Origin of the sequence: Teichococcus vastitatis, assembly GCF_003604215.1 — a bacterium.
Classification (GTDB): Bacteria; Pseudomonadota; Alphaproteobacteria; order Acetobacterales; family Acetobacteraceae; genus Pseudoroseomonas; species Pseudoroseomonas vastitatis.
In genome coordinates, this window is record NZ_QXGS01000027.1 from 1 (window position 1) to 40,515 (window position 40,515).

At 66.4% G+C, this 40,515-nt stretch carries 31 protein-coding genes and 2 pseudogenes; 17 read left to right on the forward strand and 16 right to left on the reverse strand.

The features are described 5' to 3' along the window. Window positions 1–316: 316 nt before the first annotated feature. The 6 genes from D2K64_RS18590 to D2K64_RS18615 form a co-directional block, all read right to left on the reverse strand. Window positions 317–997 carry a transposase gene (locus D2K64_RS18590; RefSeq protein WP_238384281.1) on the reverse strand — a complete coding sequence of 227 codons (681 nt, stop codon included), beginning with the start codon at window positions 995–997 and terminating at the stop codon, window positions 317–319. A gap of 322 nt (window positions 998–1,319) precedes the next feature. Beyond that, complete coding sequence (locus D2K64_RS18595) at window positions 1,320–2,102, reverse strand: SDR family oxidoreductase (protein ID WP_120009888.1); 783 nt, start codon at window positions 2,100–2,102, stop codon at window positions 1,320–1,322. Window positions 2,103–2,257: 155 nt separating this feature from the next. Further along, window positions 2,258–3,253 carry a Bug family tripartite tricarboxylate transporter substrate binding protein gene (locus D2K64_RS18600; protein WP_120009889.1) on the reverse strand — a complete coding sequence of 332 codons (996 nt, stop codon included), beginning with the start codon at window positions 3,251–3,253 and terminating at the stop codon, window positions 2,258–2,260. Window positions 3,254–3,319: 66 nt separating this feature from the next. Then, a complete protein-coding gene (locus tag D2K64_RS18605; RefSeq protein WP_120009890.1) occupies window positions 3,320–4,981 on the reverse strand; it encodes an acyl-CoA dehydrogenase family protein in 1,662 nt (553 codons plus the stop codon). 20 nt (window positions 4,982–5,001) lie between these two features. After that, window positions 5,002–6,249 carry a CoA transferase gene (locus D2K64_RS18610; protein ID WP_120009891.1) on the reverse strand — a complete coding sequence of 416 codons (1,248 nt, stop codon included), beginning with the start codon at window positions 6,247–6,249 and terminating at the stop codon, window positions 5,002–5,004. Next, window positions 6,246–8,816: a 2-oxoglutarate dehydrogenase E1 component gene (locus tag D2K64_RS18615; RefSeq protein ID WP_120009892.1), complete on the reverse strand. Its 2,571-nt coding sequence runs from the start codon at window positions 8,814–8,816 to the stop codon at window positions 6,246–6,248. Before D2K64_RS18615 ends, D2K64_RS18610 begins: the two co-directional genes overlap by 4 nt. A gap of 162 nt (window positions 8,817–8,978) precedes the next feature. Here D2K64_RS18615 and D2K64_RS26460 point away from each other — a divergent pair. The 3 genes and pseudogenes from D2K64_RS26460 to D2K64_RS18630 form a co-directional block, all read left to right on the forward strand. Next, window positions 8,979–9,080: pseudogene (locus D2K64_RS26460) on the forward strand (LysR family transcriptional regulator); the annotation flags it as partial. A 29-nt stretch (window positions 9,081–9,109) separates the two neighbouring features. Then, window positions 9,110–10,003: a LysR substrate-binding domain-containing protein gene (locus tag D2K64_RS18625; RefSeq protein ID WP_238384283.1), complete on the forward strand. Its 894-nt coding sequence runs from the start codon at window positions 9,110–9,112 to the stop codon at window positions 10,001–10,003. 229 nt (window positions 10,004–10,232) lie between these two features. Further along, window positions 10,233–11,720, forward strand: coding sequence for an FAD-binding oxidoreductase (locus tag D2K64_RS18630; protein WP_120009895.1), 1,488 nt, complete (start codon window positions 10,233–10,235; stop codon window positions 11,718–11,720). 91 nt (window positions 11,721–11,811) lie between these two features. On the opposite strand, the gene D2K64_RS18635 is transcribed toward D2K64_RS18630, so the two are convergent. From D2K64_RS18635 to D2K64_RS18645, 3 genes are read right to left on the reverse strand one after another with little or no spacing between them, the layout of a single operon-like run. Then, complete coding sequence (locus D2K64_RS18635) at window positions 11,812–12,789, reverse strand: Bug family tripartite tricarboxylate transporter substrate binding protein (RefSeq protein ID WP_120009896.1); 978 nt, start codon at window positions 12,787–12,789, stop codon at window positions 11,812–11,814. Between the two features lie 56 nt (window positions 12,790–12,845). Further along, window positions 12,846–13,811 carry a D-2-hydroxyacid dehydrogenase family protein gene (locus tag D2K64_RS18640; protein ID WP_120009897.1) on the reverse strand — a complete coding sequence of 322 codons (966 nt, stop codon included), beginning with the start codon at window positions 13,809–13,811 and terminating at the stop codon, window positions 12,846–12,848. 11 nt (window positions 13,812–13,822) lie between these two features. Beyond that, a complete protein-coding gene (locus tag D2K64_RS18645) occupies window positions 13,823–15,481 on the reverse strand; it encodes a thiamine pyrophosphate-binding protein (protein ID WP_120009898.1) in 1,659 nt (552 codons plus the stop codon). Window positions 15,482–15,542: 61 nt separating this feature from the next. Here D2K64_RS18645 and D2K64_RS18650 point away from each other — a divergent pair, with 61 nt between their 5' ends. Together D2K64_RS18650 and D2K64_RS18655 are read left to right on the forward strand one after the other, a co-directional pair. Continuing rightward, window positions 15,543–16,487, forward strand: a complete 945-nt coding sequence (locus tag D2K64_RS18650) for a LysR family transcriptional regulator (RefSeq protein ID WP_120009899.1) — start codon at window positions 15,543–15,545, stop codon at window positions 16,485–16,487. Between the two features lie 1,016 nt (window positions 16,488–17,503). Beyond that, complete coding sequence (locus tag D2K64_RS18655; protein WP_202910742.1) at window positions 17,504–18,448, forward strand: replication protein RepA; 945 nt, start codon at window positions 17,504–17,506, stop codon at window positions 18,446–18,448. Between the two features lie 54 nt (window positions 18,449–18,502). On the opposite strand, the gene D2K64_RS24545 is transcribed toward D2K64_RS18655, so the two are convergent. Beyond that, complete coding sequence (locus D2K64_RS24545) at window positions 18,503–18,880, reverse strand: hypothetical protein (protein WP_157985934.1); 378 nt, start codon at window positions 18,878–18,880, stop codon at window positions 18,503–18,505. Window positions 18,881–19,236: 356 nt separating this feature from the next. On the opposite strand from D2K64_RS24545, the gene D2K64_RS18660 reads away from it, so the two are divergent. From D2K64_RS18660 to D2K64_RS18670, 3 genes are all read left to right on the forward strand, one after another. Beyond that, window positions 19,237–20,223, forward strand: a complete 987-nt coding sequence (locus tag D2K64_RS18660; protein WP_120009900.1) for a Bug family tripartite tricarboxylate transporter substrate binding protein — start codon at window positions 19,237–19,239, stop codon at window positions 20,221–20,223. Window positions 20,224–20,315: 92 nt separating this feature from the next. After that, complete coding sequence (locus D2K64_RS18665) at window positions 20,316–21,593, forward strand: hydroxymethylglutaryl-CoA reductase, degradative (protein ID WP_120009901.1); 1,278 nt, start codon at window positions 20,316–20,318, stop codon at window positions 21,591–21,593. A 10-nt stretch (window positions 21,594–21,603) separates the two neighbouring features. Next, on the forward strand, window positions 21,604–22,596 hold the full coding sequence (locus tag D2K64_RS18670; protein ID WP_120009902.1) for a hydroxymethylglutaryl-CoA lyase: 993 nt from the start codon (window positions 21,604–21,606) through the stop codon (window positions 22,594–22,596). On the opposite strand, the gene D2K64_RS18675 is transcribed toward D2K64_RS18670, so the two are convergent. Continuing rightward, window positions 22,520–23,923, reverse strand: coding sequence for an aminotransferase-like domain-containing protein (locus D2K64_RS18675; RefSeq protein WP_238384284.1), 1,404 nt, complete (start codon window positions 23,921–23,923; stop codon window positions 22,520–22,522). The genes D2K64_RS18670 and D2K64_RS18675 overlap by 77 nt on opposite strands. A 429-nt stretch (window positions 23,924–24,352) precedes the next feature. Here D2K64_RS18675 and D2K64_RS18680 point away from each other — a divergent pair, with 429 nt between their 5' ends. The 6 genes from D2K64_RS18680 to D2K64_RS18700 all read left to right on the forward strand — a co-directional run bounded on the left by D2K64_RS18680 (window position 24,353) and on the right by D2K64_RS18700 (window position 31,594). Then, window positions 24,353–25,075 (forward strand): haloacid dehalogenase type II, encoded by a 723-nt coding sequence (locus tag D2K64_RS18680; protein WP_120009904.1) that lies wholly within the window; start codon window positions 24,353–24,355, stop codon window positions 25,073–25,075. A 267-nt stretch (window positions 25,076–25,342) separates the two neighbouring features. Then, a complete protein-coding gene (locus D2K64_RS18685; protein WP_157985935.1) occupies window positions 25,343–26,227 on the forward strand; it encodes an alpha/beta fold hydrolase in 885 nt (294 codons plus the stop codon). Window positions 26,228–26,743: 516 nt separating this feature from the next. Then, entirely contained in the window at window positions 26,744–28,372 is a 1,629-nt protein-coding gene (locus D2K64_RS18690) for an MFS transporter (protein ID WP_238384285.1), read from the forward strand. A 514-nt stretch (window positions 28,373–28,886) separates the two neighbouring features. Further along, on the forward strand, window positions 28,887–29,102 hold the full coding sequence (locus D2K64_RS24550; RefSeq protein WP_157985936.1) for a hypothetical protein: 216 nt from the start codon (window positions 28,887–28,889) through the stop codon (window positions 29,100–29,102). Window positions 29,103–29,210: 108 nt separating this feature from the next. After that, window positions 29,211–31,106 (forward strand): molecular chaperone HtpG, encoded by a 1,896-nt coding sequence (gene htpG / locus D2K64_RS18695; RefSeq protein WP_202910743.1) that lies wholly within the window; start codon window positions 29,211–29,213, stop codon window positions 31,104–31,106. A 71-nt stretch (window positions 31,107–31,177) separates the two neighbouring features. Beyond that, the gene (locus tag D2K64_RS18700; protein WP_120009907.1) at window positions 31,178–31,594 is read left to right on the forward strand and encodes a DUF4112 domain-containing protein; all 417 of its coding nucleotides are present in this window, start codon (window positions 31,178–31,180) and stop codon (window positions 31,592–31,594) included. 220 nt (window positions 31,595–31,814) lie between these two features. Here the strand turns inward: D2K64_RS18700 and D2K64_RS18705 are convergent, their stop codons facing one another. The 3 genes from D2K64_RS18705 to D2K64_RS18715 all read right to left on the reverse strand — a co-directional run bounded on the left by D2K64_RS18705 (window position 31,815) and on the right by D2K64_RS18715 (window position 33,612). Next, window positions 31,815–32,693: an oxygenase MpaB family protein gene (locus D2K64_RS18705; protein ID WP_202910744.1), complete on the reverse strand. Its 879-nt coding sequence runs from the start codon at window positions 32,691–32,693 to the stop codon at window positions 31,815–31,817. Between the two features lie 93 nt (window positions 32,694–32,786). Further along, window positions 32,787–33,332, reverse strand: coding sequence for a 3'-5' exonuclease family protein (locus tag D2K64_RS18710; RefSeq protein WP_238384286.1), 546 nt, complete (start codon window positions 33,330–33,332; stop codon window positions 32,787–32,789). 43 nt (window positions 33,333–33,375) lie between these two features. Then, a complete protein-coding gene (locus tag D2K64_RS18715) occupies window positions 33,376–33,612 on the reverse strand; it encodes a hypothetical protein (protein ID WP_120009909.1) in 237 nt (78 codons plus the stop codon). A gap of 68 nt (window positions 33,613–33,680) precedes the next feature. Here D2K64_RS18715 and D2K64_RS18720 point away from each other — a divergent pair, with 68 nt between their 5' ends. Next, window positions 33,681–34,745, forward strand: a complete 1,065-nt coding sequence (locus D2K64_RS18720; RefSeq protein WP_120009910.1) for an SDR family oxidoreductase — start codon at window positions 33,681–33,683, stop codon at window positions 34,743–34,745. Window positions 34,746–34,879: 134 nt separating this feature from the next. Here D2K64_RS18720 and D2K64_RS18725 read toward each other — a convergent pair whose 3' ends face one another. Then, complete coding sequence (locus D2K64_RS18725; RefSeq protein WP_157985937.1) at window positions 34,880–36,769, reverse strand: putative bifunctional diguanylate cyclase/phosphodiesterase; 1,890 nt, start codon at window positions 36,767–36,769, stop codon at window positions 34,880–34,882. Between the two features lie 297 nt (window positions 36,770–37,066). On the opposite strand from D2K64_RS18725, the gene D2K64_RS18730 reads away from it, so the two are divergent. Beyond that, entirely contained in the window at window positions 37,067–37,579 is a 513-nt protein-coding gene (locus tag D2K64_RS18730) for a YfiR family protein (RefSeq protein ID WP_120009912.1), read from the forward strand. Between the two features lie 4 nt (window positions 37,580–37,583). Further along, window positions 37,584–39,632: a TonB-dependent receptor plug domain-containing protein gene (locus D2K64_RS18735; protein ID WP_157985938.1), complete on the forward strand. Its 2,049-nt coding sequence runs from the start codon at window positions 37,584–37,586 to the stop codon at window positions 39,630–39,632. A 205-nt stretch (window positions 39,633–39,837) separates the two neighbouring features. Here D2K64_RS18735 and D2K64_RS18740 read toward each other — a convergent pair. Next, window positions 39,838–40,446: pseudogene (locus D2K64_RS18740) on the reverse strand (IS630 family transposase); the annotation flags it as partial. Window positions 40,447–40,515 lie beyond the last annotated feature (69 nt).

Consider the following 40,515-nt stretch of genomic DNA (forward strand, 5'->3'; position numbering starts at 1 on the left):
ATCACCAGCTTGAATCACATCACCCCCGTGTCGGGGAAGCCCCCGTCGTGAGTCACGACCATCGGGAGTTGGTATTAGTGAGACCTGTGCGCGGATCGCGGTTGAAGGTGCGCAGACGGGGCTGAGTTTGGCTAACGGGATGTCACTCGAGCTGCTTCCCTCTGCGCTTGCTACGCTCTGTCGCAGGCAGGTTCCTCAGGAAGCCCCGTTCAGGCCGCCAGGCGCACTCGCTGCTCAACTGCTTGCCAGCCTCATGATGGTGGCAGTTCGTGTTAGGTTGTAGGCCATGGCAGTGAGGCAGACCTGCAGAGCCGCCTTAGCCAGTCCTCGCCAGCGCATGCGGCGTAACCCATAAGCTGCGCTTCCAGGTGCCGAAGATCTTCTCAATGCGGCAGCGGACGCGATGGATGCTGTTGTTCCAGTCCCGCAGCCTGCGCACGGCCGTCCGGTCATCCTGGTGGGCCCAAATGCTGGTCTGCACCACATGCGGCACTCCGCCCCTGATGCGGACTGCCGTGGCGAAGAGCTGGCTCCGATAGGCGCTGTCGGCAAAGACAGTGCCGGGCCTGTCCGGAAGCGCTCCTTCACCGGAGCGCCCATCATGGGCATTGCCTGGCGTGACCGAGACCCGCTCCACGATAGCGGTATCGGCGTCCGCGCCGACATGCGCCTTGTAGCCATGGATCGCGCGGCGCCGCTGGTGACCGGACCAGCGGGCATCCTGATCCTGCTCGCTCGCGGAGGTGATCACTGTGGCATCGACCAGCGTGCCCGTCTTTACCTTCACGGCCTTGGCCTTGAGCTGCTCCGTTACCTCAGCGAATAGCACCTGATCCAGTCCACGAGCCACCAACTGCCTCCGAAGCCGCACAAAGGCGGTGCGCTCCGGTGTCGGCTCTTGCGCAGCAAAGCCGCAGAAGCGGCGGAAGGAGGCACGGTCATCCAGCGCCTCGGCCAGCTTCACGTCCGATAGATCATACCGGACCGCGATCAGCATCGCCTTGAACAGGGCAAGCGGCGGCCAGGCCGGTTCGCCTTTGGCTGCGGCACGGATCTCACCGAGCGCCGTTGCAACGGATGCCAGTTGATCAGTCTGTCCAGTTCATCCAGAGATGAGCGCCTGTCGCGTGCAGAGGCAAAATCCAATCCTTCCTGACCGATCCGGCGCTGCGCCATTTACCGATCTCCCGGCTGAACCAAGAGACCAGCGAATCACGAAGCGCAATCTCCTTCAATCGCGATCCGCGCACAGGTCTCATTATTAGGAACTATTGCAGGAAAGCGCCGGGCCATATCCCGTGAAAGAAAGAAGGTAACAACTACATCACCGGCGAGAGATTGCCATCCACGTTGATGGACGTTCCGGTGACGTAGCTTGCGGCGTCCGATGCAAGGAAGCAGGCGAGGTTGGCGAACTCTTCCGCCGTCCCGACCCGGCCCATGGGAATGCCCCTGCCCATCTCCATCAGGAAGTCCTTGTAGGATTGGCCGGTCTGCTGCTGACTGTGCCGGCGGACCCATTGGTCACTATCGATCAGGCCGACATGCAGCGCGTTCACCAGGATGTTGTGGGGTGCGCCTTCACCAGCCAGGATCTTGGTCAGCGCCATGCCCGCGGCTCGCGATACTGCTGTCGGGGCGGAGCCGGCCTTCGGAGCCTTTGCGCCGATGTTCAGCACATTGATGATCCGTCCCCAGTGCCGCTCCGCCATCTGCGGCCAGACCAGCCGCGCGAGTCGAATGGCGGCGAAGAGCTTCAGGTTGAGATCGGCCTGCCACACTTCATCCGTAGTGGTCGTGAAGGCACCGGTTTGCGAGGTGCCGGCATTGTTCACCAGGATATCCACCCGGCCCAAACCGGCCATGACGGCGTCATGGGCACGCGCGACCTCGCCGGCCTGGGAGATGTCGCAGGCCACCGTCAGGATGCGGCCCTGCGCCGTCATACTCACAGCCTGCTTCGCCGCCTCAAGAACCTCCGCTCGCCGCGCGAGCAATGCCACATCCGCGCCGCTCGCCGCCATGCGGGTCGCGATCGCCAAGCCGATGCCTTTGCTCCCGCCCGTGATCACGGCCGCGCGTCCGTCGAGTCTGATGTCCATGTTTGCTTCCGATCCCTGCTTAATCTGTTTCGGCTACCGCGATCGGCACTCTCGCCAGTACCTCCTGCCGGAGCAAGGCTGCATTCCATCAACAGGCGGCTTTGCAGACGACTGGCCGTCTCCCGTGCGCACACCGGATCCTGCAAGTTGGGTGGTTATTCTAATCTTGTGCCGGTCACCCGAACGATTTCGCCCCAACGATTGTAATCGTCCCGCACAATCTTGGCGAAATCCTCCGGCCCTGCGGCATCCATCACAGCCCCCATCTCTGCGATGGCCCTCTGGAAGGCAGTGTCCGCGAGAACCGCCTCGATCTCCGTGTGCACGCGCCGCACCACGGGTGCGGGCAGGGCGGCCGGACCAAACACCCCAAGCCAGGCGCCGCCCTGGGTGCCGGGAAATCCCGCTTCCGCCGTGGTCGGTATCTCCAGCGCGATCGGGACCCGCGCCTTGGTGCCAACGGCGATGGCCCGCACCCGGCCGTCCCGTGCGAAGGGCAGGGTGCCGATCATGGTGTCGAAGGTGATGTCCACCCGGCCGGCGACGATGTCGGTGAGCGATTGTGCCGTGCCGCGATAGGGTACATGTGTCATCCGCACCCCCGCCTCTTTCGCCAGCATCGCCATCATGAGCTGTGAGGTGGTGCCATTGCCGATGGTGGCATAGGTCACGGTGCCCGGTTGGGCGCGCGCCTTGTCCACGATGTCGGCGACGCTCCGGAAGGCGGTGTGCTTTCCCGCGACCAGCATGTAGGGGAGCTGAACAAGCTGCTCGACCGGCGTGAAGTCCTTGCGCGGATCATAGGGCAGGTCGGGGTAGATGTGCGGGTTGATCGCCTGCGGCGCGGAGGCGCCGATGGTGATGTTGTAGCCATCCGGTGTTGCGCGGGCGACGGCCGCGGCGCCGATCGAGCCGCCCTGGCCACTACGGTTCTCGATGATGAAGCGCTGCCCGAGGCTGCGTGAGAGGCGATCGGCCAGCAGGCGGCCCACGCTGTCCGTGGCCGTGCCGGGCGGAAAGCCGATGATGATGGTCACTGGGCGCTGCGGCCAGGCTTCCTCGGCGCGGACGGCGGCGGCGCATCCCGTAGCGGCGGCGATCAGGGCCGTGCCCACCGTGGCCAAGCCACGGCGGCGGGTTATCTCCAGCATGGGCTTCTCCTCACATTGTTTTCTTGTTTAGGGCCGCGCCAGGGCTGGCACCCTGGCGCTGATCCCTCAGTTCCCCCGGCCGAGCAGGCCGCGCGCGATCACCTGCGCCTGGATCTCCGCCGCGCCCTCGAAGATGGACAGGATGCGCGCGTCGCAGAGCACGCGGCTGACCGGGTATTCCAGCGCGTAGCCATTGCCGCCATGGATCTGCAGCGCGCCGTCGGCATTGGCGAAGGCGATGCGTGCGGCGAGCAGCTTGGCCATGCCGGCCTCGATGTCGCAGCGGCGCCTGGCATCCTTCTGCCGCGCGGCGAAGTAGCTGAGCTGGCGCGCCATCATGGTCTCGGTGGCCATCATGGCGAGCTTGGCGTGCACGCGCGGGAAGCCGAGGATGGCCTTGCCGAACTGTGCCCGCTCCCCCGCGTAGCGCAGCCCGAGCTCCAGCGCGTTCTGCGCCACGCCTAACGCCCGCGCCGCCGTCTGGATACGCGCGCTCTCGAAGGTTTCCATCAGCTGCCTGAAGCCCTGGCCCCCGACGCCGCCGAGCAGGTTTTCCACCGGCACCTCGAAGCCATCGAAGGAGATCTCGTATTCCTTCATGCCGCGGTAGCCGAGCACGGGGATTTCCGTGCCGGTCATGCCAGGAGCGGGGAAGGGGTCCGCCTCCGTACCGCGCGGCTTCGGCGCCAGCAGCATGGACAGGCCGCGATAGCCGGCGGCGTTCGGGTCGGTGCGCACCAGCAACGTCATCAGGTCCGAGCGCGCGCCGTGGGTGATCCAGGTCTTGGCGCCGTAAATCTTGTAGACATCGCCCTCGCGCACCGCGCGGGTGCGCAGGCTGCCGAGGTCGGAGCCGGTGTTGGGCTCGGTGAAAACGGCGGTGGGCAGGATCTCGCCGGCGGCGATCTTCTCCAGCCACTGGGCCTTCTGGATCTCCGTGCCTCCGAGGCGGATCAGCTCCGCCGCGATCTCGGAGCGGGTGCCGAGGGAGCCGACGCCAAGATAGGCGCCGCTCAGCGCCTCTGACACCAGGCACGTTGCCACCTTGCCGAGGCCGAGGCCGCCGAACGCCTCCGGCACGGTGAGGCCGAACACGCCCATGGCCGCCAGCTTCTCCACCAGCGGCAGCGGGATCAGCTCGTCCCGCGCGTGCCACCCTTGGGCGTGCGGCGCCACCTCGGCGGCCGCGAAGCGGAGGAACTGCTCGCGCGTTGCTTCCAGCACCTCGTCATCGAGACCCAACGCGCCGAAGCGGCCCTCGGCCAGTTCGGCGGCGAGCGCGCGGCGCGCCGCCTCCAGCCCCGGGCGGGCAGACAGCGCGGCGAGCGCCGGCTCCGCGGCAAAGCGGGCGATCTCCGCCTCCGACACGCCCATCTCGGCCGGGCGGATGATCTCCGACTGGCTCATGGCGATGCCGCCCGCGAGCTGCGCGCTGTATTCCGCAAAGCCCAGATGCAGGATGGCATGCTCGGAGCCGCCCAGCGTGCCGGCTGCCTCCAGTCCGCGCGCCCAGGCCAGGGTCTGGCGCAGCGCCTCGACATAGGTGGCCTGCCAGGACAGGCCGTGGACGGCGTATTGGTGCGTTTCCAGCCGCGCCGCGTCAGGCTTGCCACCGGTCGAGACCAGCGCCGCCACGGCGTGGCGCGTTGCCTCGTGCAGGCGCTCCGCCGCGCCCAGCAGGGCGGCGCACTGGTTCAATAGGGACGGGAGGGCGTTGGTGTCCGGCATGGCTGTCCTCAACTGTGTCCCTACCGGGCCTGTGGTACGTCGAAGGGCGTGGGGCCGGCGATGGTGCCGGCATCGTGCAGCCTGCCGATGGCAGCCGTGGACAGGCCCAGCACCTCGGCCAGCACTTGGTCCGTGTCCTGGCCCAGCATGGGGGCGGGGCGGGGCGGCAGGCGCGCCTGGCCGGTGAAGCCGAGCGGCCCGGCGGGCGCCAGGATGTTGCCGAGCCCCGGCTGGTCGATCCGCCCGAACATCGGGTTCGCCTCCGAGCAACGCGGGTCCTCGGCCAGGAGTTGGCCGAAATCCTGGTACGGCCCCCAGAGCACGCCGCTGCCGGCGAAGGCCGCGGCGATCTCGGCCAGGCTGCGCCCCGCGCACCAGTGCTCCAGCAGGGCGAAAATGGCGCCGCGCGCCTGGAAGCGGCCGCCCTCGGTGTCGAGGTCCACCTCCATCATCGGCCCGATCATGGCGAACTTCTCCGCCAGCCCTGTCGCCTTGCCGATGGCGCGCCACTGCCGGTTGGAGATCGCGACGATCATCACCGAGCGCCCGTCGCGCGTTGAGAAGTCCCGCCCCAGTGCGCCGTAGAGGTCGTTGCCCATGGGCGGGCGCACCGTGCCGTTCACCTGCACGTCGGCCAGGTAGCCGAGGTTGCCGACGCTGGCGAGCATTACGTCGGATAAGGCGAGCGTCACCTCGCGGCCCTGGCCATCGCGGCGCCGAGCGCGTTCCGCCGCCAGCAGGCCGGTGGTCAGGTAGAGGCCGGCGGCGATGTCCCAGGCCGGCAGCACATGGTTCACCGGCGCCGCGTCCCGCCCCGTGGCGATGGGAAAGCCGGAGGCGCAGTTCACCGTGTAGTCCACCGCGCCGCTGCCATCGTGGTTGCCGGTCAGGCGCAGCATGATGAGGTCCGCGCGGTGGCGGGACAGGGCCTCGTGGCTCATCCAGCCGGCGGCGGGCAGGTTGGTGAGCAGGATGCCGCCCGTCTCCTCCGGCGCATCCGGCCGGGCGATCAGCGCGCAGGCGATCTCCTGCCCTTCCGGCGTGTTCAAGGCGAGTGCGACCGAGCGCTTGCCGCGATTGAGGCTGGTCCAGTAGATGCTGCTGCCCGAGGGCGCGAGCGGCCAGCGGCGGTAGTCGATGTTGCCGCCGATCGGATCGATGCGGATCACCTCCGCGCCGAGCTGCGCCAGCGTCATGCCGCCGACCGGCGCGGCGATGAAGGCCGAGACCTCGACGACGCGCAGCCCTTCCAAGATGCCGCCGCTCATGCCGCGCGGCTCCCGGCTTGGGTGGCCGCGAAGGCCTGTTCCAGGATGGCGCGCTGGTCCTCGTCATGCGCGCCGTGGAAGCTGCCGGCGGGGGAGGGCGAGGCTGGCCGCCCCGCATAGGCCGGGCGCGGGTGCAGGCAGCCCGCTTCCGTCGCGATGGCTTCAAGCTGGCGGTCCAGCCAGCGCCACGCCCCCATGTTGTCCGGTTCCTCCTGCACCCAGAGCAGCCGGGCGCGCGGCCAGCGGCGCAGTTGCGCAGCGATCTCGGCGGCGGGCAGCGGATAGAGCCGCTCCAGCCGCAGGATGGCGACATCCGCCGCGCCGCGCGCCGCGCGCGCCTCCTCCAGCTCGTAAGCGATCTTGCCCGAGCACAGCAGCACCATTCCCACCGGTCCGGAGCCCGGTGCCGAGGCGACGAGCGGGCGGAAACCGGTGCCCGGCAGGAAATCGGCCAGCGGCGAAAGCGCCTCCGGCAGGCGCAGCAGCTTCTTCGGGCTCATCACGATCAGCGGGCAATCATGGTGGCCGAGCGCCTGCTCGCGCAGCAGGTGGAAGTAGTTGGCCGGGGTGGAGGGCTGCACGATCCGCAGGTTCCCCCCTGCCGCCAATTGCAGGTAGCGCTCCAGCCGCGCCGAGGAATGCTCCGGCCCCTGGCCCTCCAGACCATGCGGCAGCAGCAGCACGAGGCGCGAGGGATCGCACCATTTCGCCTCGGCGGCGGCGATGAACTGGTCGATGACGATCTGCGCGCCGTTGGCGAAGTCGCCGAACTGCGCTTCCCAGATCACCAGCGCGTCCGGCCGCTCCAGGCTGTAGCCGTACTCGAAGCCCAGCACGGCATATTCGGAGAGCGGGCTGTTGAAGGCCTGGAACCGTGCCTGGCCGGGGGTGAGGCCATCCAGCCCAACATGCCACGCACCGCTGTCGGCGTCCGAAAGGGCGAAATGGCGGTGGGAGAAGGCGCCGCGCACCACATCCTGCCCTGAAAGGCGCACGGGCACGCCCTGCCGCACCAGGCTGCCGAAGGCCAGCGCCTCGGCCGAGGGCCAGGCGATGCCGTCCGGGTCCAGCGCACGCTGGCGCAGCACGCGACCCATGCGGGGGTGCAGCGCCATTCCGTCCGGCGCCGCCGCCAGGGCGGTGGCGATCTCCTTCAGCATAGCCGCCGCGACGCCGCTGTCCCCGGCGCAGCGCGGCGGGCGGGGCGGGTAGCCGCTCCCGTTGATGCGGTGGCCGGCGGCCTCCTCGTAGCCGGCCTGGAAGCGGGCACGCGCCGCCCCGGCGAGCGCCGCGACCTCGTCCTCCGTCACCACCCCTTCCGCCACCAGCCGGGCCGCGAAGGCGCGGGCCACCGGCACCTGCTCCGCGATGCGGGCGTAAAGGCGCGGCTGGGTAAAGCCGGGCTCGTCGATCTCGTTGTGGCCGTTGCGGCGGTAGCAGACGAGGTCCACCACCGCATCGCAGCCCTGGACCTGCCGCCAGGCGAAGGCGATGTCGGCCGCGCGGGCGACGGCCACCGGGTCGTCACCGTTGACGTGCAGGATGGCGCTGTCCACCGCCTTCCACGGCCCGGTGCAGTGGCGGGAGGTACGCGCCTCCCCCGGCCTGGTGGTGAAGCCGATCTGGTTGTTGATGACCAGATGCACCGTACCGCCGACCGAATAGCCGGCGGGACCGGCGAGCTGGATGCATTCGGCCACCACGCCCTGGCCGATCACGGCGGCGTCGGTGTGGAGGATGACCGGCAGCACCGCACCGGAGCCGCCCACCAGATCCTGCGCGGCGCGGGCGCGGCCGAGCACCAGCGGGTCCACCGCTTCCAGGTGCGAGGGATTGGCCAGTAGGGTGACGGTGATGGAATACCCGTCCAACACCAACTCCGCCTCGTGGCCGAGGTGATAGGGCACGTCGCCCGGGCGCCGCGGGTCGGCGGGGAAGGGATGCGCGCCCTTCACCTCGGCCACCAGCCGGGCGAAGGCGCGGCCCAGCACGTTGGTCATCAGCGAGAGCCGGCCACGATGCATGGTGCCGATCACGGCGCGGCGGATGCCCTCGGCCGCCGCGCGGGCCAGCACGCGGCGCAGCAGCGGCACGATGGCCTCGGCCCCTTCGGCGCCGAAGCGCTTCTTGGTCGGGAACTTGCGGCCGAGCAGACTCTCGAATTCCTCGGCCGCGATCAGTTCGGCCAGCAACGCGCGCGGCGCGGCGGGCGGGGGCAGGCCCGCGCCCTCCTCCACGGCGGCGCGCAGCCAGGCGCGGCGGCCGGCATCGTCAATATGCGCGGACTCCACCGCCAGCGTGCCGGCATAGAGTGCCTGCAACGGGTCGGCCGCCGTGGCGCGGGGCGAGAGCGGGTCGAGCTGGGCCTGGAGGTGCCCCCGGTCGCGCCATTCCATCGCCCGCAGCGCCCGGGCCGCGGCGCCCACATCCGGGGAAACCTCCGCCTCGGCCAGCACCTGGAAGAGCACGCGCCAGCCCGGCTCCACGGAGGCCGGGTCGGCCTCGAAGGCGCGCTGCATGGCCTCGAGATAGGCGTGGCTGATGCCGGACAAGGGCGATGACGGCATGGACGTTCCCCCGAAAGCCTCGCCGGTGCTGGAAAGCCTGGCGCCGCCGCCACGATAGCACTGTCATCCTAGTGACCCATGCGCGACGCTACATAAAAGCTATAACCCAGACGTCTGTGCCCGGGCCGGTAGCCGGGCGGGGACGCAAGGGAGGCTGGAGGCATGGATCTGCTGGAGATCCGCTATTTCCTGGAGGTCGCCGCCGCCGGCAGCCTATCGCGCGCGGCCGTGCGGCTGGGGGTGAGCCAGCCTGCGCTGAGCCGGCAGATCGGCCGGCGGAGGCCGAGCTGCGCGTGCCGCTCTTCTACCGGCATGGCCGCGGCGTCTCGCTCACCGCGGCAGGGCAGCGCTTCCTGGAGGTGGGCCAGGGCGTCGTGCAGCAGCTTTCCGACGTGCGGGAGGAGCTGGCCGCCGGCGCACCGGACGCGGTGGGCCAGGTGACGCTCGGCATCCCGCCCTCGCTCTCGGCCAGCATGGGGGCCGACCTGGCGCTGCGCTTTGCCGCCGAGTTCCCGCGCGCCCGGCTGCGCATCCGCGAGGCCTTCAGCGCCGTGCTGTTGGAATGGACCGAGGCGCAGCGTATCGACCTCGCCGTGCTCTACGACGCCCGCAGCAGCCCGAGCCTGATCGCCACGCCGCTGTTGCTGGAAGACCTGTTCCTCATCGAACCGCCCGGGGCGAAGCCTGGCCCGCCGGTGCGGCTGACCGAGCTGGCGGGGCAGGACTGCGTGCTGCCCGGGCCGGAGAACGGGTTGCGGCGGGTGCTGGATTCCGCCTGCGCCGCCGAAGGCGTGCGCCCATGTGTGCTGACCGAGGTGGATTGCGTCGCCGCGCTGAAGCAGCTGGTGGAGCGCGGCGTCGGCACCACCGTGCTGCCTTTCGGCGCCGTGCATCGCGAGGTGAAGGACCGGCGGCTGCGCGTGCGCCGCTTCGCCTCGCCTGCCATGCGGGCGCTGCTGGTCATCGCCACGCCCTCCAACAAGCCGGTGACGCCGCTGGTGCGCGCGGCGGTGCGGATCATCCAGGCGGAGGTGGAGCGGCTGGTGCCGCTTGACGTGCTGCGCGGCGTGACGCGCAACCCCGACGGCTCGCTGCTGCGCCCGCGCCAGGGCGGTGGGCCGGATGGTGGCGCGGCGGAGGGTGGCGCAGCCGGCGGCCCGTCCAGAAGCGGGGCCGGGGAACCCTGACGCCGACGGCCCGCCTTCTCGCATCGCGGTTATAGCTGATATCACCTTGCCGGGATGGGAACCCCCGGCGACGTTCAGGATGATGTCGGGCCTTGGGTGCACCCGGCCTGCCTGCTGCATAGGCCGCGCCCGTGCTGGCGACCACCCCGGTCCCGGGGCATGTCCGCCGACCCGGGAAGAAAGGCGGCCCAGCCGCCGCGCCCGCTCCATGAGGAGGAACTGACGAACCATGCCGGACACTCTTCCCGCGCCCGCCGGCACCCGGCCGCGCCGATGCCTGCTGGCCGATCCGGCGCGCTTCGTACAGGAGGTGCTGGAGCCGGTGCGCGCCATCGTCGGCGAGCGCGGCCTCGTCACCGACCGCGCGGCAATGCAGCCGATGATGCTGGCTTGGCGCGACAACTGGCAGGGCCGGGTGCCGCTGGTTGTCATGCCCGCCAGCACGGAGGAGATGGCGGCGGTGGTGGCCCTTTGCGCCCGCACCGGCACGCCCATCGTGCCGCAGGGCGGCAACACTGGCCTGACCGGCGCCAGCCAGCCTCATGACGACGACACGGAGATCCTGGTCTCCACCCGGCGGATGAACCGCATCCGCGAGATCGATCCCGACAACGACACCATCACCGTCGATGCCGGGGTGGTGCTGCAGACTATCCAGGAAACGGCGCGGGCACATGGGCGCCTTTTTCCGCTGAGCCTCGGCGCGGAGGGCAGTTGCCAGATCGGCGGCAACCTTTCCACCAATGCGGGCGGCGTGCAGGCGCTGCGCTACGGCACGGCGCGAGCCCTGGTGGCGGGGCTGGAGGTGGTGCTGCCCGATGGACAGGTGTGGAACGGACTGCGCGGCCTGCGCAAGGACAATGCCGGGTACGACCTCAAGCAGCTCTTCATCGGCGCCGAAGGCACACTCGGCATCATCACCGCCGCCACCCTGAAGCTGCTGCCGCTGCCCACCGCCTCGGCCACCGCCCTCCTGGCCACGCCCTCGCCCGCCCAGGCAGTGGCCTGGCTGCGCCGCGCCAAGTCGCTGCTCGGCGAGAACATCACCACCATGGAGTTGATGGAGCGCCGTTGCGTCGACATCGCCATGCGTCACAACAGCGCCATCCGCGACCCGCTGGAGGCGCGGCACGACTGGTACCTGTTAGTGGAGATCGCCGACCAGGGCGCGCAGGCGGCGCTGGAGGCGCGTCTGCTCGCCGCGGTTGAGGCGGGGCTGGAGAATGGCGAGTTGCTGGACGGCACCATCGCCTGCTCGGCCGAGCAGGCGGCGGGCATCCGCCGGATCCGCGAGGGCGCGCCGGAGGGGCAGCGGCTGGAGGGCGCCTCCTACAAGCACGACGTTTCGGTGCCGGTCTCGCAGGTGCCGCGCTTCATCGCGGAGGCGGACGCGGCGCTGGCGGCGCGCTTCCCCGGCATCCGCTCCTTCGCCTTCGGGCATCTGGGCGACGGCAACATCCACTACAACCCGATCCAGGCCGAGGGCGGGGATAGGGCACTCTGGCAGAGCTACCTGCCCGAGGTGAACCTGATCGTGCACGACATCGTGGCACGCCTCGGCGGCTCCATCACCGCCGAGCACGGCATCGGCCGGCTGCGCATCAACGAGGTGCCGCGCTACAAGAGCGCGGTGGAGATGGAGATGATGCGGCGGCTGAAGCAGTGCTTCGATCCGCAGGACCTGATGAACCCGGGCAAACTGCTGACTGACAGGTGAACCAAGGAAGAGTAAATCCTCCCCCCCGGCACCCTCTTTTTTCGTCCCGACTTGATGGCCGGGATTAGGAACGGCCTCGCCGCAGGGAAGGCTATTCTAGACGGAGGCCCGCTTCCCGCACCACGCGCGCCAGGGTTTCCACGTCCCGCCGCGCCATGGCGTCCATCTCCGTCACCGTCAGCGGCTTCAGCACCACGCCGGAGGCGGCGGCGACCTCCTGCACCTTAGGGCTCTGCGTCGCCGCGCGCAGGGCGGCGTTGAGCTTCTCAATCACTGCCGCCGGCGTGCCGGCGGGCGCGAAGACCGCGAACCAGGCATCCACCGTGTAGCCTGGCAGCCCGGCCTCCGCGGTGGTCGGCACATCGGGCAGGGCCGGCAGGCGGGCGTCGCTCGCCACAGCCAGGGCCTTGATCTGCCCGCCCTTGAGCAGCGACATGGCCGAGGATGGGGTGGTGATGAAGATGTCCACGCGCCCACCCACCACATCCTGCAACGCCGGCGCGGCGCCACGGTAGGGCACGTGCAGCATGGCCGCGCCGACCCGCTGCGCCAGTTGCAACCCACCGATGTTCTGGATCGACCCCGTGCCGGCTGAGGCATAGGTGACGCGGCCGGGGTTCTCCCGGATGTGCGCCACCAGCTCGGCCAGGCTGCTCACCGATATGCCGGGGCCTGCGAAGATAACATGCGGCGCCAGGGTGGCCATGCCCACGGCGGCGAGGTCGCGGTTTGGGTCCCAGCCGGCATCCGGCTGCAGGGCGGTATTGGCGCCGTGATAGCCGGAATACTGCAGCAGCAGCGTATAGCCATCCGGCTTGGCGCGGGCGGCGGCCAGGATCCCCACATTGCCGTTGCCGCCCGAGCGGTTCTCGATCACCACCGGCTGCCCGAGCGCCTGCCCCAGCGCCTCCTGGAACAGCCGGGCGGCGAAATCGGTGCCCCCGCCGGGTGGGTTGGGCACGATCAGCGTGATGGGCCGGCTCGGCCATCCGGCCTCGGCCTGCGCATGTGCCTGGCCCGCAGCGGCAAGCCCCGTCATCGCCAGCAATAGGCGGCGTGTGATCTCCATGATGCGTTCCTCCGAGTTTTCTTTGTTCTGCGCGTCGTCCGGTAGCAGGCCGCCGTTCAGCCAGGCGCCGGCTCCGACAGGTTGATCGGCCGGCCAGCCTCGAAGGCGAGGATCTGCTCCACCCCCGTGTCGTAGAGCATCTCGTAGGCGGCTTCCTCGACATAGCCGAGATGCGGCGTGCAGAGCGCGTTGGGCAGCGCCAGCAGCGGGTGGCGTCCGCCCAGCACCGGCTCCTCCTCGTAAACATCGACGGCGGCTCGACCGGGCCGGCCCCGGCGCAGCGCCGCCTCCAGCGCGCCGGCCTCGATGATCTGCGCCCGGCTGGTGTTGACCAGCAGTGCCGTGGGCTTCATCCGTGCGAGGTCGGCCGCCGTCACCATGCCTCGCGTTTCCGGCGTCAGGCGGATGTGCAGCGAGAGCACATCGCTCTCCGCGAAGAAGCTGTCGCGACTTTCCGCGATGGCGTAGCCGGCGGCGCGGGCGCGCTCCCGCGTGCCGTGGCGGCCCCAGCACAGGATTCGCATGCCGAAGGCGTCGCCTACCCGCGCCACGCGGCCGCCGATCCGCCCGAGGCCGTAGAGGCCCAGCACCCGCCCGGACACCCCGGTGCCGACGCTGCCCTGCCATTGCCCGTTCCGCAGCCGCTGCACCTCCTCCGGGATGTGCCGCAGTGCCGCCAGGATCAGCGCCCAGGTCAGCTCCGCCGTCGCCTCCGGCCCGCCGCCGCCGCCGGCGCAGACGGTGACACCGAGCGACCGGCAGGCGGCGACGTCGATATGATCGACGTTGCGCCCCGTCTGACTGATCAGCCGCAGCCGGGGCAGGCGCTCCAGGATGGCGCGGGGCAGGGCGGTGCGCTGCTGGGTGAGCAGCACGGCCTCGGCGCCCGAGAGGCGCGCGACCAGTTCCTCTGCATCGCGCGGTGCGTCGTGAAAGATGTCCAACGCGTGGCCCTGCAGCTTCGCGGAGCAGCGCAGCTTGGCGAAGGCGCGCGGATAGTCATCGAGGATGACGATGCGCATGCGGGTGCTCCTCAGCCCTCCGCCGCCTCGAGCATCGGCCGCGCCGCGCCGCGCGGCAGCACCGCCCGCAGCGAGGTGCGCACCACCGCGACCAGCGGCCCCGGTGCGCGCAGCGCCGCCTCCAGTGCCGGCAAGTCGGCCGCGCTGTCCACCCGCAGCAGCGGCGCGCCAAAGGCGGCGCACCAGGCGCCGAGATCCGGATTGGCGAGGTCGGTGCCGGAGACGCGGCCGGGGTGCCGCCGCTCCTGGTGGATGCGGATGGAGGCGTAGCTGCCATTGTCGGACAGCAGCAGCTTGATCGGCAGGCCGCGCGCCATGCCGACGGCCAGCTCGCTGCCGGTCATCAGCGCGCCGCCATCGCCGACCGCGCAGATCACCGTGCGCTCCGGGTGGCGCAGGGCCGCGGCCACCGCCGCCGGCACGCCGAAGCCCATGGCACCCGAGATCGGCGCCAACAGGCGCTGTGGCGGGTGCCAGGCCAGCTTGCGGTAAAAGGGCGCGGCAAAGGTGCCGGCATCCAGTGTGACGATGGCGTCGGACGGCGCGCAAGCGCCCACCAGCTGCGCCACGCGCAGAAAGGGCAGGCCGTCCGGGAAATCTTCGGCCGTGGCGCGGCTATCCGCCTCCTGGAGCTGCCGCAGGCGGCCGTTCCAGGCGTCGCGGCCGGGCGGCGTGGCGGGGGCCTCGGCGGCGAGAGCCGCCAGCACGGTGGGGGCCTCGGCAGCGATGGCCAGCTCAGCCGGAAACAGCCAGCCCAGGAAGCGCGGGTCGGCGCAGACATGCACCAGCCGTTGCCCCGGCGCGGGCCAGCTATAGCCCTGGGTGGTGATGTCGGTCAGCCGCGTGCCGAGGGCGAGCACCAGGTCAGCCTCGGCAAAGGCATCGCGCTGCGCGTCCGGATTGCGCAGGCCGAGATCGCCCGCGTAGAGCGGGTGGCTGTTAGGGAACAGGTCCTGCCGGCGGAAGGAAACCGCCACGGGAAGCCGCCATGCCTCGGCGAAGGCCCGCAGCGCCTCGCGCCCGCTAGGCACGTCCAGCCCGTGCCCGGCCAGCAGGATCGGCCGCTCGGCGCGGCGCAGCAGCCCGGCCAGCTCGGCCGTGATCGCCGCCGGCGGGGCGGTTCCGGCGAGGCGGGTGGGCGGCAGGGCGGCGGCGGCGCAGGGCGCGGCCAGCACGTCCTCCGGCAGGGAAAGCACCACCGGCCCCGGCACGCCCTGGGTCGCCATGTTCCAGGCGCGGGCGGCGAGTTCTGGCACCTCGTCCGGGTGCGTGGCCTCGCCGACCCATTTGACAATGCCGCCAAACATCGCTGCGTAATCGATCTCCTGAAAGGCGCGGCGGCGCAGGTCGCGCTTCTCCACCTGACCAATCAGCAGGATCAGCGGCACGGCGTCCTGCTCGGCGGTGTGCAGCGCGATGCCCGCGTTGCAGGCGCCCGGCCCGCGCGAGACCAGCACGATGCCGGGCCGCCCGGTGAGCTTGGCATCGGCCACCGCCATGAAGCCCGCGCCGCCCTCTTGGCGGCAGGTCACGAGGTCGATCGACGGATGCGCGTGCAGTGCGTCGAGCAGCGCGATGTAGGATTCTCCCGGCACGCAGAAGGCGCGGTCGGCCCCGCGCGTGGCCAGGGTGTCGAGGAGGATCTCGGCGGCGGTCTTGGCATTTCCCATGCCGGATGGATAGCGCGGCAGCGCATGCGCCTGCTTGCAGTATCAGCTATAGCTACAGGCTATGGACCAGACGCGCCTCCGCTCCCTGCTGGCGATCGCCGAGCATGGCGGCTTCGGCCGGGCGGCGGCGGCGCTCGGCCTCGCCCAGCCGAGCCTGTCGCGGCAGATCGCGCTGCTGGAGCAGGAGGTGGGCCGGCCGCTGCTTTACCGCCATGGCCGCGGCGCCCGGCTGACGGAGGACGGGCAGCGCCTGGCGGACGCTGCGCGTCCGCTGCTCACGGGGCTGGCGAACCTGGCCTCGGCGCTGGACGACCCGGTGCCGCGCGGTCAGGTGGTGCTGGGCGTGCCCACCTTCATGTCCGTGCATCTGGCCGGGTCCATCTTCGGCGAACTCCGGCAGCGATATCCCCAGCTGCATATCCGTCTCGTCGATGGGTTCAGCGGCTTCATCAATCAATGGCTGACCGAAGGCCGGCTTGACATCGCGATCCTCTACGACAGCCAGCGCAGCCGGGCGATCATGGCGGAGGTGCTCGCGGAGGAAGATCTGCTGCTCTTCGCCCACCGGCGTCGCGCTCGTGATCTTCGGGGAGAGGGATTGGAACAGGACCCTGTTCCGGTTTCTGCCCTGGCAGAGCTTCAGCTCATCCTGCCGGATCAGCAGCACGGGCTCCGCCGCGCGCTGCATCGGGCTGGCGCGCATCCTGATCCGGCACTCCTGCTCGAGGTAGACAGCTTGGCTGCCATTCGCACCCTGGTCGAGCACGGCCTTGGCTGGAGCGTGCTGCCGCGCGCCGCGCTGACGCAGGAGGCTGCGAAGCGGTGCTACATCTTGCGCGATCTTGGCGCGCCGCCGTTACGGGTACGGCTGATGGTGGCGGTCAGCCCGGCGCGAGGCATGACGCCCGCCCTGCGTGCCGTACTGGCGCATCTGCACGCCATGGTGGCTCGGCTGCAGAAGCGCGGCATCATGTCGGCGCCGGCTGCCCGCGCAAGGCAGAACTAGAACTAACCCCGCTCCGGGCAACCAAGAGGCTGTTATGGAGTTGCGGCCAGATCATGATCAAGTTGCGGGCCTGAATGCCCGCAAGCCTTACCCGCCTGACGCCTCAGGCGATGAATATGCGCTGGCTGCACCCTATCCGATGCTGATGCCCAGGGATGCCGGACGGCCAGCGGCGCTGGGCGGCGATCTGCCTGCAGGCGCGGCGCTGGTTGGCGGCGGACTGCTTCGGAGCAATGGCCGAGGAGCCGTGCAGAGGCCTTCGTCGCCGCTGGCCCTAAAGCCAGTTCTGCTGTTCTGCACGCTGCGCTCGTCACCAGCCAGCCGTAACGGGGCGGGGTATGATGGCGCCAAGCGCCAGAAGGGACCGTAACTGCATCTGGCGATTGACTCGCAGAGTCACCTGCCGGCCTGCATGTGACGCCTACCATTGCCGACAACCACGCCGAAATAGGATACTTTGCCCAGGAGTGCAGGCCTCCGCTGGCCAGCGTGTGCACCGGCCTATGTCGACCAGGGTTACACTGGCGCACGAGCGACCGAGGCTGCCAGGGTCCAAAGCATCGGGCTGGAGGTGGGTGATGCCTGAGGCCAAGGGTAGATTCGTGCTTCGATCGAACCGCTTTCCAGCGGGATTCGGCAGGACAGCGGGCATCACCAGCGTCGTCAGGGCCATGATCGGACCGCCTCGTTGTTAGACCCTGAGCAGTGCGACTCGCGGCAGCGATATCGCTTTGTCTGGACTTTGGGAGGGAACGCAGACCGTTTTGCGCTGGATGCCCGGGAGCGACGATCCCCAGCCGAGGCTGATCTCTAGGAGGCATCCCCTGGGTTCTGGGAGGAAAGCCCCGATTTTGCCTTCTATAAAATCAACGGGTTGAACAGTTCTCCCCCGGACTCTGGGAGTGGAAACTAGTAAGAATCAAATATCTCTAGCAACCACCTACCAAAGCCCAGCGTGGGATCGGTTGAGCAGTTCAGATAGAAAAGAACAGGCTTATGGAAGGAGTTGGAGACTGATGGGTACTGTCCACCAGCTCCTGATGGACTTTGGTAGGAACGAGGCGCTGAAGGCCGACATCGACCGCAACGTCGTCGATGCTGCCGCAGGCTACCTGACCTCCGAAGACACCGATATCGGCTTCTTCTATTCAGGCTGGGCGCAGGCGGCCCTGCCGCACAAGCGGCTTGCCGATGACGCTCTCTGGCAGGTGAAGAACGACCGGGTTACTTTGGTTGTCCAGCCCGGTGTCCGCGTCGTTGAAGATGGGCCACCCGTGCATGTCGGGGTGCCCTACGGCTCTCGCGCCCGCCTGATCCTGCTGTATCTCCAGTCTGAGGCGCTTCGCACCAGCAGCCGTGACATCGAACTGGGCCGGTCGCTCCATGCTTGGCTGCGCCGATTGTCGATCCCGATCGGCGGAAAATCCATGAAGGAGGTGCGGGACCAGGCGGACCGCATCAGCCGGTGCCGGATGTCGTTCCAGATTGCCCAGGGAGGCCGGGCGGGGCTGGTCAACCAGCTCATCCTCGATACGGCCATGTTCGTCGACGATGGCGAGAAGGGATCGATGTTCATCGAGACCGCAACCTTGTCGCAGACCTTCTATGACCAGCTCAAGAAGCACCCTGTGCCTGTGGAGGAAGCGGCGGTTCGCCAGATCGCAAACAATTCCATGGCCTTAGATGTTTATTGCTGGCTGGCATACCGGCTTCACGTGCTGACAGCCCCTACGCCGATCTCATGGCGGGCCCTCTACGCCCAATTCGGGCAGGGATTTAGTAGGATCGACAACTTCCGGCGGAAGTTTCGTGAAGTGCTGAGTCTGGCGCTGGCGGTCTACCCGGATGCCCAGGTCGATGAAGATGAGCGTGGCCTCCTCCTAAATCCCAGCAAGCCACCTGTTGCGGGCCGCACCACGCGCTTGGCAGTTGCGCCGGGCCGTTTGCTGCCGAAATCCTGACATCCTCCTGGAGTCCAGGGATCACCTCCTCCCAGAGTCCAGCCGGAAGCCGCGCTACTTGACGTCCAGCAGCCTCCATGGCCTACAACTACTGTTCCAGCCGTCAGCAACACTCGTCGGGCTGATCTGGTTCGTTGCCACCTCATGGTGGTTGACCTCGACAGGATCTCTTCGGCGGTGCGGGCCTGACAAGCCCACGATGCCGTCTGCATTAACAGACCGCGACTGTCCGATCCCGATGGTCAAGATCTCCGCTGCGGCGCGCTGCGGCAAGTCACGCAACTGCTGCACGCGCAGAGTTTCATCCATCATCCCTATGGGAAGGAACCGGACCAGCGGAATGCAGTTGCCACTGAGCAGGTAGGATGTCTCGCTTCCCCCCGGACCAAAGGCCGCGACAAAGCACCATACCTCGTTTGTTGCGGCGTCCACGGCTTGGCCTGCGAGCCTGGACAGTCACCGGAGCCTGCACCAAGCCTTCTGCGCCTCCTTCGAAACCAGCCACGGGGTGGCAGCACATACGCGGGATGATCCCTGCCATCGATCCCGGCGCGCCGCAGTCGGCGATGCGCAGCATCTCGCTGTTGACTTGAGCAGCAGGCATCCGGCTCCGTTGAGGCAGGACGCAGACTGCTTACGCGACGATCCGCCACGAGCAGGGCGGTCGGCGTAGGGCTGCGCCGGGCTGTGAAACTGTCCCTGGAATTTTATACCGAACTGTCCCTGTGGTGCAGGTCTCGAAGAGGACAATCTGAAGAAACAACAAATCAAGAATCCGGAAACGTCTCATGCAACGTCGCACGCTTCTCCTGGCTGCCCTCGGCGCCCCGGGCGCCGCCCTGCCGGGCCTGGGCCACGGCCAAACGGTTCCGTCCGGCGCATGGCCCAGCCGCCCCATTACCCTGGTTGAAGGATATCCCCCGGGCGGGGTGACGGATTTGGCGTCCCGCGCCGTGGCGGAGCCGATGTCGCGCGATCTGGGGGTGCCCGTGGTGGTCGAGAACCGTCCAGGTGCCGCGACCTCGGTCGCCGCCACCTATGGCGCCCGTGCCCGGCCGGATGGGTATACGCTGGTCATGGGCACCACGACGCTGGCGATCAACCAGACCCTGCAGCCCAGCCTGACACCAAAAGATCCCCTGAAGGAACTGTCCCCGATCGGGATGGTCTTCCGCACCCCCTTCATCCTGCACGTGCATCCTTCCGTACCGGCCAACACCACCGCGGAACTGATTGCGCACTGCAAGGCCAACCCGAGCAAAGTGCTGTTCGGCTCTCCAGGCACCGGCTCGGTCAGCCACCTGTGCCTGGAGATGTTCCGCGCCCGCGCTGGCATCGACATCGTCCACGTCCCGTATCGCGGCGGCGCGCCAGCGGCGCTCGACCTGCGCCAGGGCCGCATCCACGTGGTGTTCCAGGCGATTCAGGAGGCGGCCTTGACGCTGTCGGATGGGGGTACCCGCGGCCTTGCGGTGACTGCCGATGCACCGCTTCCGAACTATCCGAAGCTGCCGCCGATCTCCCAGACCCTGGCCGGCTTCGAGGTGTATTTCTGGCAGGGGCTCTTCGCGCCGGCCGAAACGCCGGCTCCGGTTGTCGAGCGTGCGGCCGTGGCGCTGCGCATGGCGACCGATGATCCGGTGCTCCGGGCCCGCCTCGCCGAGCAGGGGGTGGAACTGGTGAGCGGCGATGCGGCCGCGCTGCGCACCGCCCTCGCCAATGACACCCGCCGCTGGGGCGACGTGATCCGCGAAGGCAACATCAGGCTGGAGTAACCAGCAACCGTTTCCTCTTCCCGACCGAATTGGATGTCCTGGCCGGCGCATGGCCCGGGCAGCCTCCTGCGCGCCTGAACTGGACCCGTGCTATGACCCTGAGCAACCTGACCTCCCGCATCCCAGGCTTTCACCGCATGACATGCGAGGAACGGCTGGAGGTCGTCGCCGCCTTCGCGGGACTGGACGATGCGGCGCATGGCCAGCTTGCCGCGCCCGGCAACATCGATCCGCATCTGGCCGACCACATGATCGAGAACGCGGTGGCGACCTTGTCGATCCCGATCGGGGTCGCCACCAACATGCGGGTGGATGGGCGGGACGTGCTGGTGCCGATGGCGACGGAGGAATCCTCGGTCGTTGCAGCCGTCTGCAATTCGGCCCGGCAATGCTACGAATCCGGCGGGTTCGTCACCTCGCTGTCCGGCAATCTGATGATTGCGCAAGTGCAACTGACCGGGATCAGTGACCCGGAGAATGCCCGGCTTCGCATTCTGGAACGGCGCGACGAGATCGCCGCGGCATGCAACGCCTGCGACCCGATGCTGGTGCGGCTGGGGGGCGGCTTCCAAGATCTGGAGGTGCGCGTCATCGCCTCCCGCGGAGGGCCGATGGTGGTCACTCACCTCATCGTGGACACGCGCGACGCCATGGGCGCCAACACCGTCAACACCATGGCCGAGACCCTGGCGCCATCCATCGAGAACTGGACCGGAGGGCGCGTCTTCCTCCGAATCCTGTCCAACCTTGCCGATCGCCGCTTGGCCCGCGCCCGCGCCATTTGGCCGGTGGAGGCGATCGGCGGCGCCGGGGTGCGCGACGGCATGATCAGCGCCTTTCACTTCGCCGAAGCCGACCCGTATCGCGCCGCCACCCACAACAAGGGCATCATGAACGGCGTCTCAGCCGTGGTACTGGCCACGGGCAACGACACGCGCGCCGTGGAAGCCGGCGCCCATGCCTATGCCGCACGGGGCGGGCGCTATTCGACCCTGACCCATTGGGAGATCACGGCGGAGGGCGATCTCGCCGGCTCCATTGAACTGCCGATGCCGGTGGGGTTGGTCGGAGGCGCCACCAAGATCCATCCCACGGCGCAGGCCTGCCTGAAGATCCTCCGTGTCGCCACGGCGGCGGAATTGGCCCGCATCATCGCCGCCGTCGGGCTGGCGCAGAATTTTGGTGCCATGAAAGCCCTGGCGACGACGGGAATCCAGAAGGGCCACATGGCGCTGCATGCCAACAATGTCGCCATCGCCGCCGGCGCAGTCGGGGAGGAGGTGGGGCGGCTTGCCGCTATCCTGGTCGAAAAGCGACAGGTGCGGCAGGACATCGCCGCCGCGGAGCTGGCCCGGCTGCGCGGCAGTTGAGGAGCGCGTCATGGTGCTGCCAAGGCATGTGCGCATCGTCGAGGTCGGCCCGCGTGACGGGTTGCAGAACGAGGTAAAGCCGGTATCGCTCGCCGCCAGGCGAAAGCTGATCGGGGCCTTGGCCGAGGCCGGGCTCCGCAGCATCGAGGCCGGCAGCTTCGTGTCGCCGCGCTGGGTGCCGCAGATGGCCGGCACTGCGGAGTTGCTGGCGTTGCTGCCGCGCCGTCCAGGGCTGGATTACACGGTGCTGGTGCCGAACCTGAAAGGGCTCGATGCCGCGCTGGCGGCCGGCGCGCGGGAGATCGCCATCTTCGGGGCGGCGTCGGAAGCGTTCTCCCGCGCCAACATCAACTGCTCGATCGCCGACAGCCTGGATCGCTTCGCGCCCGTGGCGGAACGGGCTTTGGCGGCGGGGCTGCGGGTGCGCGGCTATGTGTCCTGCGTGCTGGGCTGTCCCTACGAAGGTGAGGTCGCGCCGGAAGCCGTACGGGACGTCGCTGCGGCCCTGGCCGCGATGGGCTGCCACGAGGTATCGCTGGGAGACACGATCGGCGCCGGCACGCCATTCAAGGCGCGTCGCATGGTGGAGGTCGTCGCGGAGCGGGTTCCTGTGCCGCGGCTGGCTCTGCATTTTCACGACACCTATGGCCAGGCACTGGCCAACATCCTGTGCTGCCTGGAACTGGGCATCTCGGTGGTGGATAGTGCCGTGGCCGGGCTGGGCGGCTGCCCCTATGCGAAGGGGACGTCCGGCAATGTTGCGACCGAGGATGTCGTCTACATGCTCGACGGCATGGGAATCACCACCGGCGTGGATCTCGGGCGACTTGCCGCTGCCGGAGCCTGGATTTCGCGCGAATTGGGCCGGGAACCGGCTTCCAAGGTAGCACAGGCCCTGATGACGCGAGATGAGGCGCCGCAGAGTGTCACCAGGGACGTGGCTTCAGAAAGCTCCGCCGCAGAAACGTCAGGAAGTGCGGATCGCTCGCATGGGCGACGTTGATTCGCAGGGCTGGTGGTCTGATGGTCGCACCGGGGCTGAATACCGCACCGGGTGCCAGGAAGATGCTCTGCGTGGCTGCCAGGCGACACAACGCTGCTTCGGGAATTCCGTTCGGCAATTCCGCCCAGAGATAGAAGCCGCCATCAGGCGGGCGATTGAGCGGCAGGCCGATTTCCGAGAGATTGCGCAGCGCCTCCGTTGTTGCCGCCTCGACCCGCCTGCGCAGGCGACGCAGGTGGCGAAGATAATGGCCTTCCTCGATCAGCCGCGCCACCAGGCGCTCGGCGTATTGCGAGGTGGAAACGATGGTCAGCAACTTCAGGTCGTTGAGTGCCTCAACTGTTGCAACGCCTCCGGCCAGGAAGCCGACGCGCAGCGAGGCCGACAGGGTCTTGGAATAGGTTCCAACGTAGAGCACGCGCCCCAACCCGCCGAGTGAGGCAAGACGAGGCTTGGTGGAAGGCAGCAGGTCGGCGAAGGCGTCGTCCTCGACCAGCAGAACGCCATGCTGCTCCGCCAGTTCGACGACGCCCCGCGCGATAGGGGGGGACAGCGTGCCGCCAGTTGGGTTGTGGGCGAAGGACTGGGTGAAGAAAGCCCGGGTCGGACCCTGAGAGAGCTTTGCACCCAGATCGCGCAGATCCGGCCCGTCCGGATTCCTGCGCACGCCGATCACCTCCGCCTTTGCCAGGCGCAGCTTGGCGAACAAGGGATAATAGCCGGGATCATCCACCAGGACCCGATCGCCCGGCACGACCATTTGCCGGATCACAAGGTCAAGAGCGTGGTTTGCCCCCTGCGTCAGTAGAACTTGATCCGCGCTGCAGCGAATGGATCGCTCCGTCAGGGACAGGGCAACCTGCTCGCGAAGCGGGGCATAACCCCAGGAACTGCCATACGCGTGCGCTTCGCCCCGGTGTTGCCGCCGGCCGGCCTGTGCCAAGTGGCGCGCGAGTTCCGATTCCTCCATCCAGGATGGCGGTGGACGTCCCTCGCCAGGGCGGAGCCGGTAATGGTGGTCAGTCTGCTCGCGCAGCAGAGAAATGAGATTGAGTGCCTCCATCACGTCCTGCCGCCGCGCCTGCTGACGGACCGGAAGCTGCGCGACGAAGTATCCTGCGCCGCGACGCACTTCCAGAACCCCGGAAGCGACCAGACGGTCATAGGCGTCGGCTACCGTGTTCTTTGACACGCCCTGGTTCAGGGCGGCGGTGCGGATGGAGGCGATCCGGCTTCCGGGTTTCAGCAGACCATTTTCGACGGCGCCCAAGACTTGAGCCATGATCCGGTCCGATTTCGAGGCGGTTCTCATTGCTGGATACTGCATGGATTCACGCCTGAAGATAGGCGGGAGGACGCCTCCAGAGTTTGATCCGACTTGACCCAGCCGGGAATGATCAAGTTATTCCAAGGGCTCAGGATTCCTTGATCCAGAAGACGATCAAAGTGGCGGTGGAGATGGCCCACAGATAGGCGTGGACGCAGCGGTCCTAGCCCATGGTGAAGCAGCGCCGATCCTTGAGCTTTCCAGACATGTTTTCGATGCCGTACCATTGCACTGGCGACGTATCGGATTTGGCAGTGTTCGCAGAAGATCTGGCTTGACCGGAAGCGGTCCGGTCCTTCCCAGTTGGAATCATCAGGAAAGCAGCCACCGGACGGAGCCTCCTTCGATCGGCAACACCCGTCCCTGCTTGACACGCTCTCAGGGCGCCGGTCCACTGAGTGAGGCGAACTGGTGAGCAGGAAGAATGGCATGCAGTCCTTCACGGACATCCAGGCGCTTGTTTTCGATGTTTTCGGCACAGTCGTGGACTGGCGGAGTGGGGTGGCACGGGATGCTAGCGCTTTTCTCGCTCGCCACGCGCCCGGTGCCGATCCCTTTGCTTTCGCCGATGCCTGGCGCCTCCGCTATTCTCCCGCCATGCAGGAAGTGCGCTCAGGCCGCCGCCCATTCACCCGGCTGGATGTGCTGCATCGCGAGAACCTGGAAGCTGTCTTGCCACAATTCGGCATCGATCCTGCCGATGTGGTATCATCCGAGCTGGACGCGCTCAACCTTGCCTGGCACAGCCTCGATCCCTGGCCGGATTCGGTGCCAGGCCTCGCACGCCTGAAGCGCCGCTTCATCATCGCGCCTCTTTCCAATGGCAATATCCGGCTGATGCTGGACATGGCGAAACGTGCCGGCTTGCCGTGGGATGCCATCCTCGGCGCCGAGGTTGTGCAAGCCTACAAGCCTGCGCCGGAGGCCTATCTGCGAACCGCCGAAGTGCTGATGCTGAAGCCCGCGCAGGTCTGCCTTGTCGCCGCACACAACGGGGATCTGGCCGCCGCACGCCAATGCGGATTGCGAACGGCTTTCATTCCTCGCACCACTGAGCATGGGCCGGATCAAGCGACGGATCTCAGGCCGGAAAGTGATTGGGATGCGATAGCGGCCGACATGGAGGATCTGGCGGAGCAACTCGGCCTCTGAGCACCGAGGAGGCCCCTTTGCGGTATCGAGCACAAATTCCGCTTCAGCAAAGCCGATTTCCGGGCAGGATGGGCCGCCTTTGTTCCCGTTCTCCAGGCTGTCTTCCATGAGGCTCTGTTCAGTGCCAACCTGGATCATGGCGACAGACCCCTCCGGGCTGTTCCGAAGAAAATCCCAGGGGAGGGGAGGAGAATGAATCAGCATCCGGCGAGCCGGCGTCATGTGGTAGGGCTGGGCGCCGCCGCCATCGGCTTCGCGCCCCTGCCTGTGGCGACGGCCAAGGCGCAGCAGGCACCCGCGATGGTGGAGACGGCGGCCTATACCCCGCGCTTCGTCAGCTCGCCTGACGGCGTGCGCCTTGCAACATACGAGTTCGGCAATCCGCAAGGGCCGGCAATCCTGTTTCTGCATGGCTTCGCCCAGGCGGCGCTATCCTGGGACCGGCAGCTGCGCAATCCGGAACTCTCCCGCGAATTCCGCATGGTGGCGATCGACCTTCGGGGCCATGGGATGAGCGCCAAGCCAGAGGGCGATGCCTTCTATAAGCCGGGCCAGGTCTGGGCAGACGACGTGCGGAGCGTCATCGCTGAGTTAGGCCTGCGACGGCCCGTGCTGGTCGGCTGGTCCTATGCCGGGCGCATCATCGGTGACTATCTCACGGCCCATGGCGCGGCCGCCCTGGCCGGAATCAACTATGTCGATGCCAGCAGCTCGCTGGGTGACCCAGCCTTCCTCGGCCCCGATGTTGGTCTGCTTGGGCCTCAGGCCATGTTGGCGCCGGGCGTGGAGGGCTTTATCGACGGAACGATCCGCTTCCTGCGGGCCTGCTTCGCGAGGCAGCCCGAACCAGCGGATTTTCAGACCATGCTCGCCTTCAACATGCTGGCACCGCACTACGTGCGCTCGGGCCTCGCAGGTCGCCCGGCCCGTTACGAGGACGTGCTGAAGTCGCTACGTCTGCCCGTGCTGGTCAGCCATGGTGAGAAGGACCGCATTCTTGCCACGCCGATGGCTCGCTTCACCGCAGCCACCGTGCCGGGTGCTCGGCTCTCCCTTTATCCCGACAGCGGCCATGCGCCTTTCTGGGAGGAGCCGGATCGCTACAACCATGAATTGACCGAATTTGTCCGGCAGGTGCAGGTAACGCGCTAGCGACGATCTGGCGCGGTGTCCGCGCTGTTCGGATGCGGCCGCTTCATCGGCTATCAGGCTCGTGCCCGTACCGGCATCCGGAGTTGATCCTCCGGCCAAGGATGCTGCCTCGGGAGGTCTGCTCAGGAGCTTTGGCAGCGCGACCCATGATCCGGGTTGAGCGGATCTGCCGATCCATGCACCTCATGATTCGGCGTGGCCTTGAAGCGGATCGCTCGCAGGCGCCAGCACGGACTTATCGGAAGCCGATCGAGCGAAGCGGTAGGAGATGGCCGTCCGACCCTGATCGCTGTCCTTCGGCAGGTCCTCACCGAGCCTGACGACCAAGCCGATGCGGCATGGCCCGCAGCTGCGCTCGGTTCATGAAATCACCGTCAGCCAGTGGCCCATTGCACCAAGCGCCTTGCCCAGCGGGAATAATCCACTTTCCGTGAACCTATCCATTGGTGGCGCGTATACATGCGTGGGGGCGGATGAGCCTACCCGAGCCAGCAGATCTCTCGCCTAGGCATCGCCATGTCCTCATCTCCCGTCGCCGCTTTCGCGCCACTCCGCCATCCTGCATTCCGTGCACTCTGGATCGCCAACCTTGCCAGCAACACAGGGCTGTGGATCCAGAACACCGGCGCTGGCTGGCTGATGACCTCGCTCGATCCTTCGCCTGTCATGGTCAGCCTCGTACAGGCGGCTGCCATGTTGCCTGTTTTCCTGTTCGCCCTGCCTGGTGGCGCACTGGCCGATATCCTGGACCGGCGCGCCATTCTCATTGCTGCGCAGATCTGGATCGCCGCGGCCGGCCTGCTCCTCGCCGTCCTGGCAGCCCTGGGCCTGCTGGGCGCTTGGGGCTTGCTGGCCCTGACCTTCGCGATCGGCACCGGGACCGCCGTGATTTTCCCCGCCTGGGCAGCGGCGACGCCCGAGCTGGTTCCGCAGGACGACCTTGTGCAGGCGGTCGCCCTGAACGGCGTGGGGTTCAACCTGGCACGCGCGCTGGGTCCGGCGCTCGGCGGCTTCGTGATGGCGGCGGCCGGGCCGACCGCGGCCTTCGCGCTGAACGCGGTGGGCTTTCTGGCTCTGCTCTGGGCGCTGGTTGCCTGGCGGCGCCCCGTGGAGCGTCGCTCCCAGCTTCCGCCGGAGCGCCTTCCATCCGCGGTGCGTGCGGGGCTGCGCTTTGCCACCGCTGTGCCGGCGATGCGCGCGGCGATCCTGCGCGCTTGCGCGTTCTTTTTTTTCGCCTCGGCCGTTTGGGCGCTGATGCCGCTGGTGATCCGGGAGGTGCTTGGCCTCGGTCCTGCCGCTTTCGGAGCGATGCTGGGCGTGGCCGGCTTCGGCGCCGTTGCCGCGGGAACGGTTCTGCCCATGATCAGGGAGCGCCTATCGCAGGGTCGGCTGGTGTTCTTCGCCTCCCTGCTGGCCTATGCTGCCATGGCATTGCTCGCTGTGTCCCGCCATTGGGCACCTGCGGCACTCGCCGTGCTGATCTTCGGCGCGGCCTGGCTCGCCGCCGGGAGCACCCTGGGTGCGGCCGCGCAGATGACGGCTCCGGCCTGGGTTCGCGCCCGCGCCCTGGGCGTTTATCACCTCGCCTTCTTCGGTGCCCTGGCCGCGGGATCGCTATTGTGGGGATGGGTGGGAACCAGGGTAGGAGTGCCGGCTGCCCTGCTCATCTGCGCCGGAAGCGGTGCCATCGCCGCGGTGGCCGTACGGCCGTGGCGCCTCGTGAACTTCGCGCAGGATCTGGCCCAGCGGGTCAAGGCGCGGCGGGGGGAGAAGGCCGCGACCCTCCTGCCCAAGGCGGAGGATCCGGCGTCCGTCCTGAAGGAGTTGCTGCACGACGATTCCGGTCGGGTGCTGGAGGTGGTCCGCTATCAGGTTGATCCGGATGACGTGGATGGCTTCCTGGCGGCCATGAAGCATGTCCGCGAGGTTCGCCTGCGGGCGGGAGCAGCAGGCTGGAGGCTCTACCGGGATCTGGCCCGGCCCGACTGCTTCACCGAACTCTGGGCGGTGGATTCATGGACCGAGTACCTGCGGCACACGGTTCGTTTGGACGAGGTGGACAGGGCGGCGCTGGCCCTGGTCGTGGAGATGCACCGTGGCGGGCAGGGCCCGGAGGCGTCCCGTCACCTGAATGTTGAACCATGAGCGAACGCGATACCCCCGTGGCGAGCCAGCTAGCGGCGCGGCCGAGGATGCGAAGATCGTCATGTCCCGGCAGGCATGAAGGATACGGGCGATCCGTGTGCAGATGGACAGATGGGCTGCGTGGCACCGATGGGTCACCGGTCATCCTGGAGGAGGCCGCTCGTGCGGCTGGCAGTCTCCGGCGGCCCATTCCGTGTCTTCCCTTCGTTCACATGGTCGCCTGAACGCCGCGGTCCCCGTCTTGCTCCCTGGCATGATGGCGCTCGGCGGAAAGTCCGAACGCATGGTGTTGGACGTGGCGAGAGAAGCTGGTCATGTGGGCGCCGCGCCGTGGAACCACAGGTAGCGTGACATGCGGCAATGGGGGTCGTCAGGCCGGCTGGCACTCTGGCGCCGGCAATGAAGCGGCGGTGTCTTGAGAAACCGGCAGCGTGCATGAGGGAAGGTGAGCACGCACCGGCCATCAGCACCAGTCGAGGCCCGTTCGGCGACAAGCTGCCCGAGGCTCTACGGCATGACCTACCAGATCCGCGGTGGAATGCTTGAGCTTGGCCTTCTTCGCCTCAATCTGTGCCAGCTGGCGGATCTCGATCACGCCTATCCTGGAAAACCAAGTTTTGACCAACAGAAAACGGCCCGGAAATGCCGAGCTGGTGGCAGAATTCCTTCAATAAGGGCTGCCATCGGCCTGGAACAGGCCGATGGCGATCTGCCTGCTCACATCCGATAGCGTTCCTGCCTCGCGGCAGCCTTCTCCCAGAGTCAGGGCGCCCTAGGCAGCAGCAGCCCGGATGGACCAGTCCAGCAGGTCAGGATCAGTGGCCGCGCCCGAGTTGAAATGGGACGTCCGCTCCTGCATATCGCGCACCGCAGCACCAACCTTTTGGGGAGAACCACGGTGAGCGAGACAGTGGAGCGGCACGAATTCAACGCCGAGGTTGGACGGCTTCTGGATCTCGTTGTTCACGCACTCTACTCCGAACGCGAGATCTTCCTGCGCGAGTTGGTGGCCAATGCCGCCGACGCTATCGACAAGCGCCGCTTCGAAGCGCTGACCCAATCCGACCTGAGCGTGCCGGCTGATGCCAGGATCCGCATCGTGCCTGACAAGGAAGGCCGGCGCCTGATCATCACTGATCCCGGTGTCGGCATGAGCAAGGCGGAGCTGGCGCAGAACCTAGGCACCATCGCGCGCTCCGGTACGCTGGCTTTCGCCCAGACGCTGGCCGAGAGCCAAGCGGCCGACAAGCCCAGCCTGATCGGCCAGTTCGGAGTCGGCTTCTATTCCGCCTTCATGGTGGCGGATCGGGTCGAGGTCACCTCCCGCCGCGCCGGCAGCGAGGAAGCCTGGACCTGGGCTTCCGACGGCCGCGGCGACTACACCCTGGCGACTGCCGCGCGGGCTGAGCCGGGCACCGATATCGTGCTGCACATCAAGGCCGATGCGGATGAGTATCTGGAACCTATCCGCCTGCAAACCATCATCCGCAAATGGGCGGACCACATCACCATCCCCATCACCGTTGCGCAGGATGGCAAGGACGAGCCGGCCAACGAAGGCACCGCCCTGTGGCGCAAGCCGAAATCCGAGGTGACCGAGGAAAGCTACACCGAGTTCTACCGCCATCTCGGCCATGTCTTCGATAAGCCCTGGGCCACGCTGCACTGGCGGGCAGAAGGCGCGCTGGATTTTTCCGCGCTGCTTTTCATTCCCGGCATGAAGCCGTTCCAGGCCGTGGAGGGCGATCGTGAGAGCCGCGTGCGCCTGCATGTGCGCCGGATGTTCATCACGGACCAGGCGGGACTGCTGCCGTCCTGGCTGCGTTTCGTCCACGGCGTCGTGGATACCGAGGATCTGCCCCTCAACGTCTCGCGCGAGATGCTGCAATCGACGCCGGTGCTGGCGCGCATCCGCCGTGCTGTCGCCAGCCGTGTGCTGTCGGAACTGAAGATGCGCGCCAAGGATAGCCAGGATTACGCGACGTTTTGGGAGAATTTCGGTGCGATCCTGAAGGAAGGGATCTGGGAGGATGCGGAAAGCCGCAAGGACATGGCGCCACTGCTCCGCTTCCGCTCTTCTGCCCTGGAGGGCTGGGTCTCCCTATCGGACTATGTCGCCCGGATGAAGCCGGAGCAGGACGCCATCTACATCCTGGTCGGCGACGACACCGAGGCTCTGTCAAAGTCGCCGCAGCTCGAAGGCTTCCGCGCCCGTGGCGTCGAGGTCCTGCTGATGGCCGACCAGATCGATACCTTCTGGCCAGAGCGGCTGGACAGCTTTGACGCCAAGCCGATCCGCAGCATCACCCAGGGCACCGTCGACCTTTCCAAGATCGCGCTTCCGCTGGAGGCCGATGAGGCCGCGGACCTTTCGAAGCTGATCCCGCAATTGAAGGAGGCGCTGAAAGCGGATGTGTCCGATGTGCGCGTCACGGACCGCCTGGTGGACAGCGCCGTGGTGCTGGCGGCGCCGCAGCACGGGCCGGATCTGCAGATGCAGCGGCTACTCCGCCGCGCCGGTCGCAGCGTCGGCTCGGATCTCGCGGTGCTGGAATTGAATCCACGCCACCCGCTGATCCGGAAGCTGGCCCAGCGAGCCGAAACGGCCGCCGACCTCACCGAGGCCGCCGGAACCCTGCTCGATCTCGCTCGCCTCCAGGATGGCGACAGCCCGCGCGACCCCGTGGCCTTCGCCCGCCGTGTCGCGGAAGCGCTGGCCGGCGAGCTTAGATAAGGAACAGGCGGCGCTGGCGATACTCCCCGGCGCCGCCACGCGTTCTCTTGCGGTGTGAGGAGAGCGAGAGCATGGGTGCAGGCACAGGCCACCACCGTTCCACGTCGCCAGTGGAGTTCCCCGCCGGCAACGACCTGCGGATCGAGGGTGCGAGGCGGCGGCTGGAAGCCATTGCCCGCATCTTGGACAGCCGGTGGCGAATTCCCGGCACCGGCATCCGCTTCGGCGCCGATCCTGTTCTCAACCTGATCCCCGGCATCGGACTTCTTGCCTCCAAAGGGATCTCCATGTTTCTGATCTGGGAGGCGCGACGGCTGGGTGTGCCGACCGGCACACTGATGCGCATGGCGGGAAATCTGGGCCTGGACGCGCTGATCAGCGCCGTGCCGGTGCTGGGCTGGGCAGGGGACATGTTCTACCGTGCCAATCTGAAGAACATGCACCTGTTGCGGGAACATTTGGATCGCACCGGACCAAGTCCCCGCTGATCCGCCACAGCTTGGCGCGACTTTCGCTGGCCTCGGTGGATTGCTGTCGGGGCGATGTGCCTTCGAAGGCCCCATCGGGCTGATCCGGAATCGATGGAATGGATGCCGAGAGGGATGTGGCGCTGGCGCTTCCCGGCACAGGCGGGAGGCTATTCTGTTTCCCCTTGTCCGTGCCGCCGCCGCGCCAGATCTCCTGTCCGCTGGCGAGATCAGCCTTGAGCTACGGCAAGGCCGGCAAACGTTGCACATCATAGAGGTACCGCTCCGGCAGGCCGAGGCGGCGGCAGGCCTGGGCTGGCGGGGCTTCAAGGAGGATCAGCCGGTCCGCCAGACTACCTGCCACCCGAAGCAGGCGGCGCTCCCAGGGCCACGGATGCGCATCGAGCATGAGCGTTTCACGGACGCAGGCGGGCAGGATGGCCAGGGCCGCGCGCACCATCAGCCGCTGCAAGGGGCGGAAGGGCGCGGGCAGCACAGGCGCGCGCCTTATGATGCTCAGGAACTCCCGAATGATCTCGGAAGGCTCCAGCAAGGGGCGCATGGCGGCGAACTGCGCCGTCATATCCGCAGTGGAGCGCGGTGCACCCGTGGCGCCGTAGAGCGCGGCGGCCGCTTCTGCTTCCTGCAGGAAACGGTTCCGGTCGCCTGCGCAGAGCGGACTGACATAGGCGTGATAGGCTTCGAGGAAGCCGTAGGATGCCGTGGCCTGAACCCAGTTCAGCAGAACCGGGTCCGTCGCGCTGTAGGGAATTCCAGCCTCCGTTCGGCCCTGCACCCGCGCATGCGCCTGCCGGATATGGGCGATCATCGTCTCCGCCGCACCGCGCGCGGCGTAGACCGTCACCATCGCCGCCAATCCGGTTCGTTGCAGGCGCTGCACAGGCTCGCTGCGGAAGCTGGTGTGGTGCCAGACGCCGGCTCGGACACGAGGCTCCGCCAGTTCCAGCACCACCGCCGCGACGCCTCCGATAAAAAGTGCCAGTGGATTCTTGAAAATCTGCCAGGACACGGAATCCGGCGGCACCAGGGCCATCTCGCCTGCGGGTCGGGAGAAATCGAGGGCCTGCATGCCTTCCGGTTGAAAAAAGCGCAGTGCCAAGCCCTCGATCCCGTTCTGCGCTGGCGCAGGCAGAAGAAAGCCCTGCTGAGCGAGCCTCACCTTCGATGGGGCGGCGCGTTCGCTGGGCATCGGTCAGGCGGCGGCCCCGGCCGCTTCTGCCTGACGCCGCACGGAAAGCCAGAGCTGCAGCTCCTGGCGAGCATCGTCCACCGCCCGATGGGCTGGAATGCCTTGCCGGCTCTTGGCCTCCCGCGCCGCTTGCACCAGGAGATCGATCCGCTCTGCGCGGGCTTTCGCCGTCATCGAGGTTCGCTCCAGCACGGCAGAGGCGACGGCCCGATGTGCCTCCTCCGTATCGCGCAACCGCAGCGCATGGCGCGGCAGTCTGGCCGCTCGCAACAGCTTGCTGAGCCATTGACCATCCCAGGACGGGGCGGAGGCGAACAGATCATGTCCTGACAGAACGTCCAGCATGCGTCCAGCCACGGCGTCATGGGGTGTTCCCTCCCGCAGCAGGCGGTCGCGGCTGATGCCATGGATCTGTTCCGCCTGCGCATCCCATTCATCCCAGTCCGGCGCGGGGCGGATCAGATAGCCCTCTTCCGAGCCGTTCTCCGCCACCCAGCCGACTTCGATCGGAAAGCCTCGCTTGCCCAGGCTGCTGGCTTCGAAATCCACGAAGACGATCAGGACTCGCTATCCTCCGCGTGTGGATGCTGGGTCAGCTTCCTGATGGCTCAATTTCGGGCGAAATCTGCGTGCTCGGCCCATCGGGCGACTTCCGCACCTCATCCTCGGCCCCGACCCTTTGCTGCTCCAGGCGGGCCGCACGCTGGTCCAGGCTTTCGTCCTCGTCGGATGCGGGCTGCTCAGGCTTATTTGTGTCGCTCATCGCGGGCTCCTTCCTCATGAGGAAACGCATGATGCCGGGAATGGTGTCGCTGAAAAGCGCGACCAACTCGGCGGAACCTGGGCACAGGCGCGGTGTTGAATCGCGAAACCCTCAACTTGCCCAGTGAGTCCGCAATGCCTGATCCAGCCAACACCATCATCATCGCGGGCGCACAGGGCGTCATCGGCCGCGCCGCCGCGCAGCACTATCTGCGGCAGCCTGGAACCACCGTCTATGCCCTGTCCCGGCGCAGCGAAGGACATGTCGACGGCGTACGCCCGATTGCCGTTGATCTGCAGAACCCAGCCGATGTCAGGATGAAGCTCGGATCGATCACGGATGCGACCCATATCGTCTTCGGTGCCTATCTGGAGAAAGCAACGGCTGCCGAGAAAAGTGCGGTCAATCTGGAAATCCTACGTAATCTTCTGGATGTGGTGGAGCCCGCCAGTCCGGCGCTGGAGCACATCACCTTCTACCAAGGCGGAAAGGCTTACGGCGCAGATCTCGGTCCTTTCAAGACGCCCGCACGGGAGGACGATCCGCGACTGATGCCGCCCAATTTCTACTATGATCAGGAAGACCTGCTGAGGGAACGGCAGAAGGGCAGGCACTGGCACTGGACCGCGTTGCGGCCGGAGGCAGTTTGCGGCTTCGCCATCGGCAATCCCATGAATCTGACAATGGTGATCGCCATCTACGCCGCCATTTCGAAGGAACTGGGCCTCCCGCTTCGCTTCCCAGGAACGGAGGCCGCCTATCGCGCCCTTTACCAGGTCACATCGGCCAAGATCCTGGCTAGCGCGACGGAATGGGCTGGACGGGAACCCGCCGCCCGCAACCAGATCTTCAACATCACCAACGGCGATTATTTCCGGTGGGAACACCTCTGGCCGCGGATCGCACGGGCTTTCGACATGGAGGTGGCCTATCCCGTTCCAACGCCACTCACAACCTATATGGCAGACAAGGAGCGCCTCTGGGACGGCATGGTGCAGAAATACGGACTACAACCACTTCCCTATGACAAACTGGTATCCTGGGCCTTCGGGGATTTTATCTTCCAGAGCGGCTTCGACAATATCAGCAGCACCATCAAGGCGCGCCAGTGCGGATTTCACGACTGCATCGACACTGAAGACATGTTTGCCCTGTTTTTCGAGCATCTCAGACAGGAGAAAATTATTCCCCGCTTCTAAAGATATCCTGGACTGCCTCCTATGCCTTGAGGGACGATGCGTCTTCTGGGCTCCTTGCCTGGGGTCGATTTCTCCTGGAAAGCAGGGTCTCCCCGCCGGAGACAAGCTTGATCCTTGCAGCAGGAGGTCAGCGCTCATGATTGAGCAACAGGCAAGCCCATGCCGATTAATCCAGCAAAGGCTTCCGATGGCATCGGCTTGGCAAAGAAGTAGCCCTGCACTTCGTCACAGCCTTGGGAAAGCAGCAGATCGGCTTGCGTCTTGAACTCGACGCCCTCCGCATTGGCGCGGACTCCCAACGCACGGCTCATCCCCATCACGGCATTCACGATCGCAGCGGCGTTGGGATCCTGGCCAAGGTTTCGAACGAAGGATCGGTCTATCTTGATTTTGTCGAATGGAAAGCGTTGCAGATAGCCGAGGCTGGAGTAACCCGTGCCGAAGTCATCCATGGCGATCTTGATGCCGAGCTGGCGCAGACGGCCCAGGATCGCCAGCGTGTCCTCCGTATCATTGAGCAGCACGCCTTCGGTGATCTCCAACTCCAAACGCTCTGGCGAAAGGCCCGAACATCTCAAGGCCGATACAACGACATCATAAAAGCCCGCTTGCCGGAACTGCACAGGAGACACGTTGACCGCGATCGATAAAGGTTCAGCCCAACGGGACGCCTGCAGGCAGGCTTCCTTGATGGCCCATGCTCCGATCTGCCCGATCAAGCCAGTTTCCTCGGCCAGCGGAATGAATTGATCCGGTGAAATATTGCCATGATCCGGCCGTTCCCAACGCAGCAGGGCCTCGGCACCGGTAATCCTACCCGTATCGAGGCGGATCTGCGGCTGGTACGCCAGGCGGAAGCTGCCGTTGGCCAGCGCAAGGCGCAGGTCGATCTCGAGAGCTCGACGTTCATGGAGCTTCTGGTTCATCTCGGGGGCAAAGAAGCAGTGCCCGCCGCGGCCAGCTTCTTTGGCCCGGTAAAGAGCAAGGTCTGCATTGCGCATCACCTGCGTACCATCCAGGGGTTGATCTGGCGCAGACATCGCGATGCCGACGCTGACGCCGATCAGAGCCTGGCCAGCATTCAACAGCACCGGCTCTGAGAGCGCGGTGGTGAGCCGGCGGGCAAGTGCGTCAGCTGCTTCCGGTTGCTGAATATCGGGTTGGATGATGGCAAACTCGTCGCCACCCAGCCGAGCTAAGGTATCGCCCTCCCGCAAGCAGGATGACATCCGGGCTGCCACCACCTTCAGCAACTCGTCGCCCGCGGCATGACCCAGCGTATCATTCACCTCCTTGAAGCGATCAAGATCGAGGCACAGCACAGCCGTGATGCCGTGGTCTCGCCGGGCCCTTGCCAGCGCCTGCGACAAGCGGTCCGCGAAGAGTCCACGATTCGGCAGGCCCGTGAGGAGATCGTGGGCCGCAAGAAAACTCGCGCGCCGCAGCGCGTCATCGAGCAGGCGAAGCGGTGCCACGCGCAGGATCACATAGATCAGGCCACCCAATGCGCTGGAGCAGAGGCCCACGATCAATGTGGCGATCAAAGGCCGCCACAGTGAGCGCGCGGCCACTGTGCGGCCATAAATCACACCATCCACCGAGATCATGGCTTCGACGCTGGCCAGGGGCCATTCCGGGACCTCGGCGGGAACGGCTTCCAGAATCAGGCGCCCCTCATTGTTGAATACGCGGCGCAGCTCTCCTGAGGCGCGGCCTTGCTCCGGTGCAGTGACCTTGACGGCAGAAAGTTCCCAGAAGGCTGGGCTCAACCGCGATAGCTCGGCGATCTCCAGCGCATGGAGCGTGGCACTGGCCTCGAGCGCACCGAGCACACGGTAGCGGGCGGCGGCGAAGAAGGTTGCGGGAAGGGCCAGGGCGATCAGAAGCGCCGCCAGGGCGGCCAAGCCGGCAACAACCCGTGCAACAGCCATCCTCGGCATATCGGGGTTCGTCGGAAGCACGCGCAACCGCGACTGTGCCGCGGCCGAGGTGCGTACGATTCCAGACAACATTGCGGACAGCACCTGAGCATCTCCAGTGAGTCATACGAATATGCGCCAAGTTGAAGAAGAAAATGTAAAGGTTTCCCCTGCTCCGTGACTGCACCTGGTGAGATTAGGCACCATTTTTGTCTTTTGTTTAGAGCAGGATCTTACCGTTGGCCAAGCGGAAACCCCCGGGATGAACCCACCCGATGGAGCCGCAGAAGCCATAAGGGCAGAGCTTTGATCAAGTCTTCGCCGTCACGTCAGAAAGCGCCGGATATCATAGCCGTCGCCGTCCGCAGGCGAGTTCACGCGTGCGGAGTTCGGTTGTGCGGGATGGTGGCACTGGCGGCACTGGGCACGTTGGCATGTGTCTCCCCGGTGCGGGCTGAATTGGGTCTTTCCGACCTTCAGGTCATGGCGCGCGTCACCGGCTTCCTCGAGCCGCCGCTCCGAGGGGTGGTACCCTTTGGAATCGTGTACCCTGCCGGTAGTATCACCGGGCATGGCGAGGGTCGTCGGCTCCTGGCTCTCCTGAATGACAGCCTCGCCGCCGGGGCCGTTGTGTTGCGGCCGGAGATGATCACGTTTGATGAGGCGATAAGCGGCCGGTTCCCGGTTCTGTTGCTGACGGAAGCCATGGCACCGCAGGCCCCTGACCTGGCCCGCTCCCTACGCGGCAGCGGCGTTCTGACCATGAGTTCGGCTCCAACGCTGGTGAATGACGGCTTGGCTGTGCTGGCTGTCCGTAGCCATCCCCGCGTGGAGATCTTTGTCAGCCGCAAGGCCGCTCACTCGTCCGGCATTTTCTTCGCCAATGCCTTCCGCATGATGATCCAGGAGCGCTGATGTGATGCGGATTTCCTTCGTGCGCTGCGCGTCGGCACTGAGGTCTGTTCTGACGATGTCGTTCGCCATCGCCGGCCTGCTCGTGACGCCGCTCGCGGCGTCTTCGCAAGGGCTCGACCACAAGGCCTTTGAAGAACTGTTTGGCGAACCCGTCACCACCAGCGCGACCGGCAAGCCGCAGCGTGCCTCCGACGTGCCTGTGGCCATGAACATCATTACTGCCGAGCAGATCAGGCGGTCCGGCGCCCATGATCTGGCTGAGGTTCTGGCACGCTTCACCTCGCTGGACGTCATGCAGTACGGCGCCACGGATTTCAACGTCACTGCACGCGGCTATGCGGCCCCGAACACTCCGCGGATGTTGGTTCTGGTGAACGGCCGCCAAGTTTACCGGGATGACTATGGTCGCGTGTCATGGTCGAACATCCCCGTACAGCTTTCCGAAATTCGGCAGATCGAAGTGGTGCGCGGTCCGAACAGTGCCTTGTTCGGGTATAATGCTGGGGCAGGGGTGATCAACATCATCACGTTCGACCCGGCTCATGAACGTGTATCAAGCCTTACGACCCGGATCGGCAACGGCCAGTACCGTGAGGTTTCAGGTGCCGTGACCATGCCTGTTGGGGAGTACTCAGGATTGCGCCTGTCGGCCGGATTGCGCCGAGAACGCGCGTGGCAGGGTGGCTACAGCAGTTACGAGACCGTATTCAACTCCGATCAAGATCCACGACGCAGCCAAGCCTCTGCGGACGGGCGTTTCCAGATCCGGGATGGAATACGGCTCAGTCTGGACGCAAGTTACTCAAGGTCGGTCAGCGGCGAACTGCAACTTCCCGGCATTGTTGTCCCCTGGGACCTGAAGAGCTGGAGCATCCGCAGTGGCCTCACGATGGATTCCGCGTCGGGTCTATGGGAGGTTTCCCTCTACCATAATGCTCTTGATGCTGCCTTGGCCGGTGTACCGACCAACACTCAAGGTGTGACCGTTGTTCAGCTCAGCAACACCGCAAAGCTCGGAACGGCTCATATCCTCCGGCCGATGCTGGAGTTCCGCCGCAACGACATCGCTGGCAGCGATGGCACAGGTGGCGATGGGTCTCTTCTGTCGGTTCCGAATACCCGCACGAGCTACAATGTCTTGGCCGCGGGAATGATGTGGAACTGGGCAATCCGCCCGAATCTCGAATCCACTGCGGCGCTCCGCTATGACCAGCTTTCATCCCAGGCCGAGGGTTACGACGCCGTGGCCGGCATTTCCTCCCCCGACGCCGCTTACGAGCGTAACTGGAAAACATGGTCTTGGAACGCAGGGCTGGTCTGGAAGGCGACGGAGATCGATATCTTCCGTCTGGGTGCTGCGCGTGGAGTCGTGCTGCCGAGTGATTATGATCTGTCAGCCTATTCGCCGGTGCCGCTGCTAGGGCTGACGGTTTTCGGCAATCCACTGCTGAAGCCGACTACCGTCGATAACTATGACCTAGAGTACCGTCGACGTGTTGCTCTCATCGATGGACAAGCTAGCATTACGGGCTTCTTCCAGAACAACCGCGGCATCAACACGTCACTGGGTGCTTTTCCATCTCTTGTATCGCAAGATGATCGGCCTCGCCTAATGCCCTACGGTATTGGTACGTCACATGCTTATGGCGCTGAGGTGTCGTTGACCGGCAAACTTCTATCTTCATGGGATTGGGGCGCTGAGTACCGGTTCACGATGGTGGAGACCGACCGTAACCCAAGCTATGCGGATTTTTCCGGCGCGTCACCGAAGCACTTGCTCTCGGCCCGTGGCGGTTGGGGGATAGGACGTCTGCGGATCGACCTTTACGGACGTTATGCCACAGAGATGAGGGGTTACAGGATCCGGGAGCGGGGCATCCTGCCTGTGGAGGTAGGGGACTACGCGTCACTGTCAGGCAGGGTTGGCTTGCGCGTGAGCGAGGCTGTCACGGCGGCTATGGAAGCCAACAGCATCCTGAATGAGCGGCAGCGGCAAAGCATTGGCATCGACGCAGAGCGACGCGTCTACTTTTCTCTGCGAGCGGCTTTCTGAATATGGGCCGCACTTCGTTTCCATAGGCCGGAGTGATCTGCGCTCCTTTGAGCAAGGTGCCGCAGAAGTACAACTGGGGGATGGGATCATCCCAGATGAGAGTTGCCTGAATTGCGCCGTAGGTATCGATAGAATAGTCCTGGAGAAGGCATGGAACAGGATAAAGCCAAAGGATCACAGAAGCACAGGCTGGAGCTATTTCCAATCAATCTGCATCGTATCCTGCGTTGGCGAAGTAGTTGGCGCATTCCTCTGGCAGGTAGAGGTCGAGGATCCGGCCGTTGGCGTTCCACAGGCCGTGGATGGTGCGCTCGGCGGCTTTGCGCAGGTGCGCCTTGAGCTTGGAGAACGCCTGCTCGATCGGGTTGAAGTTGGGGCTGTATGGCGGGAGGAAGAGCAGCGTTGCGCCAGCCGCTTCGATCGCCTCGCGCACGGCCGGAGCCTTATGGCTCGACAGGTTGTCCATGATGACGATGTCGCCGGGCGAGAGGTCGGGTACGAGTACCTGGCAGACATAGGCGACGAAGGCATCGCGGTTGATCGGGCCATCAAGCACCATTGGTGCAACCATGCCCGTGCGCCGCAAGCCTGCAACGAGCGTGGTGGTCTTCCAGTGTCCGTGCGGCACGCCGGAGCGCAGCCGCTCGCCACGCGGGCAACGGCCATGGCGTCGCGCCATGTTGGTGGAGGCCTAGGTTTCGTCGATGAAGACCAGCCGCTCGGGATCGAAATCGAGTTGACCGTCGAACCATTCCTTGCGCTGCTTCAGGACGTGCGGGCGGTCCTGCTCGGTGGCGTGCGCCGACTTTTTTTCTAGGCTGGCAAAGTTGGCTGTCTGCTAACACGGTTCCTACAGCGGTGTGATTGCCCTGGGGGAGTTGGA

Coding starts and splice junctions, on each gene's coding strand:
- D2K64_RS18590 (WP_238384281.1), bottom strand. CDS start 997: ATGCTGATCGCGGTCCGGTATGATCTATCGGACGTGAAGCTGGCCGAG.
- D2K64_RS18595 (WP_120009888.1), bottom strand. CDS start 2,102: ATGGACATCAGACTCGACGGACGCGCGGCCGTGATCACGGGCGGGAGC.
- D2K64_RS18600 (WP_120009889.1), bottom strand. CDS start 3,253: ATGCTGGAGATAACCCGCCGCCGTGGCTTGGCCACGGTGGGCACGGCC.
- D2K64_RS18605 (WP_120009890.1), bottom strand. CDS start 4,981: ATGCCGGACACCAACGCCCTCCCGTCCCTATTGAACCAGTGCGCCGCC.
- D2K64_RS18610 (WP_120009891.1), bottom strand. CDS start 6,249: ATGAGCGGCGGCATCTTGGAAGGGCTGCGCGTCGTCGAGGTCTCGGCC.
- D2K64_RS18615 (WP_120009892.1), bottom strand. CDS start 8,816: ATGCCGTCATCGCCCTTGTCCGGCATCAGCCACGCCTATCTCGAGGCC.
- D2K64_RS18630 (WP_120009895.1), top strand. CDS start 10,233: ATGCCGGACACTCTTCCCGCGCCCGCCGGCACCCGGCCGCGCCGATGC.
- D2K64_RS18635 (WP_120009896.1), bottom strand. CDS start 12,789: ATGGAGATCACACGCCGCCTATTGCTGGCGATGACGGGGCTTGCCGCT.
- D2K64_RS18640 (WP_120009897.1), bottom strand. CDS start 13,811: ATGCGCATCGTCATCCTCGATGACTATCCGCGCGCCTTCGCCAAGCTG.
- D2K64_RS18645 (WP_120009898.1), bottom strand. CDS start 15,481: ATGGGAAATGCCAAGACCGCCGCCGAGATCCTCCTCGACACCCTGGCC.
- D2K64_RS18650 (WP_120009899.1), top strand. CDS start 15,543: ATGGACCAGACGCGCCTCCGCTCCCTGCTGGCGATCGCCGAGCATGGC.
- D2K64_RS18655 (WP_202910742.1), top strand. CDS start 17,504: ATGGGTACTGTCCACCAGCTCCTGATGGACTTTGGTAGGAACGAGGCG.
- D2K64_RS18660 (WP_120009900.1), top strand. CDS start 19,237: ATGCAACGTCGCACGCTTCTCCTGGCTGCCCTCGGCGCCCCGGGCGCC.
- D2K64_RS18665 (WP_120009901.1), top strand. CDS start 20,316: ATGACCCTGAGCAACCTGACCTCCCGCATCCCAGGCTTTCACCGCATG.
- D2K64_RS18670 (WP_120009902.1), top strand. CDS start 21,604: ATGGTGCTGCCAAGGCATGTGCGCATCGTCGAGGTCGGCCCGCGTGAC.
- D2K64_RS18675 (WP_238384284.1), bottom strand. CDS start 23,923: ATGCAGTATCCAGCAATGAGAACCGCCTCGAAATCGGACCGGATCATG.
- D2K64_RS18680 (WP_120009904.1), top strand. CDS start 24,353: ATGCAGTCCTTCACGGACATCCAGGCGCTTGTTTTCGATGTTTTCGGC.
- D2K64_RS18690 (WP_238384285.1), top strand. CDS start 26,744: ATGTCCTCATCTCCCGTCGCCGCTTTCGCGCCACTCCGCCATCCTGCA.
- D2K64_RS24550 (WP_157985936.1), top strand. CDS start 28,887: ATGACCTACCAGATCCGCGGTGGAATGCTTGAGCTTGGCCTTCTTCGC.
- htpG (WP_202910743.1), top strand. CDS start 29,211: ATGGGACGTCCGCTCCTGCATATCGCGCACCGCAGCACCAACCTTTTG.
- D2K64_RS18700 (WP_120009907.1), top strand. CDS start 31,178: ATGGGTGCAGGCACAGGCCACCACCGTTCCACGTCGCCAGTGGAGTTC.
- D2K64_RS18720 (WP_120009910.1), top strand. CDS start 33,681: ATGCCTGATCCAGCCAACACCATCATCATCGCGGGCGCACAGGGCGTC.
- D2K64_RS18730 (WP_120009912.1), top strand. CDS start 37,067: ATGGTGGCACTGGCGGCACTGGGCACGTTGGCATGTGTCTCCCCGGTG.
- D2K64_RS18735 (WP_157985938.1), top strand. CDS start 37,584: ATGCGGATTTCCTTCGTGCGCTGCGCGTCGGCACTGAGGTCTGTTCTG.